General features: G+C 60.7%; 55 protein-coding genes and 2 pseudogenes (1 of these 57 cut by a window edge). 48 read left to right on the top strand and 9 right to left on the bottom strand.

The genetic code is table 11. The features are described 5' to 3' along the window. The 32 genes and pseudogenes from P3T20_RS35820 to dsbD all read left to right on the top strand — a co-directional run. A pseudogene (locus tag P3T20_RS35820) lies at positions 1 to 114 on the top strand (elongation factor Tu); the annotation flags it as partial. A gap of 136 nt (positions 115 to 250) precedes the next feature. Continuing rightward, entirely contained in the window at positions 251 to 562 is a 312-nt protein-coding gene (gene rpsJ / locus P3T20_RS35815; protein ID WP_006998489.1) for a 30S ribosomal protein S10, read from the top strand. A gap of 188 nt (positions 563 to 750) precedes the next feature. Next, a complete protein-coding gene (gene rplC, locus P3T20_RS35810; RefSeq protein ID WP_074262707.1) occupies positions 751 to 1410 on the top strand; it encodes a 50S ribosomal protein L3 in 660 nt (219 codons plus the stop codon). Then, entirely contained in the window at positions 1410 to 2030 is a 621-nt protein-coding gene (gene rplD / locus P3T20_RS35805; RefSeq protein ID WP_074262706.1) for a 50S ribosomal protein L4, read from the top strand. The genes rplC and rplD overlap by 1 nt, the downstream gene beginning before the upstream one ends. Continuing rightward, positions 2027 to 2341: a 50S ribosomal protein L23 gene (rplW, locus tag P3T20_RS35800; RefSeq protein ID WP_074262705.1), complete on the top strand. Its 315-nt coding sequence runs from the start codon at positions 2027 to 2029 to the stop codon at positions 2339 to 2341. The genes rplD and rplW overlap by 4 nt, the downstream gene beginning before the upstream one ends. Positions 2342 to 2343: 2 nt before the next feature. Then, positions 2344 to 3171 (top strand): 50S ribosomal protein L2, encoded by an 828-nt coding sequence (rplB, locus tag P3T20_RS35795; protein WP_074262704.1) that lies wholly within the window; start codon positions 2344 to 2346, stop codon positions 3169 to 3171. Positions 3172 to 3181: 10 nt separating this feature from the next. Next, positions 3182 to 3457, top strand: coding sequence for a 30S ribosomal protein S19 (gene rpsS, locus P3T20_RS35790; RefSeq protein WP_004199273.1), 276 nt, complete (start codon positions 3182 to 3184; stop codon positions 3455 to 3457). A gap of 7 nt (positions 3458 to 3464) precedes the next feature. Continuing rightward, on the top strand, positions 3465 to 3797 hold the full coding sequence (gene rplV, locus P3T20_RS35785) for a 50S ribosomal protein L22 (protein WP_007180133.1): 333 nt from the start codon (positions 3465 to 3467) through the stop codon (positions 3795 to 3797). 11 nt (positions 3798 to 3808) lie between these two features. After that, entirely contained in the window at positions 3809 to 4615 is an 807-nt protein-coding gene (rpsC, locus tag P3T20_RS35780) for a 30S ribosomal protein S3 (protein WP_074262703.1), read from the top strand. 2 nt (positions 4616 to 4617) lie between these two features. After that, entirely contained in the window at positions 4618 to 5034 is a 417-nt protein-coding gene (gene rplP / locus P3T20_RS35775) for a 50S ribosomal protein L16 (RefSeq protein WP_074262702.1), read from the top strand. 10 nt (positions 5035 to 5044) lie between these two features. Then, entirely contained in the window at positions 5045 to 5239 is a 195-nt protein-coding gene (gene rpmC, locus P3T20_RS35770; protein ID WP_007180130.1) for a 50S ribosomal protein L29, read from the top strand. Further along, positions 5236 to 5508, top strand: a complete 273-nt coding sequence (rpsQ, locus tag P3T20_RS35765; RefSeq protein WP_007180129.1) for a 30S ribosomal protein S17 — start codon at positions 5236 to 5238, stop codon at positions 5506 to 5508. Before rpmC ends, rpsQ begins: the two co-directional genes overlap by 4 nt. Before the next feature lie 288 nt (positions 5509 to 5796). Beyond that, positions 5797 to 6165 carry a 50S ribosomal protein L14 gene (gene rplN, locus P3T20_RS35760; protein WP_006052212.1) on the top strand — a complete coding sequence of 123 codons (369 nt, stop codon included), beginning with the start codon at positions 5797 to 5799 and terminating at the stop codon, positions 6163 to 6165. Positions 6166 to 6174: 9 nt separating this feature from the next. Further along, complete coding sequence (gene rplX / locus P3T20_RS35755; protein ID WP_074262701.1) at positions 6175 to 6483, top strand: 50S ribosomal protein L24; 309 nt, start codon at positions 6175 to 6177, stop codon at positions 6481 to 6483. A 17-nt stretch (positions 6484 to 6500) separates the two neighbouring features. After that, positions 6501 to 7040 carry a 50S ribosomal protein L5 gene (rplE, locus tag P3T20_RS35750; protein WP_006052214.1) on the top strand — a complete coding sequence of 180 codons (540 nt, stop codon included), beginning with the start codon at positions 6501 to 6503 and terminating at the stop codon, positions 7038 to 7040. A 7-nt stretch (positions 7041 to 7047) separates the two neighbouring features. Continuing rightward, positions 7048 to 7353: a 30S ribosomal protein S14 gene (gene rpsN, locus P3T20_RS35745; RefSeq protein ID WP_074262700.1), complete on the top strand. Its 306-nt coding sequence runs from the start codon at positions 7048 to 7050 to the stop codon at positions 7351 to 7353. Between the two features lie 14 nt (positions 7354 to 7367). Further along, positions 7368 to 7763 (top strand): 30S ribosomal protein S8, encoded by a 396-nt coding sequence (gene rpsH / locus P3T20_RS35740; protein WP_074262699.1) that lies wholly within the window; start codon positions 7368 to 7370, stop codon positions 7761 to 7763. A gap of 18 nt (positions 7764 to 7781) precedes the next feature. Then, on the top strand, positions 7782 to 8312 hold the full coding sequence (rplF, locus tag P3T20_RS35735; RefSeq protein ID WP_074262698.1) for a 50S ribosomal protein L6: 531 nt from the start codon (positions 7782 to 7784) through the stop codon (positions 8310 to 8312). Positions 8313 to 8324: 12 nt separating this feature from the next. After that, entirely contained in the window at positions 8325 to 8690 is a 366-nt protein-coding gene (gene rplR, locus P3T20_RS35730) for a 50S ribosomal protein L18 (protein WP_006052218.1), read from the top strand. A gap of 14 nt (positions 8691 to 8704) precedes the next feature. Then, positions 8705 to 9223: a 30S ribosomal protein S5 gene (rpsE, locus tag P3T20_RS35725; RefSeq protein ID WP_074262697.1), complete on the top strand. Its 519-nt coding sequence runs from the start codon at positions 8705 to 8707 to the stop codon at positions 9221 to 9223. Between the two features lie 11 nt (positions 9224 to 9234). Next, positions 9235 to 9417 (top strand): 50S ribosomal protein L30, encoded by a 183-nt coding sequence (rpmD, locus tag P3T20_RS35720; protein WP_007180126.1) that lies wholly within the window; start codon positions 9235 to 9237, stop codon positions 9415 to 9417. 29 nt (positions 9418 to 9446) lie between these two features. Continuing rightward, positions 9447 to 9881 carry a 50S ribosomal protein L15 gene (gene rplO, locus P3T20_RS35715; protein ID WP_074262696.1) on the top strand — a complete coding sequence of 145 codons (435 nt, stop codon included), beginning with the start codon at positions 9447 to 9449 and terminating at the stop codon, positions 9879 to 9881. 46 nt (positions 9882 to 9927) lie between these two features. Beyond that, on the top strand, positions 9928 to 11274 hold the full coding sequence (gene secY, locus P3T20_RS35710) for a preprotein translocase subunit SecY (protein ID WP_074262695.1): 1347 nt from the start codon (positions 9928 to 9930) through the stop codon (positions 11272 to 11274). A gap of 8 nt (positions 11275 to 11282) precedes the next feature. Continuing rightward, entirely contained in the window at positions 11283 to 11501 is a 219-nt protein-coding gene (gene infA / locus P3T20_RS35705; protein WP_004521905.1) for a translation initiation factor IF-1, read from the top strand. A gap of 20 nt (positions 11502 to 11521) precedes the next feature. Next, positions 11522 to 11638, top strand: coding sequence for a 50S ribosomal protein L36 (gene rpmJ, locus P3T20_RS35700; RefSeq protein ID WP_004199844.1), 117 nt, complete (start codon positions 11522 to 11524; stop codon positions 11636 to 11638). A 41-nt stretch (positions 11639 to 11679) separates the two neighbouring features. After that, positions 11680 to 12045: a 30S ribosomal protein S13 gene (gene rpsM / locus P3T20_RS35695; protein WP_006052223.1), complete on the top strand. Its 366-nt coding sequence runs from the start codon at positions 11680 to 11682 to the stop codon at positions 12043 to 12045. A 28-nt stretch (positions 12046 to 12073) separates the two neighbouring features. Continuing rightward, positions 12074 to 12478: a 30S ribosomal protein S11 gene (rpsK, locus tag P3T20_RS35690; RefSeq protein WP_006052224.1), complete on the top strand. Its 405-nt coding sequence runs from the start codon at positions 12074 to 12076 to the stop codon at positions 12476 to 12478. A gap of 154 nt (positions 12479 to 12632) precedes the next feature. Continuing rightward, complete coding sequence (rpsD, locus tag P3T20_RS35685) at positions 12633 to 13256, top strand: 30S ribosomal protein S4 (protein WP_074262694.1); 624 nt, start codon at positions 12633 to 12635, stop codon at positions 13254 to 13256. A gap of 124 nt (positions 13257 to 13380) precedes the next feature. Continuing rightward, positions 13381 to 14358 (top strand): DNA-directed RNA polymerase subunit alpha, encoded by a 978-nt coding sequence (locus P3T20_RS35680; RefSeq protein WP_027199071.1) that lies wholly within the window; start codon positions 13381 to 13383, stop codon positions 14356 to 14358. Between the two features lie 184 nt (positions 14359 to 14542). Then, positions 14543 to 14935, top strand: a complete 393-nt coding sequence (gene rplQ, locus P3T20_RS35675) for a 50S ribosomal protein L17 (RefSeq protein ID WP_074262693.1) — start codon at positions 14543 to 14545, stop codon at positions 14933 to 14935. Positions 14936 to 15106: 171 nt separating this feature from the next. Continuing rightward, a complete protein-coding gene (cutA, locus tag P3T20_RS35670) occupies positions 15107 to 15439 on the top strand; it encodes a divalent-cation tolerance protein CutA (RefSeq protein ID WP_429289386.1) in 333 nt (110 codons plus the stop codon). Beyond that, the gene (dsbD, locus tag P3T20_RS35665; RefSeq protein ID WP_429289385.1) at positions 15432 to 17333 is read left to right on the top strand and encodes a protein-disulfide reductase DsbD; all 1902 of its coding nucleotides are present in this window, start codon (positions 15432 to 15434) and stop codon (positions 17331 to 17333) included. The genes cutA and dsbD overlap by 8 nt, the downstream gene beginning before the upstream one ends. 179 nt (positions 17334 to 17512) lie before the next feature. Here the strand turns inward: dsbD and hemB are convergent, their stop codons facing one another. Beyond that, positions 17513 to 18511, bottom strand: a complete 999-nt coding sequence (gene hemB / locus P3T20_RS35660; RefSeq protein WP_074262690.1) for a porphobilinogen synthase — start codon at positions 18509 to 18511, stop codon at positions 17513 to 17515. A gap of 257 nt (positions 18512 to 18768) precedes the next feature. Beyond that, positions 18769 to 19431: a ribosome biogenesis GTP-binding protein YihA/YsxC gene (gene yihA, locus P3T20_RS35655; protein WP_429289384.1), complete on the bottom strand. Its 663-nt coding sequence runs from the start codon at positions 19429 to 19431 to the stop codon at positions 18769 to 18771. Positions 19432 to 19645: 214 nt separating this feature from the next. Between yihA and P3T20_RS35650 the strand changes: the two genes are divergently transcribed. The 5 genes from P3T20_RS35650 to msrQ all read left to right on the top strand — a co-directional run bounded on the left by P3T20_RS35650 (position 19646) and on the right by msrQ (position 25733). Continuing rightward, positions 19646 to 20299 carry a c-type cytochrome gene (locus P3T20_RS35650; RefSeq protein WP_429289383.1) on the top strand — a complete coding sequence of 218 codons (654 nt, stop codon included), beginning with the start codon at positions 19646 to 19648 and terminating at the stop codon, positions 20297 to 20299. A gap of 128 nt (positions 20300 to 20427) precedes the next feature. Then, positions 20428 to 22632, top strand: coding sequence for a cytochrome c biogenesis protein ResB (locus tag P3T20_RS35645; protein ID WP_429289382.1), 2205 nt, complete (start codon positions 20428 to 20430; stop codon positions 22630 to 22632). 4 nt (positions 22633 to 22636) lie between these two features. Beyond that, positions 22637 to 23851, top strand: coding sequence for a c-type cytochrome biogenesis protein CcsB (ccsB, locus tag P3T20_RS35640; RefSeq protein WP_074262686.1), 1215 nt, complete (start codon positions 22637 to 22639; stop codon positions 23849 to 23851). A gap of 166 nt (positions 23852 to 24017) precedes the next feature. Then, on the top strand, positions 24018 to 25025 hold the full coding sequence (msrP, locus tag P3T20_RS35635; protein WP_074262685.1) for a protein-methionine-sulfoxide reductase catalytic subunit MsrP: 1008 nt from the start codon (positions 24018 to 24020) through the stop codon (positions 25023 to 25025). 12 nt (positions 25026 to 25037) lie between these two features. Continuing rightward, on the top strand, positions 25038 to 25733 hold the full coding sequence (gene msrQ, locus P3T20_RS35630; RefSeq protein WP_429289381.1) for a protein-methionine-sulfoxide reductase heme-binding subunit MsrQ: 696 nt from the start codon (positions 25038 to 25040) through the stop codon (positions 25731 to 25733). Positions 25734 to 25844: 111 nt separating this feature from the next. Here msrQ and lysA read toward each other — a convergent pair whose 3' ends face one another. The 3 genes and pseudogenes from lysA to lptM all read right to left on the bottom strand — a co-directional run. After that, positions 25845 to 27107 (bottom strand): diaminopimelate decarboxylase, encoded by a 1263-nt coding sequence (gene lysA, locus P3T20_RS35625; RefSeq protein ID WP_429289380.1) that lies wholly within the window; start codon positions 27105 to 27107, stop codon positions 25845 to 25847. A 9-nt stretch (positions 27108 to 27116) separates the two neighbouring features. After that, positions 27117 to 27335 carry a hypothetical protein gene (locus tag P3T20_RS35620; RefSeq protein WP_429289390.1) on the bottom strand — a complete coding sequence of 73 codons (219 nt, stop codon included), beginning with the start codon at positions 27333 to 27335 and terminating at the stop codon, positions 27117 to 27119. After that, positions 27336 to 27494: pseudogene (gene lptM / locus P3T20_RS35615) on the bottom strand (LPS translocon maturation chaperone LptM); the annotation flags it as partial. A gap of 62 nt (positions 27495 to 27556) precedes the next feature. Between lptM and cyaY the strand changes: the two are divergent. Further along, positions 27557 to 27874, top strand: a complete 318-nt coding sequence (gene cyaY, locus P3T20_RS35610; RefSeq protein WP_074262682.1) for an iron donor protein CyaY — start codon at positions 27557 to 27559, stop codon at positions 27872 to 27874. Positions 27875 to 27970: 96 nt separating this feature from the next. Here the strand turns inward: cyaY and P3T20_RS35605 are convergent, their stop codons facing one another. Then, positions 27971 to 30394: a penicillin-binding protein 1A gene (locus P3T20_RS35605; protein WP_429289379.1), complete on the bottom strand. Its 2424-nt coding sequence runs from the start codon at positions 30392 to 30394 to the stop codon at positions 27971 to 27973. A 256-nt stretch (positions 30395 to 30650) separates the two neighbouring features. On the opposite strand from P3T20_RS35605, the gene pilM reads away from it, so the two are divergent. The 7 genes from pilM (at position 30651) to P3T20_RS35570 (ending at position 37889) form a co-directional block, all read left to right on the top strand. After that, complete coding sequence (gene pilM, locus P3T20_RS35600; protein ID WP_429289378.1) at positions 30651 to 31631, top strand: type IV pilus biogenesis protein PilM; 981 nt, start codon at positions 30651 to 30653, stop codon at positions 31629 to 31631. Positions 31632 to 31636: 5 nt separating this feature from the next. After that, on the top strand, positions 31637 to 32314 hold the full coding sequence (locus tag P3T20_RS35595; RefSeq protein ID WP_429289377.1) for a fimbrial assembly protein: 678 nt from the start codon (positions 31637 to 31639) through the stop codon (positions 32312 to 32314). Further along, positions 32311 to 33219, top strand: a complete 909-nt coding sequence (locus tag P3T20_RS35590; RefSeq protein WP_429289376.1) for a hypothetical protein — start codon at positions 32311 to 32313, stop codon at positions 33217 to 33219. Before P3T20_RS35595 ends, P3T20_RS35590 begins: the two co-directional genes overlap by 4 nt. Before the next feature lie 8 nt (positions 33220 to 33227). Then, positions 33228 to 34889 (top strand): type IV pilus secretin PilQ, encoded by a 1662-nt coding sequence (locus P3T20_RS35585; RefSeq protein WP_429289375.1) that lies wholly within the window; start codon positions 33228 to 33230, stop codon positions 34887 to 34889. A gap of 95 nt (positions 34890 to 34984) precedes the next feature. After that, entirely contained in the window at positions 34985 to 35536 is a 552-nt protein-coding gene (locus P3T20_RS35580) for a shikimate kinase (protein WP_074262676.1), read from the top strand. Positions 35537 to 35543: 7 nt separating this feature from the next. Next, positions 35544 to 36620 (top strand): 3-dehydroquinate synthase, encoded by a 1077-nt coding sequence (gene aroB / locus P3T20_RS35575; protein ID WP_074262675.1) that lies wholly within the window; start codon positions 35544 to 35546, stop codon positions 36618 to 36620. Between the two features lie 126 nt (positions 36621 to 36746). Then, positions 36747 to 37889: a deoxyguanosinetriphosphate triphosphohydrolase gene (locus tag P3T20_RS35570; RefSeq protein ID WP_254368883.1), complete on the top strand. Its 1143-nt coding sequence runs from the start codon at positions 36747 to 36749 to the stop codon at positions 37887 to 37889. A 79-nt stretch (positions 37890 to 37968) separates the two neighbouring features. Here the strand turns inward: P3T20_RS35570 and P3T20_RS35565 are convergent, their stop codons facing one another. Both P3T20_RS35565 and P3T20_RS35560 read right to left on the bottom strand, forming a co-directional pair. Then, positions 37969 to 38346: a DUF883 family protein gene (locus P3T20_RS35565; RefSeq protein WP_074262673.1), complete on the bottom strand. Its 378-nt coding sequence runs from the start codon at positions 38344 to 38346 to the stop codon at positions 37969 to 37971. A 288-nt stretch (positions 38347 to 38634) separates the two neighbouring features. Next, positions 38635 to 39357, bottom strand: a complete 723-nt coding sequence (locus P3T20_RS35560) for an OmpW/AlkL family protein (RefSeq protein ID WP_074262672.1) — start codon at positions 39355 to 39357, stop codon at positions 38635 to 38637. 190 nt (positions 39358 to 39547) lie between these two features. Between P3T20_RS35560 and P3T20_RS35555 the strand changes: the two genes are divergently transcribed. The 3 genes from P3T20_RS35555 to P3T20_RS35545 all read left to right on the top strand — a co-directional run bounded on the left by P3T20_RS35555 (position 39548) and on the right by P3T20_RS35545 (position 46813). Next, positions 39548 to 40255 (top strand): transposase, encoded by a 708-nt coding sequence (locus tag P3T20_RS35555; protein WP_074262671.1) that lies wholly within the window; start codon positions 39548 to 39550, stop codon positions 40253 to 40255. 287 nt (positions 40256 to 40542) lie between these two features. Then, complete coding sequence (locus P3T20_RS35550; RefSeq protein ID WP_429289374.1) at positions 40543 to 45246, top strand: glutamate synthase-related protein; 4704 nt, start codon at positions 40543 to 40545, stop codon at positions 45244 to 45246. Positions 45247 to 45346: 100 nt separating this feature from the next. Further along, complete coding sequence (locus P3T20_RS35545; RefSeq protein WP_074262669.1) at positions 45347 to 46813, top strand: glutamate synthase subunit beta; 1467 nt, start codon at positions 45347 to 45349, stop codon at positions 46811 to 46813. A gap of 129 nt (positions 46814 to 46942) precedes the next feature. Here the strand turns inward: P3T20_RS35545 and P3T20_RS35540 are convergent, their stop codons facing one another. Then, positions 46943 to 48105, bottom strand: the 3' portion of a protein-coding gene (locus P3T20_RS35540) for a D-amino acid dehydrogenase (RefSeq protein ID WP_429289389.1). Its footprint extends 103 nt past the window's final position; 1163 of the gene's 1266 nt are visible here — the last part of the coding sequence; the start codon falls outside the window, past its right edge; the stop codon is at positions 46943 to 46945.

Here is a 48105-nt window from a genome sequence, read left to right as displayed (position 1 = left end):
TCGATCACGGTGAAGCTGATCAACCCGATCGCGATGGAAGAAGGTCTGCGCTTCGCCATCCGTGAAGGTGGCCGTACCGTCGGCGCAGGTGTCGTGGCCAAGATTCTCGAGTAAAATCGAGGGTTCGCGGTTGCAGTAATTTGCAGTAAAGGTGCCCGGGGCCGGGCGCCCGCCCTCAGTGGGTGTCCGGTCCTACGTTCTTTTTATATTTGGCGATGCAACATCGCCTCGCTCTTTCCAAGGAATTGTCATGCAGAACCAGAAAATCCGCATTCGCCTGAAGGCTTTCGACTATCGCCTGATCGATCAATCGGCAGCTGAAATTGTCGACACGGCAAAGCGGACTGGCGCAATCGTTCGTGGTCCGGTGCCCCTGCCGACCCGTATTCAACGTTTCGACATCCTGCGTTCGCCGCACGTCAACAAGACGTCGCGCGACCAGCTCGAAATCCGCACTCACCAGCGCCTGATGGACATCGTTGACCCGACGGACAAGACCGTCGACGCACTGATGAAGCTCGATCTGCCGGCTGGCGTAGACGTGGAAATCAAGCTGCAATAAGGCTTTGCGGCGATGCCCAGTCCGCTGGGCGTCGCTAAGTCATTGATTGCTTGCGGAAAACGAAAGGCCTCGCTATAATAGTGGGCTTTTCGCGCATTTGCGCAAAAAAGTCGGTGTGCTTCAGCTTGAAAAACGCCGGCATTTTGTAAATTAGCCCCGACCAATCGCAGTCGGGAATGGAGAAAACGATGAGCCTTGGACTCGTAGGTCGCAAGGTTGGCATGACCCGTATCTTTACGGCTGAAGGGGATTCGATTCCCGTCACCGTTCTGGACGTGTCCGACAACCGCGTGACGCAGATCAAGACTGTGGAAACCGATGGCTATACGGCCGTTCAGGTTGCATTCGGTACGCGCCGTGCATCGCGCGTGACGAAGCCGCTGGCAGGTCATCTCGCCAAAGCCGGTGTTCAAGCCGGTGAAATCCTCAAAGAATTCCAGGTTGATGCCGCTAAGGCTGCCGAGTTGTCGAACGGCGCCGTGGTGGGTCCCGACCTCTTCGAAGTAGGCCAAAAGGTCGACGTGCAAGGCGTGTCGATCGGTAAGGGCTACGCCGGTACCATCAAGCGTTACAACTTCGCATCCGGCCGTGCCTCGCACGGTAACTCGCGCTCGCACAACGTGCCGGGTTCGATCGGTATGGCGCAGGATCCGGGTCGTGTTTTCCCGGGTAAGCGCATGACCGGTCACATGGGTGACGATACGGTAACCGTGCAAAACCTCGAAATCGCTCGTATCGACGCCGACCGCAAGCTGTTGCTGGTCAAGGGTGCCGTTCCGGGTGCTAAGGGCGGCAAGGTTTTCGTGACGCCGGCCGTGAAGACGCGCGCCGTGAAAGGAGCGAAATAATGGAACTTAAGCTCCTGAATGCCAATGGTCAGGAAGGCGCAGCTGTTAGCGCGTCGGACGTCGTGTTCGGCCGTGATTACAACGAAGCCCTGATTCACCAGGTTGTGGTGGCCTACCAGGCTAACGCCCGTAGCGGTAACCGCGCGCAGAAGGACCGTGAGCAAGTCAAGCACACGACCAAGAAGCCGTGGCGTCAAAAGGGCACGGGTCGCGCCCGTGCCGGTATGTCGTCGAGCCCGTTGTGGCGCGGCGGTGGCCGTATCTTCCCGAATTCGCCGGAAGAAAACTTTTCGCACAAGGTTAACAAGAAGATGCATCGCGCAGGTCTCTGCTCGATCTTCTCGCAGCTGGCTCGCGAAGGCCGCATCTCGGTGGTTGACGAGCTAACGCTCGAAGCGCCGAAGACGAAGCTGCTGGCCGAAAAATTCAAGGCGATGGGTCTCGAATCCGTGCTGGTGATTACCGACACGGTTGACGAAAACCTGTACCTCGCGTCGCGCAACCTCGCCCATGTGGCAGTTGTCGAGCCGCGTTACGCCGACCCGCTGTCGCTGATCTACTTCAAGAAGATCCTGATCACGAAGGCTGCGGTCGCCCAGATCGAGGAGTTGCTGTCATGAGCGAGATTCGCAAGAACGATCATCGTTTGATGCAGGTCCTGCTCGCGCCGGTGATCTCCGAAAAGGCGACGCTGGTGGCCGACAAGAACGAGCAAGTCGTGTTCGAAGTCGCGCCGGATGCCACGAAGCAGGAAGTGAAGGCCGCTGTTGAACTGATGTTCAAGGTGGAAGTCGATTCCGTCAACGTGCTGGTCTCGAAGGGCAAGGCAAAGCGCTTTGGCCGCTTCATGGGCAAGCGCAAGGACGTGAAGAAGGCCTACGTCTGCCTGAAGCCTGGTCAGGAAATCAACTTTGAAGCGGAGGCCAAGTAATCATGGCAATCGTTAAAGTTAAGCCGACTTCGCCGGGTCGCCGCGCGATGGTCAAGGTGGTCAACAAGGATCTGCATAAGGGCAAGCCGTTCGCACCGCTGCTCGACGCGCAATCCTCGATCGCCGGCCGTAACAACAACGGTCACATCACCACGCGTCATAAGGGCGGTGGTCATAAGCATCACTATCGTGTCGTCGATTTCCGTCGCACGAAGGATGGCATTCCGGCCAAGGTCGAACGTCTTGAGTACGATCCGAACCGTAGCGCGAACATCGCGCTGGTTCTGTACGCGGACGGCGAGCGCAAGTACATCATCGCTCCGAAGGGTGTGACGGTGGGTCAGCAACTGATGTCGGGTTCGGAAGCTCCGATCCGCGCAGGTAACACGCTGCCGATCCGCAACATTCCGGTCGGTACGACGATTCACTGCATCGAAATGCTGCCGGGCAAGGGCGCGCAAATGGCGCGTTCGGCTGGTACGTCGGCGATGCTGCTGGCTCGTGAAGGTACATACGCACAGGTCCGCCTGCGTTCGGGTGAAATTCGCCGTGTGCACGTTGAGTGCCGCGCGACGATCGGTGAAGTTGGCAACGAAGAGCACAGCCTCCGTCAAATCGGTAAGGCTGGCGCAAACCGCTGGCGCGGCATCCGCCCGACGGTGCGTGGCGTTGCAATGAACCCGGTCGATCACCCGCACGGTGGTGGTGAAGGCAAGACGGCTGCAGGTCGCGACCCGGTGAGCCCGTGGGGCACGCCGACGAAGGGTTATCGTACCCGCAGCAACAAGCGCACGACGAGCATGATCGTCCAGCGCCGTCACAAGCGTTAAGGAGTAGGCAATGGCACGTTCTGTAAAAAAAGGTCCGTTCTGCGACGCCCATTTGCTGAAGAAAGTTGAGGCGGCTGCAGCTTCGCGGGATAAGAAGCCGATCAAAACCTGGTCGCGTCGTTCGACGATTCTGCCGGATTTCATCGGTTTGACGATTGCCGTGCACAACGGCCGTCAACACGTTCCGGTGTATATCTCGGAAAACATGGTCGGCCACAAGCTTGGCGAGTTCGCATTGACCCGGACGTTCAAGGGTCACGCGGCCGACAAGAAGGCTAAGAAATAAGGGGCTCATGATGGAAGTGAAAGCAATTCATCGCGGTGCCCGCATCTCGGCGCAGAAGACGCGCCTTGTGGCTGACCAGATCCGCGGTTTGCCGGTCGACAAGGCGCTGAACGTTCTGACGTTCTCGCCGAAGAAGGCTGCGGGAATCGTGAAAAAGGTCGTGCTGTCGGCGATCGCGAATGCGGAGCACAACGAAGGCGCCGATATCGATGAGCTCAAGATCACGAGCATCTATATCGACAAGGCTGCCTCGCTCAAGCGTTTTACCGCGCGCGCTAAAGGCCGCGGTAACCGCATCGAGAAGCAATCCTGTCACATCACTGTGACGGTCGGTAACTAAGGGGTCATACGATGGGACAGAAAATTCATCCGACTGGCTTCCGTTTGGCCGTCAGCCGCAATTGGGCGTCGCGTTGGTACGCGAACAACAACAATTTCGCGGCGATGTTGCAGGAAGACATCGGTGTACGTGAGTACCTGAAGAAGAAGTTGAAAAACGCTTCGGTTGGTCGCGTCGTTATCGAGCGTCCGGCGAAGAACGCGCGCATCACGATTTATAGCTCGCGTCCGGGTGTGGTCATCGGCAAGAAGGGCGAGGATATCGAACTGTTGAAGTCGGAACTCCAGAAGCGTATGGGCGTTCCGGTTCACGTCAACATTGAAGAAATCCGCAAGCCGGAAACCGATGCGCAACTGATCGCCGATTCGATCACGCAACAGCTCGAGCGCCGGATTATGTTCCGTCGCGCGATGAAGCGTGCAATGCAAAACGCCATGCGTCTGGGTGCTCAAGGCATCAAGATCATGAGCGCTGGCCGCCTGAACGGTATCGAAATCGCCCGTACGGAATGGTATCGCGAAGGTCGCGTACCCCTTCATACGCTGCGCGCTGACATCGACTACGCAACTTCGGAAGCGAAGACGACGTACGGCATCATCGGCGTGAAGGTGTGGGTCTACAAGGGCGATACGCTCGGCCGCAACGACGCACCGGTGGTGGAAGAAGTCGCCGAAGAAAAGCGTCCGCGCCGCAATGCACGTCCGGGTGGCGATCGCCGTCCGCGTCGCGATGGTGAAGGTGGTGGTCCGGCAGGTGCACGCCGTGGCGCCCCCCGTCGTGCTGGCGGTGCCGGCGGTGACGGGAAGACTGGAGAATAACGATGCTGCAACCGAAACGCAGAAAGTATCGCAAAGAGCAGAAGGGTCGTAACACCGGTATCGCCACCCGCGGCAACGCGGTGTCGTTCGGTGAATACGGTCTGAAGGCTATCGGTCGTGGTCGTTTGACCGCGCGCCAGATTGAAGCGGCGCGTCGTGCAATGACCCGTCACATCAAGCGTGGTGGCCGTATCTGGATCCGCATTTTCCCGGACAAGCCGATCTCGCATAAGCCGGCTGAAGTACGTATGGGTAACGGTAAAGGTAACCCTGAGTACTACGTCGCAGAGATTCAACCGGGCAAGATGCTGTACGAAATGGACGGCGTAACCGAAGAGTTGGCACGCGAAGCGTTCCGTCTGGCTGCAGCGAAGCTGCCGCTCAAGACGACCGTTATCGTTCGTCAGCTCGGCGCCTAAGGAGCAAATGATGAAGGCTTCCGAACTTCACCAGAAAGATCAGGCCGCGCTCAACAAGGAGCTGTCGGACCTGCTGAAGGCGCAATTCGGCCTGCGCATGCAACTCGCGACCCAGCAGCTCACGAACACGAGCCAGCTGAAGAAGGTCCGTCGCGACATCGCACGTGTGCGGACCGTCCTGACTGAGAAGGCGAACCAGAAATGAACGATAGCGTAAAAACCTCGCTCAAGCGGACGCTGGTCGGCAAGGTCGTCAGCAACAAGATGGACAAGACGGTCACCGTGCTGGTCGAGCACCGCGTGAAGCACCCGATCTACGGCAAGTACGTTGTGCGTTCGAAGAAGTACCACGCGCACGACGATGCGAACACGTACAACGAGGGCGACCTCGTTGAAATCCAGGAAACGCGTCCGATTTCTAAGACGAAAGCTTGGGTTGTGGCTCGCCTGGTCGAGGCTGCTCGCGTCATCTGACGCCGCAAGTTGTAGAAGTAGTTGAAATCGCAGTAAGTTTCGCTTGCAAGACCGAGATTATTTGTTATAATCTCGGTCTTCCCTCTTTGTGGGAGCCCCGTCGCGGGCGAAGTTGGTGGGGGAAGCGGTTCAGGCGCCAGTCTGTTCCGAAGGATTCACCGGATTGCGATGGCGGGTTTCGTTTGCCGTCGCTGCTGTTCTAACCCAAGCAGCCGATTGGCTGACGGGACCAAGACTGACCGGGTGCGCCATGGTGGTGCGACCGGATTAAGTTGGGAATGATAAACCATGATCCAGACCGAAACTCGGCTTGAAGTGGCCGACAACACGGGTGCACGTGAAGTCATGTGCATCAAGGTGCTCGGCGGCTCGAAGCGTCGTTATGCCAGCATTGGCGACATCATCAAGGTGACCGTCAAAGAAGCAACGCCGCGCGGGCGCGTGAAGAAAGGCGAAATTTATAACGCCGTGGTGGTTCGCACCGCCAAGGGCGTTCGTCGTCAGGACGGCTCGCTGATCAAGTTCGATGGCAACGCCGCTGTGTTGTTGAATGCCAAGCTCGAACCTATTGGCACCCGTATTTTCGGGCCTGTCACGCGCGAGTTGCGTAGCGAACGATTCATGAAGATCGTTTCGCTGGCACCGGAAGTGCTGTAAGGAGTCGCGATGAACAAGATTCGCAAAGGTGACGAAGTTATCGTCATCACCGGCAAGGACAAGGGCAAGCGCGGCATCGTGCTGTCCGTTGGCGAGAATCATGTGACGGTCGAGGGTATCAACCTCGTCAAGAAGCATGTCAAGCCGAACCCGATGAAGGGTACGACGGGCGGCGTGGAAGCCAAGACGATGCCGCTGCAAATTTCGAACGTCGCATTGGTCGACGCGAATGGCAAGGCATCGCGTGTAGGCATCAAGGTCGAAGGAGACAAGAAAGTCCGTTTCCTTAAGACGACCGGTGCCGAGCTGAGCGCCTGACGCTGCGGAGTAAAAAAATGGCTCGTTTGCAAGAGTTTTACAAAGAGAAGGTTGTACCCGGCCTCATCGAGAAGTTCGGTTACAAGTCCGTGATGGAAGTGCCGCGCATCACCAAGATCACCCTGAACATGGGCCTTGGCGAAGCGGTTGCTGACAAGAAGATCATCGAAAACGCCGTTGGCGACCTGACGAAGATTGCTGGCCAGAAGCCGGTGATCACGAAGGCACGTAAGGCAATCGCTGGCTTCAAGATCCGTCAGGGCTATCCGATCGGTGCAATGGTCACGTTACGTGGTCAGGCAATGTACGAATTTCTGGACCGTTTCGTGACGGTTGCGCTCCCCCGTGTGCGCGACTTCCGTGGCGTGTCGGGTCGTGCGTTCGATGGTCGCGGCAACTACAACATCGGTGTGAAAGAGCAGATCATTTTCCCCGAAATCGACTACGACAAGATCGACGCACTGCGTGGGCTGAACATCAGCATCACGACGACTGCGAAGACCGACGACGAAGCAAAGGCCCTGCTCGCCAGCTTCAAGTTCCCGTTCAGAAACTGAGGTTACCGTGGCTAAACTGGCACTGATCGAACGTGAAAAGAAGCGTGCTCGCCTCGCTGCTAAGTACGCTCCCAAGCGTAACGAGTTGAAGGCGATCATTGGCGATATGAGCAAGTCGGACGAAGAGCACTACGCAGCCCGTCTCGAACTGCAACAACTGCCGCGCAACTCTAATCCGACCCGTAAGCGCAACCGTTGCGCAATTACCGGTCGCCCGCGCGGCACGTTCCGTAAATTCGGGCTGGCGCGTAACAAGATTCGCGAAATCGCGTTCCGCGGCGAGATCCCTGGCCTGACCAAGGCGAGCTGGTAATAGGAGAAACGTAAATGAGCATGAGTGATCCTATCGCCGATATGCTGACTCGCATCCGCAATGCGCAGATGGTTGAGAAGGTTTCGGTGCAAATGCCCTCGTCGAAAGTGAAGGTTGCGATCGCGCAGGTCCTGAAGGACGAAGGCTATATCGACGATTTCGCAGTGAAGTCCGAAGGTGCGAAGTCGGAATTGAACATCGTGTTGAAGTACTACGCTGGCCGTCCGGTCATCGAACGCATTGAACGCGTTTCGAAGCCTGGTCTGCGTGTGTACCGCGGCCGTAACGACATCCCCGTGGTCATGAATGGCCTCGGCGTGGCAATCGTGTCGACGCCGAAGGGCGTGATGACGGACCGCAAGGCGCGCGCTACGGGCGTTGGCGGCGAAGTCATCTGCTACGTCGCTTAAGGCCGAAAGGAGAGAAACATGTCTCGAGTAGGTAAAAGCCCGATCGTGCTGCAAGGCGCGGAAGTGGCCCTGAGCGACGATCGCATCACCGTCAAGGGTCCGTTGGGCACGATTACGCAAGCTGCAAACCGCCTCGTGAAAGTGGTGAACGACAACGGCACGCTGAAGTTCGAGCCGGTTGACGAAAGCCGCGAAGCGAACGCGATGTCGGGCACGATGCGCGCACTCGTTGCGAACATGGTGAACGGCGTGACGAAGGGTTTCGAGCGCAAGCTGACGCTGGTTGGCGTCGGTTACCGCGCACAGGCGCAAGGCGACAAGCTGAACCTGTCGCTGGGTTTCTCGCACCCCGTGGTGCACCAGATGCCGGAAGGCGTCAAGGCTGAAACCCCGACGCAAACCGAAATCGTGATCAAGGGGATCAATAAGCAACAAGTTGGCCAGGTCGCTGCAGAAGTGCGCGGCTATCGCCCGCCGGAGCCCTATAAGGGCAAGGGTGTGCGTTACGCCAACGAGGTTGTGATCCTCAAAGAAACGAAGAAGAAGTAAGGGTGCGCAATCATGGATAAGACTCAATCTCGCCTGCGCCGCGCTCGTCAGACGCGTATCAAGATCGCTGAGCTGCAGGTCGCGCGTCTCGCCGTGCATCGCACGAACACGCACATCTATGCGCAGGTGTTCTCGCCGTGCGGCACCAAGGTGCTCGCCAGCGCGTCGACGCTCGAAGCCGAAGTGCGTGCGCAACTGGCTGATCAGACCGGCAAGGGTGGCAACGTTGCTGCTGCTACGCTGATCGGCAAGCGCATTGCAGAAAAGGCTAAGGCTGCCGGCATCGAATCCGTCGCCTTCGACCGTTCGGGTTTCCGTTACCACGGCCGCGTGAAAGCGCTGGCTGATGCGGCGCGCGAAGCCGGACTCAAGTTCTAAGGGAAGAATTCGTCATGGCAAAGATGCAAGCGAAAGTTCAGGCTGACGAACGCGACGATGGCCTGCGCGAAAAGATGATTTCGGTCAACCGCGTGACCAAGGTTGTGAAGGGCGGCCGGATTCTCGGTTTTGCCGCACTGACCGTGGTTGGCGACGGCGATGGCCGCATCGGCATGGGCAAGGGCAAAGCGAAGGAAGTTCCGGTTGCTGTTCAGAAGGCAATGGAACAAGCTCGCCGCAACATGTTCAAGGTGCCGCTCAAGAACGGCACGTTGCAACACGAAGTGCACGGTAAGCACGGCGCATCCGCAGTCCTCCTCGCTCCGGCGAAGGATGGTACCGGCGTGATCGCTGGCGGCCCGATGCGCGCAGTGTTCGACGTGATGGGTGTGCAGAATGTGGTGGCCAAGAGCCACGGTTCGACGAACCCGTACAACCTCGTTCGTGCAACGCTCGACGGCCTGCGCAAGCAGTCCACGCCGGGCGACATCGCGGCGAAGCGTGGCAAGTCCGTCGAAGAAATTCTGGGCTAAAGGTGGACACCATGTCTGATAAAACTGTCAAGGTTCAGCTCGTCAAGAGCCTGATCGGGACCCGCGAAACGCACCGCGCTACGGTGCGTGGCCTGGGCCTGCGTCGACTCAACTCGGTTAGCGAGTTGCAAGACACGCCGGCTGTGCGCGGCATGATCAACAAGGTTTCGTACCTCGTTAAGGTCATCAGCTAAGCGGCTGACCCGGACTCAAGGAGTTGATAATGGAATTGAATAACCTGAAGCCGGCCGAAGGCTCGAAGCACGCAAAGCGTCGCGTGGGTCGTGGTATCGGTTCGGGCCTCGGCAAGACGGCTGGCCGTGGTCACAAGGGTCAGAAGTCGCGTTCGGGCGGCTTCCACAAGGTTGGCTTCGAAGGCGGTCAAATGCCGCTGCAACGTCGCCTGCCGAAGCGGGGCTTCACCTCGCTGACGAAGGAATTCGTCGGTGAAGTGCGTCTGTCGGATCTTGAAAAGCTGCCGGTCGACGAAATCGATCTGCTGGCTCTGAAGCAAGCCGGTCTGGTCGGCGAGCTGATCACGAGCGCCAAGATCATCAAGACGGGCGAGCTGAAGCGCAAGATCGTTGTGAAGGGTCTGGGTGCGACGAAGGGTGCGCGCGCTGCGATTGAAGCAGCTGGCGGCTCCTTTGCCGAGTAACGTGCAAGTCGTTTGCCGTCACTAGCATTTGCATCGGAGAAGCTACTTGGCTAACAGCCCGAGTCTCGCAAAACCCGGTCGAAGCGCGGCGAAGTTCGGCGATCTGCGTCGGCGTGCAGTGTTCCTGCTGCTGGCGCTTGTCGTCTACCGTATCGGCGCGCATATTCCGGTTCCGGGTATTGATCCGGACCAACTGGCAAAGCTGTTCCAGAGCCAGTCGGGTGGCATCCTTGGCATGTTCAACATGTTCTCGGGTGGCGCACTTTCGCGGTTCACGATTTTCGCGCTTGGGATCATGCCGTACATTTCGGCGTCGATCATCATGCAGTTGCTGGCGATTGTCTCGCCGCAAATGGAAGCGCTGAAGAAAGAAGGGCAGGCGGGTCAACGGAAGATCACGCAGTACACGCGTATCTTTACGGTCCTGCTGGCAACGTTCCAAGCCTTCGGCATCGCCGTGGCGCTTGAGAACCAGCCGGGCCTGGTGATTGATCCGGGTATGGTGTTCCGGCTGACAACGGTCGTAACGCTGGTGACCGGCACGATGTTCCTGATGTGGCTGGGCGAGCAGATCACGGAACGCGGGCTTGGCAACGGTATCTCGATCATTATTTTCGGCGGGATTGCGGCGGGTTTCCCGAATGCAATCGGCGGTCTGTTTGAACTGGTGCGAACCGGCTCGATGGGTCCGTTCTCGGCGATTATCGTGGTTGCACTGATCGCTGCTGTGACCTACCTGGTGGTGTTCATCGAACGCGGCCAGCGCAAGATCCTCGTGAACTATGCGAAGCGGCAGGTCGGTAACAAGATTTACGGTGGGCAGTCGTCACATCTGCCGCTGAAGCTGAACATGTCGGGCGTGATTCCGCCGATCTTTGCATCGTCGATCATTCTCTTCCCGGCAACTATCCTGAACTGGTTTAGTTCGGGGTCGCGTAACAGCTGGTTCGCAGACACGCTGCACAACGTGGCCGAAGCGCTTAAGCCCGGTCAACCCGTGTATGTGTTGTTGTACGCGTTGGCGATCGTCTTCTTCTGCTTTTTCTACACCGCATTGGTGTTCAACAGCAGGGAAACGGCCGACAACCTGAAGAAGAGCGGCGCTTTCGTCCCGGGTATTCGCCCGGGCGATCAGACGGCTCGATATATCGACCGCATCCTCACGCGTTTGACGCTGGCTGGTGCGATCTACATCGTGTTCGTGTGTCTGCTGCCCGAATTTCTGGTGCTGCGCTGGAACGTGCCGTTTTATTTTGGTGGAACGTCGCTGCTGATCATTGTCGTCGTCACAATGGATTTCATGGCGCAGGTGCAGTCGTACGTTATGTCGCAACAGTATGAATCGCTGCTGAAGAAAGCCAATTTCAAAGGCGGCGGCGTCCCGATGCGTTGAAAGGACTTATGGCCAAAGACGATGTGATCCAGATGCAGGGTGAAGTCATCGAAAACCTGCCTAATGCTACCTTCAGGGTGAAGCTGGAAAACGGCCATGTCGTATTGGGACACATATCCGGCAAGATGCGGATGCACTACATCCGAATCCTACCGGGCGACAAGGTGACGGTTGAATTGACGCCTTACGATCTGTCGCGTGCGCGGATCGTGTTCCGGGCGAAGTGATTTGAAAAAAGGGTAATATCATGAAAGTGATGGCATCGGTTAAGCGCATTTGCCGCAATTGCAAGATCATCAAGCGCAAAGGCGTTGTGCGCGTGATTTGCAGCTCTGATCCGCGCCACAAACAGCGTCAAGGCTGAACGCCGCGCTTTTGCTTGCGCTTTTTGTTTGAGGAAAAACAATGGCTCGTATCGCAGGGGTTAACATCCCGAATCACCAGCATACCGAAATTGGCCTGACGGCGATTTACGGTATTGGCCGCACGCGCTCGCGCGACATTTGCGTCGCTGCTGGTGTGGCATTTTCGAAGAAGGTCAAGGACCTGAACGACGCAGACCTCGAAAAGCTGCGTGAAGAAGTCGGCAAGTTCATCGTCGAAGGCGATCTTCGCCGTGAAACGACGATGAACATCAAGCGGCTGATGGATCTGGGCTGCTATCGTGGCGTGCGTCACCGCAAGGGCTTGCCCCTGCGTGGCCAACGCACGCGTACGAATGCCCGTACGCGCAAGGGTCCGCGTCGTGCAGCGCAATCGCTGAAGAAGTAAGCGGAACTGACAGTTACAGGAAAACGTAATGGCTAAGGCTTCGAACAACTCCGCGGCGCAACGCGTTCGCAAGAAGGTCAAGAAGAACGTCGCCGAGGGCGTGGTTCACGTTCACGCGTCGTTCAACAACACCATCATCACGATCACCGATCGTCAGGGCAACGCACTCGCCTGGGCAACGTCGGGTGGTCAGGGCTTCAAGGGTTCGCGTAAATCGACCCCGTTTGCAGCCCAGGTGGCAGCTGAATCGGCTGGCCGCGTGGCGATGGAATACGGCGTGAAGAACCTCGAAGTGCGGATCAAGGGCCCTGGCCCTGGCCGTGAGTCCGCGGTGCGCGCGTTGCATGGTCTTGGCATCAAGATCACCGCGATCTCCGACGTGACGCCGGTACCGCACAACGGCTGCCGTCCGCCGAAGCGTCGTCGTATCTAAGACGCTTGTTTCGCTAGCGCCTGTTGCCGCCGGGTAGTGTGCCGGCGACGACGGGCTGCTTGCGTTATTGAATTGACTAAGCCCACCGTTCGACCCAAAGGGCTCGGACTAGCGTGAACGCGAGTTCACGTGATCAATCATTGAAGGAATCAACGTGGCACGTTATATCGGCCCTAAGGCCAAGCTGTCCCGCCGTGAAGGCACTGACCTCTTCCTGAAGAGCGCCCGTCGTTCGCTGGCTGACAAGTGCAAGCTTGACAGCAAGCCTGGCCAACATGGCCGCACTTCGGGTGCCCGTACGTCCGACTACGGCACGCAGCTGCGCGAAAAGCAAAAAGTGAAGCGCATCTACGGCGTTCTCGAGCGCCAGTTCCGCCGTTACTTCGCTGAAGCCGACCGCCTCAAGGGCAACACGGGTGAAAACCTGCTGCAATTGCTCGAGTCGCGTCTCGACAACGTCGTGTATCGCATGGGCTTCGGCTCGACGCGCGCTGAAGCGCGTCAGCTCGTCGGCCACAAGGCGATCACGGTGAACGGCGTCGTCACCAACATCCCGTCGCTGCAAGTTAAGGCAGGTGACGTGGTTGCGGTGCGTGAACAGGCCAAGAAGCAAGCGCGTATTCTCGAAGCGCTGTCGCTGGCTGAGCAAGGTGGTCTGCCGAGCTGGGTCGCTGTCGATTCGAAGAAGTTCGAAGGCACGTTCAAGAGCAAGCCGGAACGCAGCGATATCGCTGGCGATATCAACGAAAGCCTGATCGTCGAATTGTATTCGCGGTAATCGGATTGGCGGCCGGGGCACCCTGATTGCGATGCGCAAGGGGGCGCCTCGGCTGTTTATTTTCAGGTTGTTACCGGTCAGCCTTATCGGTGTAACGAGCCGAGGGTATTGAAAAGGAAAACCTATGCAAACCAGTTTGTTGAAGCCCAAGATCATCGCAGTTGAATCGCTTGGTGAGAGCCATGCGAAAGTGGTCATGGAACCGTTTGAACGCGGTTACGGCCACACCTTGGGTAACGCGCTCCGGCGCGTACTGCTGTCGTCGATGATCGGCTACGCGCCGACCGAAGTGACGATTGCAGGCGTGGTTCACGAGTATTCGACGCTCGACGGTGTGCAAGAGGACGTAGTCAACCTGCTGCTGAACCTGAAGGGTGTCGTGTTCAAGTTGCATAATCGTGACGAAGTGACGGTTACGCTGCGCAAGGAAGGCGAAGGCGTTGTCACCGCCGGTGACATCGAACTCGCGCACGATTGTGAAGTGATCAATCCGGATCACGTGATTGCGCATCTGTCGAAGGGCGGCAAGCTCGACGTTCAGATCAAGGTCGAAAAGGGCCGCGGTTATGTGCCGGGCAACGTGCGTCGCTACGGCGAAGAGTCGGCCAAGATCATCGGCCGTATCGTGCTGGACGCTTCGTTCTCGCCGGTTCGCCGTGTGAGCTATGCCGTGGAAAGCGCGCGTGTCGAACAGCGTACCGACCTCGACAAGCTCGTCATGAACATCGAAACCAACGGTGTGATTTCGCCGGAAGAAGCGATTCGTCAATCGGCGCGTATTCTGGTCGATCAGCTGTCGGTGTTCGCTGCGCTGGAAGGCACGGAAGCTGCCGCTGAAGCGCCTTCGCGTGCGCCGCAGATCGATCCGATCCTGCTGCGTCCGGTGGATGATCTCGAACTCACGGTTCGTTCCGCGAACTGCCTGAAGGCCGAGAACATTTACTACATCGGCGACCTGATCCAGCGCACGGAAAACGAACTGCTGAAGACGCCGAATCTGGGCCGCAAGTCGTTGAACGAAATCAAGGAAGTACTGGCGTCGCGTGGTCTGACGCTCGGCATGAAGCTCGAAAACTGGCCGCCGGCTGGGCTGGACAAGTAAGCGCGAGCTTATTGAGTATTCGTCCGGGACGAAAGTCACCGCGGCACGACTGGCACGGACGCGGATTTTCCTTTAAAATCCGCGTCTTGCCTTTTTTAACTACCGGCCCGTGCACTCGCAAACCTCCGGGTTCGCCGAGCGCGATAGAAGAGCTGGACCAAAACTTTGAATCGAAGGAATTGAAATGCGTCACCGTCATGGTCTGCGGAAACTGAACCGCACGAGCAGCCACCGTCTGGCAATGCTCCGTAACATGTCCAACTCGCTGATCGAGCACGAAGTCATCAAGACGACGCTGCCGAAGGCGAAGGAACTCCGTAAAGTCGTCGAGCCGCTGATCACGCTCGGCAAGAAGCCGTCGCTGGCAAATCGTCGTCTGGCGTTCAACCGCCTGCGCGATCGTGACTCCGTCTCGAAGCTGTTCGACGTGCTCGGCCCGCGCTTCGCAAACCGTCCGGGTGGCTACCTGCGCATCCTGAAGTTCGGTTTCCGCGTTGGCGACAATGCACCGATGGCACTGGTCGAATTGATGGACCGTCCGGAAGTCGAAGAAGTTGAAGTGCAAGAAGCTGAATAAGCTTCCCGCATCGCTGAAAAGGCCAGACGAAAGTCTGGCCTTTTTGTTTGTGGACGCATACAGAATCAGACCGTAGCTAATCAAGCGGCAGCATGCCGGGCGCCTGCCTGCGGCCGACCGAGTCCGGTGATACGATAGCAACACGCGTTTTCCACCCTGCCGGAGTTATCCGTGACCTCGAATGTGACGCTGATCCTGACGACCGTGCCCGATGCGGACACGGCGCAGAAGCTCGCCACACAGGCGCTGGATGCACGCCTTGCCGCTTGCGTCAGCCAGCAGGGAGTGATCCATTCGACCTACCACTGGCAGGGCAAGCTCGAGTCCGCCGATGAGATCCAGTTACTCTTCAAAACGAGCGCGGCACGGGCTCTGGAGCTCGAGTTATTCATCGAGAAACATCATCCGTACGACACCCCCGAAATCCTCTGCTGGCAAGCCACGGCCTCTGTAGCTTACGGCCAGTGGGTCATTGCTGAGACTCAACGCCCTGTTCATGTTTAATGCTCTTCACCGACGGGGGCGCGATTCCCTGCGCGCGGCCGTGCTGTTCGTCTCCTGCCTGCTGGTAGTCCTGATGTCCGCTGCTGGCGCGGCGTACGCCGACGACGATTTCCTGGATCCGGCTGTTGCCTTCAAATTCAGTGCAAGCGAACAGCCTGGCGAAGTGCTTGTTCACTACAAGATCGCGGACGGGTACTACATGTATCGGGAGCGGTTCTCCTTTGCGACCCGCAACGGAACCGTGACGATCGGCGATCCACAATTGCCCGCGGGCCACGTCAAGTTCGATCAAACGTTCGGGAAGAATGTCGAAACCTACCGGAACGAGTTGACCATTCGCGTCCCGGTAAAGCAGGCCGCGGGGCCCTTCGATCTCGCGGTGACTTCGCAAGGTTGCGCCGACGCGGGTATTTGCTATCCGCCGATGGAGCGCGTGTATCACGTCGAAGGCGCCGCGCTACACGCCGCTAGCGTCTCGCCCACCCCCGCAGTCACCACTCAAACGGCAAACAACGCCGACATAGCAAACACCTCCTCGTGGTACGAACGCACAACCAGCGCTGACTACGCGCAGTCGCTTCTGCAGGGCGGCAGCTTCTTCACGATCGTCGGCCTGTTCTTCGTCGCCGGCGCCGTGCTTAGCCTGTTGCCGTGCTCGTATCCGATGATCCCGATCCTGTCTGCCATTATCATCGGCGAAGGGGCACGTGTGACGCGTGGTCGTGGCTTCGCGCTGTCGCTTGCTTATGTGATCGGTATGGCGCTCGTCTATACCGTGCTCGGTATCGCCGCGGCGCTTGTGGGTCAGAGCCTCGGCGCATGGTTGCAGAATCCGTGGGTATTGGGTGCATTCGGTGTGCTGCTGACGGCGTTCGCAGTGACGCTGATCGCCGGCTACGACATTGCCTTGCCGCAACGCTGGCAGGACGGTGCGTCGCGCGCGTCGCAAGGGCGCTCCGGTGGCAAGTTCGCGGCGGTGGCGGCGATGGGCGCGCTGTCCGCGCTGGTCGTCGGCGCTTGCATGACGGCGCCGCTGTTCGCGATCCTGGCGTTTATCGCCCACACAGGCAACGCCGTGCTCGGTGCGGCCGCGCTGTTCTCGATGGGTATCGGCCTGGGCGTTCCGTTGTTGATCATCGGCTTGGGCGCAGGTACCTTGCTGCCGCGTGCGGGTGTGTGGATGGACGGCGTGAAGATCTTCTTCGGGATAGTGCTGCTCGCCGCCGCGTTGTGGATCGTTTGGCCAGTGCTGGGTGCGACTGCGCAAATGTTGCTGAGCGCGTTATGGCTCCTGGTCGCCGCGGTCTCTCTCGGACTGTTCTCGCCACCAGCTGGCGCCAGTTCCGTGTGGCGTCGACTTGGTCGGGGTCTGGGCGTCGCGCTGACCGTCTGGGCCGTGGTGCTGCTAGTTGGTCTCGCGGCCGGATCGTCGGATCCGCTCAAGCCGCTCGCAGTAATGGCCGCGCGCGGCGGCCCTGGTGATGTGGCCGGCGTCCCTTCGGGGGCAGCGAATGCCGCTACTGCTGCAGACAGCCTCACGTTTGCCCCGGTACGCTCGTCGACCCAGCTCGACCAGGCCGTAAAGGCCGCTGCCCAGCCGGCGATGCTCGACTTCTACGCGGACTGGTGCGTGAGCTGCAAGGAAATGGAGAAATTCACCTTCAGCGACCCGCGCGTACATGCCCGGCTGCAGCAACTCAACCTGCTGCGCGCGGACGTGACTGCCAACAACCCCGATGACCAGACTTTGCTGAAGCGCTTCAAGCTGTTTGGGCCTCCGGGCATCATCTTCTTCGACCCGAGCGGAGCGGAGGTGCTGCGCGTCGTCGGCTACGAGTCGGCCGACACGTTCCTGCACAGCCTCGACCGCCTGGCCACGCCGCCGCAATCGTAGTCGCCGCGGCCCTGACAAAGCACGCCGTCGCAAACAGCACGCGAGACTTTCAGCCATTAAAAAAGCGGAGACCCGCTCCCGGTGCCTCCGCTTTCATCAAACTTCAAACCTGCTGCACAGCGTCTGCGTCTGACATCATCGCTCGTCACGAGGCGCCCAACCCAGCGCCTCAGCCCGCCTCACTTTTGCGCGCGCAAAATCCGCGCAGCGTCCAGCGCAAAATACGTCAGCACGCCATCTGCGCCCGCCCGCTTGAACGCCAGCAGCGATTCCATCATCGCCTTGTCGTGATCGAGCCAGCCGTTTTGCGCGGCCGCCTTGAGCATCGCGTACTCGCCGCTCACCTGATACACATAAGTCGGAAAGCGGAACTCGTCCTTCACGCGACGGACGATATCGAGGTACGGCATGCCGGGCTTCACCATCACCATGTCCGCGCCTTCTTCGATGTCCGCACGCACTTCGCGCAGCGCTTCATCCGAATTCGACGGGTCCATCTGATAGGTCATCTTGTTGCTCTTGCCGAGGTTCGTCGCGGAACCAACGGCGTCGCGGAACGGCCCGTAGAACGCCGACGCGAACTTGGCCGAGTAGGCCATGATCCGCGTATGAATGTGATCCTCGCTCTCGAGCATTTCGCGGATCGCGCCGATGCGCCCGTCCATCATGTCCGACGGAGCCACGATATCCACGCCCGCTTCCGCTTGTGCGCGGGCCTGCTCGACGAGAATCTCGACGGTCACGTCGTTGATCACATAGCCCGCTTCATCGATCACACCGTCCTGGCCGTGGCTCGTGTAGGGATCGAGTGCAACGTCGGTAAGAACGCCTAGCTCCGGGAAATGCTTTTTCAGTTCGCGGACGGCGCGCGGAATCAGACCGGCTTCGTTGGTCGCCTCGCGGCCGTCCGGTGTTTTCAGCGACGGTTCGATCGCCGGAAACAGCGACAGTACCGGCACGCCAAGCGCGACGCACTGTTCGGCCACGCCCATCAGCAGATCGACCGACACGCGTTCCACGCCGGGCATCGACGCCACGGCTTGCCGCACGTTGGTGCCTTCTACGACGAACACGGGGTAGATCAGGTCGTTGGTGGTGAGGATGTTTTCGCGCATGAGACGGCGCGAGAAGTCGTCACGGCGCATGCGGCGCGGACGGTGATGCGGATAGAAGCTCATATCGAATGTCTTGGATTGCGTGGAGATGGTGAGGCAACAGCGCGTGCCTGAGCCTGCTGAAAACTCTTTTCGAGACAATGGTATATCATACCGATCGAGCAAGGCGCCATGCGCTGACCTCCCCGCTTCTCCTCCCTGAGCGGGTGCCTGTCGTTTTTCGATTAGGCTGTTTGGCCCGCCGTCAGTTGCGGCGGGTTTTTTTATGGGCGAACGAAAAAGGGCCCAGACCAGGTTAATCCCCAGCCTGGCAGCGGAAGTTATTCGGACGCGACCACGCCGTCCGCGCTACCCGCATCCTCAGGAACGAGCCAGCTTTCAATCAGCTCGTGAGCCTCGTCCAGACCGACCCGCTTGAGGGCCGAGAACAACTGGGCGGTCAACTCTCCCCGATAACCGCCAGCCGTATATTCCGCCAGCCCTTTGTGGGTGGCCCGCAGCGCGTTGATGCTCTCCTGCCGCGTCAATTTGTCGCACTTTGTCAGCAGGGTGTGGATCGGCTTGCCGGTCGGCGCAAACCACTCGATCATCACCCGGTCCAGATCGGTGAGCGGGCGGCGCGAGTCCATCATCAGGATCATGCCGCGCAGTTGCGATCGCTGTTGCAGATAGCTCGACAGCAACGCCTCCCAGTGTGCCTTGGCGGCGCCGGGCACTTCCGCGTACCCATAACCGGGCAAATCCACCAGGTGGGCCACTGGCTCGGCTGCAGGCCCTACCGAGAAGTAATTGATATGCTGGGTACGGCCCGGTGTCTTACTAGCGAAGGCGAGACGCTTCTGATTGCACAGCAGATTAATCGCCGTCGATTTGCCCGCATTCGAGCGTCCCGCAAACGCGATTTCGGGTTGCGGGGTGGCCGGCAGATCACGCAAGTGATTGACGGTCGTAAAGAAGCGGGACTGGTGGAGCAGGAAGGACATGGGGGAACCAGAATATGAGACGCCGGGGAACCCGGGGTGGGGACGGGTCAAGCCCGACTGGCGTCTAAGCGATTAGCGAGTTATTGTACAATATGATGGTTTACTGAATTTACTGAAGACCTGAGGAGGGGCCAGCGCGCGTGCCTCTGCGGTAAATCGGTCGCCGTCGTTTTGCAGAACCTCTAATTCCCACAAGACGAAACAGGGTGTGCGAATGAATCGACTGTGCAAAGCACTGATGGTATTTCAAGTAGCGGCAGGTCTTTCAGGTTTAGCAGTTCAGGCGCGAGCAGCAGATCCGGCAAAACCGGACGTCAATCGGGGACAGGCAATTGCGACGCAGGTTTGCGCGTCGTGTCACGGCGCCGACGGTAATAGCGCCGGCGGGGCGTATCCCAAGCTGGCCGGCCAGCACCCCGAATATCTCGTCAAGCAGTTGATGGATTTCAAAACCCAGCCCGGTGCCAAGCAGCCTGCGCGTAATAATGCGATTATGGCCGGCATGGCCGCAGCGCTGTCCAGCCAGGATATGGTTAACGTTGCCGCGTATTTTGCGGCGCAGACGCCGAAGCCCGGTTACGCACACGACAAGAACACCGTCCCGCTAGGCGAGAAGATTTATCGCGCGGGCATCGCCGAGCGAGCTGTCCCGGCGTGTGCAAGTTGCCATGGTCCTACAGGCCAGGGCATTCCGGTGCAGTATCCGCGTCTGTCGGGGCAGTGGGCGGAATATACGGTGACGCAGTTGAACGCGTTCACGCAGGGCCCGGGCGCGCGCAACAACAGCGACCCGATGCATACCATTGCGTCACGGCTGTCGGATAGCGACATCAAGGCTGTGGCCGATTACATCGCGGGCTTGCATTAGTAAGTCCGCACGCAAGTGCAACCGGCCCAGCGAGGCCGGTGAAAAAACAAGAAAAGGGTGATGGCGTCGCTCGCTTCGTGCGTCAGCGGCGGCCGTTCACCCTTTTTTGCTGTTCTGTCGGAGTGTGAATGAGCGTCACCACGTCGGGTATTGAAATAACGTCGGGCCAGCGGCCCATGCGTCGCGTTATCGAGTTGATGAGTTCGATGCGATTCGCCATCGCGCTGCTGGTGATTCTGGCGATCGCGAGCATCATCGGCACCGTCCTCACTCAGGACGATCCGTATCCCAACTACGTTAACCAGTTCGGCCCCTTCTGGGCGGATATCTTCCGCTCGCTGAGCCTGTACACCGTGTACAGCTCCTGGTGGTTCATGCTGATCCTATGCTTCCTGATGGTCTCGGTGTCGCTCTGCGTGATCCGCAATGCGCCGAAGATGGTCGCGGATATGAAGAGCTGGAAGGACAAGGTCCGCGAATCGAGCCTGCGCGCGTTCCACCACAAGGGCGAATTCGCCGTCGGCAGCTCGCGTGAGCAGGCCACGGCCACGCTGGCGAAACTGTCGGGCCGGCTCGGCTACAAGTTCGTGACGCGGGAGTCGGACGGCGCGACGCTGATCGCGGCCAAGCGCGGTGCGCTCACCAAGCTCGGCTATATCTCGGCTCACATTGCGATTGTCGTCATCTGTCTGGGCGGCCTGCTCGACAGCAATCTGCCGATCAAGCTGCAGATGTGGATGTTCAACAAGACGCCCATCAACAGTAACACGGTGATCAGCGACATTCCGCCCGAACACCGTCTGTCCCAATCCAATCCGACGTTCCGCGGCTACGCATGGGTGCCGGAGGGCGAGCATGTCTCGACGGCGATCCTGAACCAGCCGAATGGCTCGTTGATCCAGGACTTGCCGTTTTCGATCCAGTTGAACAAGTTCATCGTCGATTACTACTCGACCGGCATGCCGAAGCTGTTTGCGAGCGATATCGTCGTGATCGATCACAAGACCGGCCAGAAGATTCCGGCACGGGTCGAAGTGAACAAGCCGTTCGACTACGACGGTGTATCGATCTACCAGTCGAGCTTCCAGGATGGCGGCTCGCAGATGCAGATGACCGCCTTCCCGATGTCGGGCACCAGCGCCAAAACGGCTCCGTTCAGCGGCACGATCGGCAATTCGGTGCCGTTGGGTAATGCGGTGCCTGGGGCGGACGGCCAGACGATCGAATTCGCCGATTTCCGCGCCATCAACGTGGAGAACATCTCGAACGGCAGCGGCGCCAATGACGCGCGCGGCGTCGCACACCAGACGCTGAAGGAAGCCTTCGACGAGCGGCTCGGTTCAGGCGCCAAGACCTCGAAGCCGCTGGATCTGCATAACGTCGGCCCATCGGTGCAGTACAAGGTGCGCGGCAAGGACGGCCAGGCGCGCGAGTACAACAACTACATGCTGCCGGTCGACGTGGGTGGCGAGAAGATGTTTCTCGCCGGCATGCGCATCAACCCGGACGATCCGTTCCGCTATCTGCGGATCCCCGCCGACCAGGGCGGCACGGTCAACGAGTGGATGAACCTGCGCGCCGCGCTCGAGAATCCGGCCACGCGCGCCGCGGCGGCGCGCCGTTTCGCGCTGCGCTCGGTGCCGGCATCGAACGCGGACCTGCAGCAGCACCTCGAAGAAAGCGCGTTGCGCGTCCTGACCCTCTTTGCGGGTGGCGACAGCAGCGTCGGCATGATGCAGGGCGGCCAGAACATCGGTGGTTTCCAGGCGATTGCTGCCTTTATCGACCATTCAGTGCCGAAGGGCGAGCAGGAAAAAGCGGCCTCGCTGCTGCTGCGCATGCTCGAAGGCTCGACCTGGGACGTATGGCAACTGGCCCGCGAACAGGCCGGCGAGCCCGACGCGACGCCCTCGGCGGACACGAGCCTCTTTATCCAGAGCTCGATCAATGCGATATCTGACAGCTTTTTGTATGGATCGCCGGTCTATTTACAGCTCGACTCATTCAAGCAGGTGCAAGCTTCGGTATTTCAGTTGACGCGCGCGCCGGGCAAAAAAGTCGTGTATCTTGGCAGCCTGCTCCTCGTATTGGGCATCTTCTCGATGTTCTACGTCCGCGAACGGCGCCTCTGGTTCTGGATCAAAGATACCGATCACGGTACGAACGTCGTGATGGCGATGTCGAGCGCGCGCAAAACGCTTGATTTCGACAAGGAGTTCGCCCAGACGCGCGACGCTGTCGGCGCTGTGCTGGGTGCCAAACCCAGTGACGCTGCCGAGAATGGCGGCACCTCCGGCGCACCGTCCGCAGGTTCACAAGATACGACCCGGTAAGATCATGGACTTGACTCAGGTTTCCTCATCTCCTTCGCGTGGTAACGCGTCGGCCAAGAACGCGGCAGCCAGTCCGGCGCAGCACCCGGCGCTGCTCGACGAACGCTCGTTTCTGAAGCGCCTTGGCGCTTTCGACTGGCTGTTCGCCCTGGCGATGGTCGCGGGTGCGGGTTTCGCGCTGTGGCGCTATCACCCGTACATGAATTACTACGACAAGCTGATCCTGGTTTGCGCGGTGCCGGTGTTCGTGACGCTCGGCTGGCGCTGGAAGCCGGCGCGTCTCCTGATCGCCGGTATCGCGGTGCTGTCGCTGTTCGCGATCCAGACGTATCAGGGCGACCTGGCGCGCGCCGATAGCGCGTTCTTCCTCAAATATTTCCTGTCGAGCCAATCCGCGATCCTGTGGATGAGTGCGTTGTTCGTGCTGGCCACGCTGTTTTACTGGATCGGCCTGGTGTCGCGTTCGCCCACGGGCGCCGCGATTGGCTCGAAAATGACGTGGGCTGCGGTGCTGATGGGCTTCGTCGGCCTGATGGTGCGCTGGTACGAGTCATACCTGATCGGCTCCGACGTCGGGCATATCCCCATCTCGAACCTATATGAAGTGTTCGTGCTGTTCAGCCTGATTACCGCGCTTTTCTACCTGTATTACGAGCAGCACTACAACACCCGCGCGCTCGGCGCGTTCGTGTTGCTGGTGATCAGCGCCGCGGTTGGCTTCCTGATGTGGTACTCGATTTCCCGCGATGCGCAGCAGATCCAGCCGCTCGTGCCGGCGTTGCAAAGCTGGTGGATGAAAATCCACGTGCCGGCGAACTTCATCGGCTACGGCAGTTTCGCCTTGTCGGCGATGGTCGGCGTCGCGTATCTGGTCAAGGAAAACGGTATGCTGGCGGACCGCCTGCCGCCGCTCGACGTGCTCGACGACCTGATGTACAAGTCGATCGCGGTCGGTTTTGCGTTCTTCACCATTGCCACGATCCTCGGTGCGCTTTGGGCTGCGCAGGCTTGGGGCGGTTACTGGAGCTGGGACCCGAAGGAGACCTGGGCGCTGATCGTCTGGCTGAACTACGCAGCGTGGCTGCACATGCGGCTCATGAAGGGCCTGCGTGGCGCCGTCGCGGCGTGGTGGGCGCTCACGGGCCTGCTGGTCACGACGTTCGCGTTCCTCGGCGTCAACATGTTCCTCTCCGGGCTGCATAGCTACGGCAAGCTGTAAGATCTGCGTTTCTGAACCGACAAAGAACCGCCGAGTGCTTCGCACCGGCGGTTTTTTCTTTGTGCATGGAATTTTGGTGCATCCAGAGTGTTCGCCAGAACAGTACCTATGGATGAGTAGTCGAACCATCATCAACACAGCCCGCCGGGCCAGCAGGAGCAGCACCATGTGGATAAAGCGAAGCGACAGGATTGCACTGCAGGGCGACGATATTGCTCCGAGTGAAATCACGCCGAAACGCGTGTACGAGAGCCAGCGCGAGAACCGTCGACGCGTCCTGCGGGCGGCCGGTGCGGCGGCGATGGGCAGTTTGCTCGGCGTGAGCGGCGAGGCGCTCGCCGTGTACTCGTCGCCGGATGCGAAAGGACCTAAGCTGGCGGCGAAGACCAATCCGAAATTTGTCGCGACGGATAAGGTCACGCCTTACAAGGACATTACCACCTACAACAACTTCTACGAGTTCGGAACCGACAAGAGCGACCCCGCGCAGAATGCCGGCACATTGCGCCCGCATCCGTGGCGGGTGAGCGTTGAAGGCGAAGTGAAGAATGCCAAGGTGTTTGACATTGACGATCTCCTGAAGATGGCGCCGCTCGAGGAGCGGGTATACCGGCATCGTTGCGTGGAGGGCTGGTCGATGGTGATGCCGTGGATCGGATTTCCGCTTGCGGAACTCATCAAGCGAGCCCAGCCGAACGGCAATGCCAAATACGTGCAGTTCATCACGCTTGCTGATCCGTCGCAAATGCCCGGCCTGTCCACGCCAATTCTGGACTGGCCGTACTCGGAAGGCTTGCGGATGGACGAAGCGATGAACCCGCTGACCTTGCTGACGGTGGGTCTGTACGGCGAAGTGCTGCCCAATCAGAACGGTGCGCCGCTGCGGATCATCGTGCCGTGGAAATACGGCTTCAAGAGCGGCAAGTCGCTCGTGAAGATCCGCTTCGTCGACAAGCAGCCGGCCACGAGCTGGAATACCTACGCGCCGAACGAATACGGCTTCTACTCGAACGTGAATCCGAATGTCGATCATCCGCGCTGGAGCCAGGCCACCGAGCGGCGGATTGGCGAAGATGGGTTCTTCACGCCGAAGAGAAAGACGCTGATGTTCAACGGCTACGGCGATCAGGTCGCATCGCTGTATCAGGGCATGGACCTGAAGAAGAACTTCTAGGCGGGAATTGCGATGGCCTCCTCTGAAACACCAACCGTGTCTGAACCCGCTTCGCGTCGGCAGCCACCCGCTGCAAAGCGCTCCGCCGCAGCGGGCGGCCGCTGGGTGGTGCCGGCGAAGATCGCTGTATTCGTCGCGGCGTGGTATCCGCTCGCGCGAATCGTGTTCTTCGGCTTGACCGACCGGCTCGGGGCCAACCCGATCGAGTTCATCACCCGGTCAACCGGTCTGTGGACGCTGGTGTTCCTGTGCATCACGCTCGCCGTGACGCCGCTGCGCCGCTTGACGGGAGTGGCTGCAGTGCTGCGTTTCCGGCGCATGCTGGGTCTGTACACGTTCTTCTACGCCACGCTGCATTTCACGACCTATGTGTGGTTCGACAAATGGTTCGACGTGGCGGCGATCCTGAAGGATATCGGCAAGCGGCCCTTCATCATGGTCGGCTTCGCGGCGTTTCTTCTGCTCCTCGCGCTGGCTGTGACCTCGCCGCGCGCGATGGTGAGAAAGCTTGGCCGCCGCTGGCAGACGCTGCACCGCGCGATCTATGCGATCGGAGTACTCGCGATCCTGCATTTCTGGTGGATGAAATCCGGCAAGCACGATTTGCTGTTGCCGAAGATTTACGGCGCGGTAATGGTTGCGTTACTGGGCTGGCGGCTGCTTGTGTGGTTGCGCGCGCGTGGGGCGACGTCGGCTGGGAAGGGGTGACGATGTTTCGCTGAAGGTGCTCGTAGTCTCAGGCAGCGTTCAATAAAAAAAGGCGATGCCGCAGTGGCATCGCCTTCTTGCTTTCAGCTTGTGGAGCGTCTGCCTTCGCGTTTAATCCGGCAGGACGGTTTCGCCGGAAAACAGCTGCTTGACCTCTTCGCGCACGCGGACCACATACGCTTTCTCGCCGTCGACCATGACTTCGGCCGCCCGCGGACGCGTGTTGTAGTTCGAGCTCATCACGAAGCCGTACGCACCGGCCGAACGCAAGGCGAGCAGATCGCCCGGCTCGATTGCGAGCAGGCGCTCGCGGCCCAGCCAGTCGCCGCTTTCGCAAACTGGGCCGACCACGTCATACACATGCGCCGGGGAGTCGCGCTTCACCACCGGTTCGATGCCGTGGTACGCCTCGTACATTGCCGGGCGCGCGAGATCGTTCATCGCGGCGTCGACGATGGCAAAGTTCTTTTCCGCACCGGGCTTCAGAAACTCGACGCGCGTGAGCAACACACCGGCATTGCCGACCAGCGAGCGCCCCGGCTCGAAATACACTTCACGATGCCCATGACCGCGTGCTTCGATGTGATCGAGTACCGTACGCACGAACTCGCCGATATCCGGCGGCGTTTCGTCGTCGTAGGTGATGCCAAGACCGCCGCCCACGTCGATGTGACGGATCGATAAACCGTCCGCTTCGATCTGTCCGACCAGCTCCAGCAATTTGTCCACTGCGTCCAGATACGGCGCGATTTCGGTAATCTGCGAGCCGATATGGCAGTCGATCCCCACCACCTCGAGGTGCGTCATCGCTGCAGCCGCGCGATAGGTGGCGCGCGCCTCGTCGAACGCCACACCGAACTTGTTCGACTTCAGTCCGGTGGAAATATACGGATGCGTTTTTGCATCGACGTCGGGATTCACGCGCAGCGAGACGGGGGCTGTCTTTCCCACCGAAGCGGCAACTGCATTCAGGCGGTCGAGCTCCGGAATCGACTCGACGTTGAAGCATTTGACACCCGCCTCGAGCGCTTCGCGCATTTCGTCAGCGCTCTTGCCGACGCCCGAAAACACCACGTTTTCCGCTTTGCCACCGGCGGCAAGCACGCGTGCGAGTTCGCCGCCCGAGACGATATCGAAGCTCGCGCCAAGTCTTGCAAACACGTTCAACACGGCGAGATTGCTATTTGCCTTGACGGCGACGTGCACGGTGGCGCGGCGGCCCGCACATGCGCCGGCGTAGGCCCGCCATGCGTCGGTCAACGCCGCGCGCGAATAGACGTACAGCGGCGTGCCGAACTGCTCGGCAAGGGAAACGGCGGAAACGCCTTCGGTGTGCAATACACCGTCGACGTAGGCAAATGCGGATCGAGTCATGCGAAAGTCTTATTGAACGGGAGTGCTATCGGAGGCCGGCAGTTGCGGTGCCGACGCAGCCGAATCGGGTACGGTGCGCAGTTCGGTTTCCGGCGACAGCGTGAGCGGTGTGCCCGTTGTGTCGGGTACGGTACCGGAGGCTGCCTGCGAATCGGGTTTCACTGCGTCAGTGGACGGCACCTGGGTTTCGTCAACGGGTTTGGCGGGTAGCGGTGGCACGGTCGGCAAGTAAAGCGGTCCGCGTTGTCCGCAGCCGCCAAGAGCGCAACCTGCGACAATGACCAAAACGGCTACAATCGCGCCGGGCGTCGTCGCGCCGCGCGCCGTTGTGCCTGGCTGACTTACGCCGGGCGCCGCAGCGCGGGGCTGCCTTACACCGGGCACCATTGAGCGCATCCGGGAAACGACTCGCATGACTGTCCCTGAAAAAATGATCGTTGGAGTTTAGCATGTCCGATAGCGAATACCTGACCCGTGCCGAGGCCGCGCTTGCAGCCATTGAACGCACACTCGACGATACCGAAGCCGATATCGAATTCGAGCGCAGCGGCAACGTTTTGACGCTCGAATTCGAGAATGGCACGAAGATCATCGTGAACCTGCAGCCGCCGATGCAAGAAATCTGGATCGCCGCGAAGTCGGGCGGTTTTCATTTCCGTTATGCCGACGGCGCATGGCGCGACACCCGCAACGGCACTGAGTTTTTCGCCGCGCTGTCTGACTACGCGACACAACAGGCCGGCGAGCCGGTTCGGTTCGAAGCGTAAGCGAGGTGCTTTGGCGGGCGTCTTGCTTTAAGCGTCGACGCCGCGCGGAGTACTGAGCATCAAGCGTACGCCGGCGAACCCGGCTGCAACTCCGGGTTAGTGTCCGCGGAACAGGTTCATGATGTTCTGCTTTTCCTCATCACCCACCTGTTGCGGGGTCGCTGCCTCCGCCGCGCCGGACACCGCATCGCTCGAATTCGCGTCCAGATCGGCCTGGCTCACGCCGACGGTCGCCACGAAACCATTGCCTGGCGTGAAGTTGTCGAAATACGGCTCGTCGCCTAGCATGACGATGCCGCCAGGCATCGGCATCCTGTATTCCGGCACGCCCTTCAGTGCCTTGGCCATGTACTCGATCCAGACCGGTAACGCGAGGCCGCCGCCCGTCTCCTTGTCGCCGAGGCTGCGCGGATTGTCGTAGCCGATCCATGCGATCGCGGTAAGCGTGTGCTGATACCCGGCGAACCACGCATCGCGCGAGTCGTTGGTCGTCCCGGTTTTGCCGGCGAGATCGGTGCGTTTGAGGACATTGCTCTTTGCCCCGGTGCCGCGTTGAGCGACGCTTTGCAGCAGGCCGTTCATCACATAAGCATTGCGCACGTCGATTGCGTGCGGCGCGCTCTGCCCTGCGACGAGCGGCCTGGCTTGCGCAACGATGGAGCCACGCTGGTCAGTCACTTCCGCGATCAGATACGGGTTGATCCGATAGCCGCCATTGGCGAACACCGAAAAACCTCCGGCCATCTGCAGCGGCGTGACGAGCCCGGCACCGAGCGCCATAGGCAGATAGGCAGGATGACGGTCCGCATCGAAGCCGAAACGCGTGATGTACTGCTGCGCGTATTTGGGGCCGATCTGGTTGAGGATGCGGATCGACACGAGGTTCTTCGATTTCTGCAGCGCCGTGCGCATCGTCATTGGACCGTCGAAGCCACCGCCATAGTTCTTGGGTTCCCACGCTTGGCCGCCGGTTTCCGCGGCAGTGAAGAACAGCGGCGCGTCGTTGATGACCGTGGCCGGCCCCAAGCCTTTTTCGAGCGAAGCCGAATAGATAAACGGCTTGAAACTCGAGCCCGGTTGCCGCCACGCCTGTGTGACGTGGTTGAACTTGTTCTTGTTGAAGTCGAAGCCGCCCACCAGCGCGCGGATCGCGCCGTCCTGCGGCACCACGGACACGAAAGCCCCTTCCACCTGCGGCAACTGCGTGATCGACCAGCTACCGTCATCACCCTTGACTATCCGGATGATGGCGCCGGGACGGATACGCTGATTCGCTTGCGCGCGCGGCCCGAGTGCGAGCGACGCGAAGCGCAGGCCATCGCCCTGCAGCGTCGCGACATTGCCGTCGGCGAGCGTCGCCTCGACCTGCTTCGGACTTGCGGAGGTGACCACCGCCGCGACGAACTCGCCGTCGTCCAGATGTTCGAGCAGCGCGTCGTCGATGGCCTGTTGGCGCTCGTCCTCGTCAGTCGGCAGATCGATGAACGCTTCGGGACCGCGATAGCCATGACGTCGTTCGTAGTCCATCAGACCTTTGCGCAACGCGTGGTAGGCCACATCCTGGTCGGCGGAGTCGATCGTGGTCACGACATTCAGCCCGCGGGTGTAGGCCTCTTCATGGTATTGGGCGTACATCATCTGACGCACCATCTCCGCCACATATTCCGCGTGCACGCTGAATTCCTTGACCGCGCTCTTGACGGCGAGCGGTTGCCTGCTCGCCTCGTCGTACTGCTCCTGCGTGATGTAGCGCAACTCCAGCATGCGCTGCAGGATGTACTCCTGACGAATTCTGGCGCGCTTCGGATTGACGACCGGGTTATAGGCCGAAGGGGCCTTGGGCAGACCCGCGAGCATCGCCGCTTCGGCGAGCGTGAGGTCCTTCATGTCCTTGCCGAAATACACCCTTGCTGCGCTGGCGAAGCCATACGCGTGCTGACCGAGATAGATCTGATTCATATACACCTCGAGAATCTGATCTTTCGTCAGCTTCGACTCGATCTTGTACGCGAGCAACATCTCGTAGATCTTGCGCGTGTAGGTCTTTTCGCTTGAGAGAAAGAAGTTGCGGGCCACCTGCATGGTGATCGTGCTGGCGCCTTGCGTAGCGTGGCCGTTGGTGAGCGCGACGTAGCCGGCCCGCGCAATCCCCGTCAGGTCGACGCCGCCGTGATCGTAGAAGCGTGCGTCTTCAATGGCGAGCACCGCCTTCTTGAGATTCTCGGGGACATCCTGAATGTGCACGATATCGCGCCGCTCTTCGCCGAATTCGCCGATCAGCACATGGTCTGCCGTGTAGATGCGCAGCGGAACCTTCGGATGATAGTCGGTAAGCGCGTCGATTGAAGGCAGGTTCGGCGTAGCAACCACCAGCGCATAACCGGTCACGAGTCCGGCGCATGCGATGCCGGCGAATATCAGACCTACCAGCCCCAGGACGAGCTTCAGCCACAGCGGACGTTTGCGCTTCTGTCGAGCGGGTGGCGAGGGCGGCGGGGATGTAGGTGAAGACGATTGCATATGAATACCAAAAAACAGTCCCGCGATTATAGCCGCCTGGCTCGTCAGCTTTCGACATGCTTACATCGGACATGCCGCGCAGGGGATGACCTTACTGTAGACGCTTTGAGGTCGCCCAGGGAGCCATGAACCTCACGTTAGCCATTCGGCTGAATATCGCGCATCGCCGCCGCTGCGCACAATTGCCTCCGGTACTCGCGTTCGAATGTTTCGACGCGTGTGCCACGTATCTGGCATGTGTCTAAAGGGAGGCGGGATGACATTTAAAAGTTCGTTTCAGGTGAAGGTGCGGCGTTTTGCTGCTGGGATCGATGTGAGTCCGCAGGCGGTGAGGCTGGTGGTGTTGAGTCAGCGTTTGCCTGCGGACGGTCCGCTGCGTGTCGAATATCTCGCGGCCGTGCCGCTTCCTACGGGTGCGATGGCCGGTGTCGAGATCGTGGACCGGGGCGCCGTGACGCGTGCGCTGCGCGATGTATTCGCGGAGTTGCCGCGTGCCTGTGCGTCGCGCACGCTGCGCTGTGCGATGGCATTGCCTGCCTCGGCAACGCTGATGTCGAGTTTGCCGCTCGCGCGACTGAGCGTTGCTGGCGACGTCGAGGCAGCGGACGGACCTTCGCTCGCGGCGCTGGAGTTAGCCGTGTGGAGCGAAGCGGAGCGTATTGCGGGAATCGAGCGTCATGCGCTCGCGGTCGACTGGTTCATTGAACGCTCGCCGCATGGCGCCAGTGCGGTGACGATTGCGACCGCCGCCCGCCAGCATCTGGAGACGCGCATCGAGTGTGCCGCAGCGGCGGGTGTCACGCTGACGGCGATCGACGGCGAACCGCACGCGGCTTTGCGCGCACTGGTGCACGCGGCCGCTATGGAACTGGAGCAACACGAACCTTACGCGGCGATCTGGATCGGCGCAGAGGGTGTGTACGGGTGGCGCATTGTCGACGACGCGGTCGTCGGCGAGATGCACTATCCGTCGCCCGAGCACTCCGATCTGGCCGACGCGTTGCGCGATCTTGCGGGCGGCGTTGCCCTCGGCTACGTGTTCCTGGGCGGCGACGTGGAACTACTCGATGGCGTGGGTTTTTCCGAAGCAGATCTCGCCGACGTACTGGGCTGCACGGTGGTGCCGTTCGAATGCATTGCGTTGGGCGACTGCACGGGCCCGTTGCCTGCGAAGTTATTGCACGAGTCGAACTATGCGGTGGCATTCGGCCTCGCATTGCGCGGAGTGATGGAATGATGTGGATGAACTCGCGCATAGGGCCAGCCGGACATCCGGTGTGGATCGGCGGCTTCAATCTGCTGCCTTACCGGCAACGCGAGGCGCGCTGCGCGCGGCGACGCTGTCTGCTCGAATGGTTGGGCGCGGCGCTCGTCGGCTGTGCGGCCGTGCTGGCGGCGGGTGGCTGGCAGACGTTCGAACGCGCACGGCTGGAGGCACAACGTGCTTCCAGCGAGAACGAGCTGATCGGCCTTGCCGTGCCGCTTGCGGAGCACGCACGGCTCCAGCGCGACGCCGATGAGCGGAGCAAACGGGCTGCGCGTGCGGTAGCGCTATCCGGGCCATTAGTACGTCTACTTGATCTGCTCGATACGTTAAGCCATGTGTCTACAGATGACGTCGTACTGCAGCAGCTTCGACAACGTATGCACGAGACGGAGTTGCTTGCGATATCGAAGGCCCCTTTGGCGTCCACTGTCTGGCTCGAAGAGTTGGGCAGCGTGCGTGGCGTGAAGAGTTCCGAGGTCACCGACCTGCATCCTTTGCCCCGCACCGGACACGATACTGCGGCAGGTAACAGCAGCGCGGTCGAGTTTGCCGCGCGGTTGCGATGGGATGAGCCCGCCAAAAGCGCGGGGCATCCGGCAGCACCCGCGAACGGGGGATCGCATGAGGTCGATCAGAAGCGAGGTGCGCGATGAGTACGTTGTTTGCAGATCGCACCGGTGTTTTGAAGCAGACTACGCAAGCCACGAACTGGATCAATCAGATCCGTTTGCCGCTTGAAGCGTGGAGCGCGCGTCGACGCCATGTGGCGGGGGCTCTCATCGCGGCGACGGTGTTTGGTGCCGGCGCAAATGCGTGGATGGCGGCCGATCTGGCTGGTGTTCAGGCAAGCCGTACGGCCCTGTCCGAAGCACAACAGCGTGTCGCCCAGGCAAAACGGTCGGTTGCCCAGTTGCCTGAGCAACACCGAAGCGCCGCGCTTGCTTCGCTCGGAAAATCGCCGGAGCCGTCCACGCCTGCTGACGACGTGCGCCTGATCTCGCTGCTCGCAGCCCGCTGTGGCGTCACGTTGCTTACGTTGGCGCCGGTCGCAGGCAACGGCGCGGGCCTCGACGCGGTGCGACCCATGCAACTCACCGCCCAGACGGATTTCCTGCATTTGATGATGTTCCTGCGCGGCCTGTCGGACCTGCCGGTGCTAGTGGTACCCGAGGATCTCACCGTGAAACGCAGTGCTGGGGCATTGCTCGTCAGCGCCACGCTGCATGTGTTCAATGCGTTGAGCCCCGCGTCCGCTAGTCCCGCGATTCTGGTCGATGACGACCTGGAGGCGGACGACGAGGACGTGGTCTTCGACGATCCGTTCTCGTCCCCGCCGCAACTGGATGGGGACCTGGCGCAAGCGGGCCTGCTGCGCCTTGCCGGTCTGCTGCGCGACCGGACGCGCGGTCTCGCGCTGCTCGAAACAACGGACGGCGCTGCGACCGTCGGGCAGGGTCAGTTCGTCGGTGGCGACCGGGTCACAGGCATGGACGCGCTCAGCATCACGCTGACGAATCGCCTCGGCACGCGCACGCTGGCACTGGCGGAGGCTTCATGAGGACGGGGATGAAGAGAGTCAGGCTGGCGCTCGGCAGCGCCTTCCTGTGTGTCGGTGCGGCGCACGCATCGTTGCCACCGTTGCCGCCAATGATGCCGTCGGACGACACGGTTGAACCGTACGACACACCGCCGTTGCCGCGCAATCTGGCGGTTGACGTGCCGAATCCGTTCCTGCGCCAGGATGCGGCGGACGAGGAGCCAATGGCTGACCGACCGGTTGGTGTACTTGATCGGGAAAGCGCTGCCGGGGACGAGGTCGACGGTCCACCGCGCGACGGTGCACCGCTCGACGACGCGCAACTCGAGGGCAAACCACTCCCAGCCTCACGCAGTGCGGCGCCGCGCGCGGAAACATCGGCTCACGCGCTCGAAGGTCCACCCGTGCCGCTTGCCCCGACGCAGCGCCTCGGCGACTCGTCGACCGCGGCGGCGTACGACGGTTTGTCGCCCGATAAGCCGATCTCGCTGAACTTCCAGCGTGCCGAACTGGGCGCGGTACTGAATGCATTCGCGCAGTTCACCGGCCTGAACATCGTCGCCAGCGACCGGGTTCGAGGCACGGTGTCGTTGCGGCTCGACAAGGTGCCGTGGCGCACTGCGTTCGACACCTTGCTCGATGTCAATGGTCTGGCAATGGAGCGTCACGGCAACGTGATCTGGGTCGCGCCACTTGCCGATCTCGCGGCGCGCGAGCGGCAACGCTTCGAGGCGCACGCGCGGCTGGCCGATCTGGAGCCGCTCGCCAGCCGTACGTTCGAACTGCATTACGCCCATGCCGAAGACGTGCGGCGCCTGTTGACCGGCTCGGGCACCCAGAGGGTGTTGTCAAAGCGTGGCGCGGCGATGGCGGATGCGCGCACCAACCTGCTGTTCGTGACCGATCTGGAGGCACGTCTCGCGCAGATTGCCGAACTGCTGGCGTCGATCGACCGGCCGTCACGTCAGGTGCTGATCGAAGCGCGGATTGTCGAAGGGGATCAGGGCTTTTCGCGCAACCTGGGCGTCAAACTTTCACTTGCGGCGGCAGCGGCTGCTGACGGTGGCGCGGCGCGTGGGCTCAGCGGGGGCACGGACGGCGGCGGTACGGTCTACGATCTGTCGGCAGGTCCGCTGTCCGGTTTTGACGCCGCCACCGTGGGCCTCACGTTATTTGCTGCACAGGCCACGCGGCTCCTCAACGTCCAGTTGAGCGCGCTGGAAGCCGAAGGACAGGGGGAAACGGTGTCCAGCCCGCGGGTCGTGACCGCCGACCGCATGAAGGCGATCGTCGAGCAGGGCACCGAACTGCCTTATCAGGCCAAGGTTGGTCAAGGTGTCTCCGGCGTGCAGTTTCGCCGCGCGAGCCTGAAACTGGAGGTCGAGCCGCAGATCACGCCGGACGGACGAGTCGTGCTGGACCTCGATATCGCCAAGGACGGCGTCGGCGAGCAGACCGCCGCGGGGCCTGCCATCAACACCAAACACGTGCGCACGCGGGTCGAGGTGGAAGACGGCGGCACGGTGTCGATTGGCGGCATCTATGCCACGGATGACCGGGATGATGTGACGCGCGTGCCACTCCTGGGCAAAATACCCCTTTTGGGCGCTTTATTTCGTCATCGGGCACACCGTGACCAGCGCAGCGAGCTGGTCGTTTTCATCACGCCGCGCGTTGTGCAGACGAATTGAGTGCCTGCCGCAACCGCGGCCCGCAGGCTCGACAAGGCAGTCGCTTTGCCAGTAAGCTGCGGCACGAACCATACCGGATTAGCCAGAGGACACCGTTGCAAGCGCGGGACGCACACGCCAATGTATTTTTTGTAGGGCTCATGGGGGCAGGCAAGACCACCGTGGGCCGCGCTGTGGCGCGCCGGCTGGATCGTCCGTTCTTCGATTCCGACCACGAGATCGTGGCGCGCACCGGCGCGCGCATTCCCGTCATCTTCGAACTCGAAGGCGAAGCGGGTTTTCGCGACCGCGAAGCGCAGGTCATCAGCGACTTCACCAGTCAGCGGGATATCGTGCTGGCCACCGGCGGCGGAGCCATCTTGCGGCCGGAAAACCGTCAGGCGCTGCAAAATAACGGCCTTGTCGTCTATTTGCGCGCCAATCCGCACGATCTTTGGCTGCGCACGCGGCGCGACAAGAATCGGCCGCTGCTGCAGACCGAAGACCCCAAAGCGCGTCTGGAAGAACTGTTCGCGGTGCGCGACCCGCTTTATCGCGAGTGCGCACATTTCGTCATCGAAACCGGCCGGCCGTCGGTCAACGGCCTCGTTAACATGGTCCTGATGCAGCTCGAGATGGCCGGCATCGCCAAACCTCCTGCGTCATAATGCAAGCATGATTACCGTCAATGTCGAACTGGGCGACCGCGCCTATCCCATTCATATCGGCGCCGACCTGATCGGCCAGACCGCGCTGTTTGCGCCGCATATCGCCGGTTCGTCCGTCACCATCGTCACCAACACCACCGTCGATCCGCTTTACGGCGACGCGCTGCGGCAGGCACTGGCGCCGCTCGGCAAGCAGGTGTCCACGGTCGTGCTGCCGGACGGCGAGGTCTACAAGAACTGGGAAACGCTCAATCTGATCTTCGACGCGCTGCTCGGCGCGCGGGCCGACCGCAAGACCACGCTGATTGCGCTGGGCGGCGGGGTGATCGGTGACATGACGGGTTTTGCAGCCGCCTGCTATATGCGCGGCGTGCCCTTCATCCAGGTGCCGACCACCTTGCTGTCGCAGGTCGATTCCTCGGTGGGTGGCAAGACCGGGATCAACCATCCGCTCGGCAAGAACATGATCGGCGCGTTCTATCAGCCGCAAGCGGTGATCGCCGATATCGGTGCGTTGCGTACGCTGCCGGCGCGCGAACTGGCTGCAGGCATCGCCGAAGTCATCAAGACGGGCGCCATCGCGGACGCGGCGTTCTTCGAATGGATCGAAGCGAATATCGACGCCTTGAACCGCTGTGAGCCGCAGGCGCTGGCTGAAGCGGTCAAGCGTTCGTGCGAGATCAAGGCATCGGTGGTGGCGAAAGATGAGCGCGAAGGCGGTTTGCGCGCAATCCTCAACTTCGGCCACACGTTCGGCCATGCAATCGAAGCCGGACTCGGCTACGGCGAATGGCTACATGGCGAGGCCGTAGGCTGTGGAATGGTCATGGCAGCGGATCTGTCGGTGCGCCTTGGACATCTCGACGAAGCCGCGCGCAAGCGCCTGGTCGACGTGATCACCGCCGCGCATCTGCCCATCCGCGCGCCGGCACTCGGTGAATCGCGCTATGTCGACCTGATGCGGGTCGACAAGAAAGCCGAGGCAGGCGAGATCAAGTTCATCCTGCTGAAGCGTTTCGGTGAGACGCTGATCGGCCCCGCGCCCGATTCCGCCGTGCATGCCACGCTAGCGGCCGCCGTCTGAACGTGGCGATGCGGCCCGGGTATCGTCCACGATTCGGAGAAGCCGGTGAGTGACACGCATCGCGAAACCTTGACGGAATCAACCGGGGCTGCGCCTGCAGGCGCAGCCCCGGCACACGCCGCTGTTATGCCGCCCCTCGCTGCGCTGGAAGCGCATCTGGCGCCGTACGCGGCGCATGCGTCGCAATCGCGCGGCCGCCGCTACACCGAAGCGCCGCCTAGCGCGCGAACCGAATTCCAGCGCGACCGCGATCGTATCGTGCACTCAACCGCGTTCCGCCGCCTCGAATACAAGACGCAGGTGTTTGTGAACCACGAGGGCGATCTGTTTCGCACCCGTCTCACGCATAGTCTGGAAGTGGCGCAGATCGCGCGTTCGGTGGCTCGCAACCTGCGCGTAAATGAAGATCTGGTGGAAGCCATTTCCCTCGCTCACGATCTCGGCCACACGCCGTTCGGCCACGCCGGCCAGGACGCGCTCAACGAGTGCATGCGCGAGCATGGCGGCTTCGAGCACAATCTGCAGAGCCTCGCCGTGGTCGACGATCTCGAAGAGCACTACGGAGCCTTTAACGGCCTCAATCTATGCTTTGAAACGCGCGAGGGCATCCTCAAGCACTGCTCACGAGAAAATGCGCGGCGTCTTGGCGCTTTAGGCGAGCGCTTCCTCGAAGGCCGGCAGCCTTCCATCGAGGCGCAGATTGCGAACGTCGCAGATGAGATCGCGTACAACAACCACGATGTCGACGATGGCTTGCGTTCAGGGCTGATCACCGTCGGGCAACTGGCCGAGGTCGAGTTGTGGCAGACGCACTATGAGGCGGCGCTGCGGGACTATCCGCAGATCGAGGGACGCAGGCTGATCCACGAAACCGTGCGGCGGATCATCAATACGCTGATCGTCGACCTCATCGAAACCACTACCGGCAACCTGAACCGGCATGCTCCGGCTTCGCTTGACGCCGTGCGTGCCGCTCCGCCGCTCGTCGCGCATAGTGAAACGGTGGCCGCGCAGGCGACTGTACTCAAGCGCTTTCTGTTCAAGAACCTGTATCGGCACTATCGCGTCATGCGCATGGCAAATAAGGCGCGCCGCGTAGTGATCGGTCTGTTCGACGCGTTCACCGACGATCCGCGGCTGCTGCCGCCGTCCTATCAATCGCCGGATCCGGCGATCCAGCCTCGCCTGGTTGCCCACTACATCGCGGGCATGACCGACCGGTACGCGCTCAAGGAATATCAGCGGCTGTTCGTCATCGCGGATAATTAGGGCGCTCGAGCGTCGCACTCGCCGGCGCCTCTATCAGGAGAGGCGCGGCGGGCGATCAACCGTGCGTTGAGCGAGTCCCTTAGCGCGACCGCGCAACCAGCGCGCCGGCAATCAGGGCAATGCCGCCCACGATCGCAATGGTTTGCCACGGGTTCTCGTGGACGTAGTCGTCGGCATCCGAAATTGCAGTTTCGGCGCGTTGGCGCACGGCATCGCGGGTTTCGTTCAGGCGCTCGCGCGCAACGTCCAGACGCTTGCGCAACTGGGCGCGCAGCGCCACCGCATCGGCTTGAGTGCCGTCAGCCAGCGTATCTTCGAGTTCCGACATCAGTGAGCGCAGTTCAGTAGCGATGTCTTCAGCCGCATGGCGGCTGTGGCGCGCGATCCGGCGCGCGCGGCGGCTCGTCGTCGTCCAGGATTCGCCAAGGGCGTCTCGCGTATTCGGTAGTGCAGTCATGGTCGCTCCGTCGTTGGTTGGTCAAAGAGGTCCCGCATAAACCGCGCGGGAAACTCCATGCCACGCAACTTCGGTGCCATACGCCTGACGCTGTCCAACCCACCTGATCCGCGCTTTGCGACTGCACAATTTGCAGCGCAGACGTACCCACGCTGGTCAAACTTACAAAATAACGTGTACCGACGTCATGCGAAGGGGCCGTTGTGCGCCATACAAATGAAAATGCCGCCATGAATGCATGGCGGCATTGTTCAAGCCCCGAAAACTCGTCTAACCTTAGGCTTGGTGTCAGAAGCGATAACCTATGCTGATGTAACTGACGATCGGGTTCAGCTTGATTTTTGTCTGCGACTGGACATTGAGCGTGCCGACCGGCGTGGCGGCCGCAGTGTTCAGCTTCGCAGTGGTGCTGAGCGGCAGATATGAGAGCGAGAAACCGGCAAACCAATGCTGGTCGATTGCGAAGGTGAAGCCCCCATTAAACACCGGCTCCCACGAACTATCCGTGGATACGGTGGTCGGACCATGCAACACCTGCTGTTCGAAGACGCTGTTGGTGATTTCCGCGTCGGTGAACGAAACGTGGGTGACGCCCACGCCAAGATACGGACGGAAGCGCGCTTGTGCGTCTCTGAAGTAGTACTTGAACAGCAGAGTCGGGCTCCACTGTTTGGCATCACCGAGCTTGCCGTATGACGAGAAGGCACCCGAGCCATCCAGATTGAATTTCGGCGGGACGCCAATCACGAATTCGGTCGCGATGTGGTCGGTGACGAAGTAGCCAGCGGTAAAGCCAAGGGTGTCGGCGCTATCGAGGCTGGCTCCTGTATTAGGTAGTGTGACATTGACGGGTGAGCCGCCAACGCTTGTCTCCTTCAACGGTTGGCTAGAGGACTGAGGTGCAAGATGCAACCAGCCTGTCGTGACGTAAAAGGTTCCGGCCGATTGAGCGTGGGCTGCCGTCATGCAGGCAAGCGCCGCGATCCCCGTCATGGCCTGTTTTAATTTCATATGTGTGCTCCTCCAGAAAAGGCCCGCTCATTATGACCAGAACGTTTGAAACAAACCATACGCGGCGGTTAGAGCTTTCTCCCTAAGCCCCGCGTGGTTTTCGGCTTAGCCGCGCCGCACCGAATCGTACGGGCGTTCGGCTACTTTGGACCTTCGGGTATATACCAACGCGACTATTGGATACTCCAGCATGGCACGGCTCGCACGTCTCTATGTCCCCGACCAGCCGCAACACGTCATCCTGCGCGGGCTTGATCAGCAGCCCGCATTTGTCGACGAACAGGATTACGAGCTCTTCATCGATTGTCTGAAGGCGGCTTCCCGCGACCATCATCTGTCTATCCACGCGTACGCGTTGATGCCAGGTGCGGTGCAACTGCTTGTCACTCCTACAGAGGAGTCGAGCTTGCCCAAGGCAATGCAAGCGGTTGGTCGCCGCTACGTCGCTCACTTCAACCGGCGCTATTCGCGGCGCGGCACCTTGTGGGAGGGACGCTACCGGGCAACCGTCATCGAAGGCGAGCGTTACTTCCTGCTGGCAAGCCGGGTGGTGGAAATGTGTCCGGTGCGAGGGCAACTCGTTAGTGCACCAGAAGATTACCGGTGGTCGAGCTACCGGCACCATATTGGGCTGACACTCGACAGCCTGATTACGGATCACCCGTTGTACTGGTCGCTCGGCAATACGCCGTTCGAGCGCCAGCGCGCCTACCGCGAACTTTGCGAGCAGCCGCTGGATGAGCGCGAAGCCAGCCAGTTGCAACAGGCCACGCTAAAAGGCTGGGTCCTGGGAAGCGACACGTATCGCGAATGGGCGGCGCGAGCAGCCAACCGCCGGGTGTCGCCGCTGCCGCGCGGGCGACCGCGCAAGGTTCGGGAAACGCCGCAGACCCAATAAGCGTTTCGTTTCAAGGGGCAACACCCGAGACGGCATCTTCGGATGCCGTTTCATTTGCACCGAATTGATGTGGAACCAATAAAAATGCTGTGCGATGCACCAATCTGATAATAGGTGCCACATCATCACATTTTATTTGCTATTCCCTTGATTCGTCGCGTATATTCCGAATTCCGGCTGTTTCGATGCGCGCCGCGTCGAAGCTGCCTGCGCAGTTGCAGCGCGACTGTGGGCAATAAAAAAACGGTTCAACGGCCTTCCTCGGCCCTCTTTCAGACGGTGTCCCCATGAACGATCACCAGCAACCGGTCTCTTCGGTTCCCGCCGCGCAAGGTCTCTATGACCCGCAAAACGAGCACGACGCCTGTGGTGTCGGCTTCGTCGCGCACATCAAAGGCAAGAAAAGCCACGAGATCATCGAGCAGGGTCTGAAGATTCTCGAGAACCTCGATCACCGGGGCGCCGTCGGCGCAGATCCGCTGATGGGCGACGGCGCCGGTATCCTCATCCAGATCCCGGACGGCTTCTATCGCGAGGAAATGGCCAAGCAGGGCGTGACGTTGCCGCCGAACGGCGAATACGGCGTCGGCATGATCTTCCTGCCGAAGGAACACGCCTCGCGTCTCGCCTGCGAACAGGAGCTCGAGCGCACGGTAAAGGCCGAGGGCCAGGTGGTGCTGGGCTGGCGTGATGTGCCGGTCGACCATTCCATGCCGATTTCGCCCACCGTCAAGGCGAGCGAGCCGCTGATCCGTCAGATCTTTATCGGCCGCGGCAAGGACATCATGGTGACCGACGCGCTCGAACGGAAGCTGTACGTCATCCGCAAGACCGCGAGCCACCGCATCCAGGCGCTCAAGCTCAAGCACGGCAAGGAGTACTTCGTGCCGTCCATGTCGGCGCGCACGGTGGTCTACAAGGGCCTGCTGCTGGCCGGCCAGGTGGGCGTGTACTACCGCGACCTGCAGGACGACCGCACCGTGTCGGCGCTGGCGCTGGTGCACCAACGCTTCTCCACGAACACATTCCCGGCATGGGAACTGGCTCACCCGTACCGGATGATTGCCCACAACGGCGAAATCAACACGGTGAAGGGCAACGTCAACTGGCTGAATGCGCGTACGGGCGCAATCGCCTCGCACGTGCTTGGTGACGACCTGCCGAAGCTGTGGCCGCTGATCTACCCGGGCCAATCGGACACCGCCTCGTTCGACAACTGCCTCGAACTGCTGGTGATGGCCGGCTATCCGCTCGTCCACGCGATGATGATGATGATCCCGGAAGCCTGGGAACAGCACACGCTGATGGACGACAATCGCCGCGCGTTCTACGAATACCACGCCGCCATGATGGAGCCGTGGGACGGCCCCGCCGCGATCGCGTTCACCGACGGCCGTCAGATTGGCGCCACGCTCGACCGTAACGGCCTGCGTCCGGCGCGCTACATCGTGACGGACGACGACCTCGTCATCATGGCGTCGGAAGCGGGCACGCTGCCGATTCCCGAATCGAAGATCGTCAAGAAGTGGCGTCTGCAGCCGGGCAAGATGTTCCTGATCGACATGGAACACGGCCGCATCATCGACGACAAGGAACTCAAGGACAACCTCGCCAACGCGAAGCCGTACAAGAGCTGGATCGACGCGGTGCGCATCAAGCTCGACGAAATCGAGCCGAGCGCGGAAGACGTCGTGACGGAGCGTCGCGAGCCCGCAGCCTTGCTGGATCGTCAGCAGGCCTTCGGCTACACCCAGGAAGACCTCAAGTTCCTGATGGCGCCGATGGCGCAAGCCGGCGAAGAGGCCGTCGGTTCGATGGGCAACGACTCGCCGCTGGCGGTCATGTCCAACAAGAACAAGACGCTCTATCACTACTTCAAGCAGCTGTTCGCGCAAGTCACGAACCCGCCGATCGACCCGATCCGTGAAAACATGGTGATGTCGCTGGTGTCGTTCGTCGGTCCGAAGCCGAACCTGTTGGATACGAACAACATCAACCCGCCGATGCGTCTCGAAGTGTCGCAGCCGGTGCTCGACTTCCGTGACATCGCCAAGATCCGCGCGATCGATCAATACACGGGCGGCAAGTTCAGTTCGTATGAGCTGAACATCTGTTATCCGGTGTCCTGGGGCAAGGAAGGCATCGAAGCGCGCCTGGCGTCGCTGTGTGCGGAAGCCGTCGATGCGGTGAAGTCCGGCTACAACATGCTGATCGTGTCGGACCGCAAGACCGATCGCGACAACGTCGCGATCCCGGCGTTGCTCGCCACCGCCGCGATCCACACGCATCTCGTGCAGCACGGTCTGCGCACGAGCGCGGGGCTGGTTGTCGAAACCGGCTCGGCGCGTGAGACGCATCACTTCGCGTTGCTCGCGGGCTACGGCGCGGAAGCCGTACACCCGTACCTCGCGATGGAAACGCTCGCGCAGATGGCGGCCGGCCTGAAGGGCGACCTGTCGGCTGACAAGGCGGTCTACAACTTCACCAAGGCAGTCGGCAAGGGCCTGCAGAAGGTCATGTCGAAGATGGGCATTTCGACGTACATGTCGTACACCGGTGCGCAGATCTTCGAAGCGGTCGGCCTTGCCGAAGACCTGGTGTCGAAGTACTTCAAGGGCACCTCGTCAAAGGTGGGCGGCATTGGCCTGTTTGACGTAGCGGAAGAAGCCATTCGTCTGCATCGCGAAGCATTCGGCGACAACCCCGTGCTGGCCACGATGCTCGACGCAGGCGGCGAGTACGCCTACCGCGTGCGCGGCGAAGAACATATGTGGACGCCGGATGCGATCGCCAAGCTGCAGCACTCGGCGCGCAGCAACTCGTATCAGACGTACAAGGAATACGCGCACCTGATCAACGACCAGACCCGCCGTCACATGACGTTCCGCGGCCTGTTCGAGTTCAAGTTTGATCCGAGCAAGGCGATTCCGCTCGACGAAGTTGAACCGGCGAAGGAAATCGTCAAGCGCTTTGCTACGGGCGCGATGTCGCTCGGCTCGATCTCGACCGAAGCCCACGCTACGTTGGCGGTGGCGATGAACCGCATCGGCGGCAAGTCGAACACCGGTGAGGGCGGCGAGGATGCGAACCGCTATCGCAACGAACTGCGCGGCATTCCGATCAAGAACGGCGACACGATGAAGTCGGTGATCGGCGAAGAAGTCATCGTCGACATTCCGTTGAAGGACGGCGATTCGCTGCGCTCGAAGATCAAACAGGTGGCGTCGGGCCGTTTCGGCGTGACGGCGGAGTATCTGTCGTCGGCCGACCAGATCCAGATCAAGATGGCGCAGGGCGCGAAGCCGGGCGAAGGCGGCCAGTTGCCGGGTCACAAGGTGTCCGATTACATCGGCAAGCTGCGTTACTCGGTGCCGGGCGTTGGCCTGATCTCGCCGCCGCCGCACCATGACATTTACTCGATCGAAGATCTGGCGCAGCTGATCCACGATCTGAAGAACGCGAACTCGGCAGCCAGCATTTCGGTGAAGCTCGTGTCCGAATCGGGCGTCGGTACGGTTGCTGCAGGTGTGGCAAAGGCGAAGGCTGATCACGTCGTGATCGCGGGTCATGATGGCGGCACGGGCGCCTCGCCCCTGTCGTCGCTCAAGCATGCCGGCACGCCGTGGGAGCTCGGTCTCGCTGAAACGCAGCAGACCCTGGTGCTGAATCAGTTGCGTGGCCGTATCCGTGTGCAGGCCGACGGTCAGATGAAGACCGGCCGCGACGTCGTGATCGGCGCGCTGCTCGGCGCGGATGAATTCGGTTTTGCGACGGCGCCGCTCGTGGTCCAGGGCTGCATCATGATGCGCAAGTGCCACCTGAACACCTGCCCGGTTGGTGTTGCGACGCAGGATCCGGTGCTGCGCGCGAAGTTCAAGGGCCAGCCGGAACACGTCGTCAACTTCTTCTTCTTCGTTGCGGAAGAAGCGCGCGAAATCATGGCGCAACTGGGCATCCGCAAGTTCGACGACCTGATCGGCCATGCCGAACTGCTCGATACGAAGAAGGGCATCGAGCACTGGAAGGCGAAGGGTCTGGACTTCTCGCGCGTGTTTTACCAGCCGTCAGTCCCGACGGAAGTGGCACGCAAGCACGTCGATGTGCAGGACCACGGTCTCGACAAGGCGCTCGATCACACGCTGATCGAGAAGGCGAAGGCAGCGATCGAGAAGGGCGAGCATGTCTCGTTCATCCAGCCGGTGCGCAACGTGAATCGCACCGTCGGTGCGATGTTGTCAGGCATGGTCGCCAGGAAGTATGGCCATGACGGTTTGCCCGACGACTCGATTCACATTCAGCTCAAGGGCACGGCTGGCCAGAGCTTCGGCGCGTTCCTCGCCAGGGGCATCACGCTCGATCTGGTCGGCGACGGTAACGACTACGTCGGCAAGGGCCTGTCGGGCGGACGCATCATCATTCGTCCGACTAACGATTTCCGCGGCAAGTCGGAAGAAAACATCATCTGCGGTAACACGGTGATGTACGGCGCGATCGAAGGCGAAGCGTTCTTCCGCGGTGTGGCAGGCGAGCGTTTCTGCGTGCGTAACTCGGGTGCGACGGCGGTTGTCGAAGGCACGGGCGACCATGGTTGCGAATACATGACCGGTGGCACGGTGGTCGTGCTCGGCGAAACCGGCCGTAACTTCGCGGCCGGCATGTCGGGCGGCCTCGCTTATGTGTATGACCCGGACAGCACGTTTGCCGGCAAGTGCAACAAGTCGATGGTCGCGCTCGATCCGGTGCTGCAACAGGCCGAACAGGAACGCACGGTCGACAAGGGCCTGTGGCACGCGAACGAAACCGACGAAGTGCTGCTCAAGGGGCTTATCGAGCGTCACTTCCAGTTCACCGGCTCGCCGCGTGCGAAGGCATTGCTCGAAAACTGGGACGCGTCGCGCCGTCAGTTCGTGAAGGTGTTTCCGACGGAATACAAGCGCGCACTGGGCGAGATGGCTGCGAAGAAGGCAAACAAGGAAGTCCTCGCCGCGTAATTTGCAGCCCAAGACGGTAGATACCCAATAGTTGTGCCCGCCGCCCTCGTGTGCGGCGGGTGCCGATTCCCCCACCTGTACAGATAGATAAGAGAACCACATGGGCAAGGCAACCGGTTTTCTCGAGTTCGAACGTCGCCATGAGACGTACGAAGCTCCGCTCACGCGTGTGAAGCACTACAAGGAATTCGTCGCGGCGCTGTCCGACGACGAAGCGAAAATTCAAGGCGCACGTTGCATGGACTGCGGCATTCCGTTCTGCAACAACGGCTGCCCAGTGAACAACATCATCCCGGACTTCAACGACCTGGTGTTTCATCAGGACTGGAAGAACGCGATCGACGTGCTGCACTCTACCAACAACTTCCCGGAGTTCACGGGCCGCATCTGCCCGGCGCCGTGCGAAGCGGCGTGCACGCTCGGCATCAATGACGATCCGGTCGGCATCAAGTCGATCGAACACGCGATCATCGACAAGGCGTGGGCCGAAGGCTGGGTCGCGCCGTTGCCGTCAAAGCACAAGACAGGCAAGAAGGTCGCCGTGGTCGGATCAGGCCCCGCCGGTCTCGCCGTCGCGCAGCAACTCGCGCGCGCGGGGCACGATGTGACGGTGTTCGAAAAGAACGACCGCATCGGTGGCCTCCTGCGTTACGGCATTCCTGATTTCAAGCTGGAAAAATGGCTGATCGACCGCCGCATGCGTCAGATGGAGGCCGAAGGGGTGACGTTCCGCGCCAACGTGTTCATCGGCAAGGATCCTCTGGCTTCGCATATCAACAATACGGCGAAGGAAACGATCACGCCGGCCGAGCTGAAAGAGCAGTTCGACGCGGTAGTGCTGTCGGGTGGTTCGGAAACGCCGCGCGATCTGCCGGTGCCGGGCCGCGAACTGGAAGGCATCCATTACGCCATGGAGTTCCTGCCGCAGCAGAACAAGGTCAATGCGGGCGACAAGCTCACGAGCCAACTGGTCGCCAAGGGCAAGCACGTGGTGGTGATCGGTGGCGGCGATACAGGGTCCGACTGCGTCGGCACCTCGAACCGTCACGGCGCGAAGGATGTCACGCAGTTCGAACTGCTGCCGCAGCCGCCGGAAGAAGAGAACAAGCCGCTCGTGTGGCCGTACTGGCCGATCAAGCTGCGCACCTCGTCCTCGCACGAGGAAGGTTGCGAGCGCGATTGGGCAGTGGCGACCAAGCGTTTCGAAGGCAAGAACGGCAAGGTTGAAAAGCTGATTGCCGTGCGAGTCGAATGGAAGGACGGCAAGATGCAGGAAGTGCCGGGTTCCGAATTCGAAATGAAGGCCGACCTGGTGCTGCTGGCGATGGGCTTTACGCAGCCAGTCTCGCCGGTGCTGGAAGCATTCGGCGTCGACAAGGATGCGCGCGGCAACGTGCGTTCGTCGACGGAAGGTGACAAGGCGTATTACACGTCGGTGGACAAGGTGTTCACGGCCGGCGATATGCGGCGTGGTCAATCGCTGGTGGTGTGGGCGATCCGCGAAGGCCGTCAATGCGCGCGTTCGGTGGACGCATTCCTGATGGGGCATTCGGAGCTGCCGCGCTAAATCTTCGCCGGTTCCGCGCGACCAGACGTGGAGCCGGCAACGATTTGCAGGAAGAGGTGGAGACGACAAGCTGTGCCCAAAGCCGGGCGCCCGCAAGGACGACCCGGCTTTTCAATTGGGGGATGGAAGCTACCTCCGATACCTGCCCAAAGTGAGCCCTTCAACGTCAATCTCCGGCACACGCAGCGTAACCAGATCCGCAACAACCTTCCCGGATCCCATCGCCATAGCCCAGCCGGTGGACCCGTGGCCGAGATTGATCCAGAGCCCATCAATCCCGGAGGGGCCAAGAAGAGGCGCCCCATCCGGCATCATGGGTCTCCTCCCAACCCAGAAATGCGCGGAGCTGGGTTTGCTTGCGTGAGGAAACCAGTCGTCGAGAACCTTGAGCAAGGTCTGCAACGCCTGCTCCCTAAGAGTCGACCGCCGATCCCCAAGCTCTGCCGTCCCCGCTACCCGCAAATTCCTGCCAAACCGCGTGATAGCAGTTTTAAAAGCTTCGTCCATCAAAGCGCCCCGCGGCGCCTTCTCATCGTCGATAACGGGCAACGTAGCCGAATACCCTTTCACAGGATAAAGCGGCACCTTGACGCCCAGTGGCGCAAGCAACTGCACACTATCCGCGCCTAACGCCACCACAACGGCGTCCGCCCGAAGCACTTCTTCACCAATTTCACTATTGACCCGCACCCCCCGCACCGCACCACCCTGAACATCAAGTCCAGTCACCCGAGTATCGAGCCGGAACCGTACGCCATGGTTCTCGCAGATCGACCGCAACTCCCGCGTAAACCGGGCACAATCGCCAGCCTCGTCATCCGGCAGATAAAGCCCGGACAACGGCGTCTCGCGCGCCCACCGCAATCCTGGCTCGATCTCGACGCATTGCGCCGCACTAATCTCCCGATACGCGATCCCAGCATCACGTAGCACCGCCAGCGCGGGCTGCGCCAACTCGACGTCGTACTCGCTGCGAAATAGCTGCAGATACCCCTGACTGCGCCCGTAATCAAACGGATAGCGTCCACGAAACTCCTGCAGACAGGAGCGGCTGTAATAAGCAATCCTCTGCATGCGCTGCTTGTTCACGCGAAACCGCTCGAGGTCGCACTCACGCAACCAGCGCGCAATCCAACGCCATTGCGCAGGATCGAACGTCGGCCTGAAGATCAGCGGCGAGGTCGGCTTGAACAGGTATTTGAGCATCTTCGCCGGCATCCCCGGCGCCGCCCACGGCGTCACATAACCCGGCGCAATCACGCCGGCATTGCCGAAACTTGTCTCGAGCGCCA

Source organism: Paraburkholderia sp. GAS206C, from assembly GCF_050435645.1.
Taxonomy (GTDB): Bacteria; Pseudomonadota; Gammaproteobacteria; order Burkholderiales; family Burkholderiaceae; genus Paraburkholderia; species Paraburkholderia phenazinium_B.
Note: the sequence above shows the minus strand (reverse complement) of the source record. Positions and strands in the feature narration are given on the sequence as shown.

What these genes read in the sequence shown, in the direction of transcription:
- rpsJ (WP_006998489.1), top strand. Translation starts at nt 251, where the DNA reads ATGCAGAACCAGAAAATCCGCATTCGCCTGAAGGCTTTCGACTATCGC.
- rplC (WP_074262707.1), top strand. Translation starts at nt 751, where the DNA reads ATGAGCCTTGGACTCGTAGGTCGCAAGGTTGGCATGACCCGTATCTTT.
- rplD (WP_074262706.1), top strand. Translation starts at nt 1,410, where the DNA reads ATGGAACTTAAGCTCCTGAATGCCAATGGTCAGGAAGGCGCAGCTGTT.
- rplW (WP_074262705.1), top strand. Translation starts at nt 2,027, where the DNA reads ATGAGCGAGATTCGCAAGAACGATCATCGTTTGATGCAGGTCCTGCTC.
- rplB (WP_074262704.1), top strand. Translation starts at nt 2,344, where the DNA reads ATGGCAATCGTTAAAGTTAAGCCGACTTCGCCGGGTCGCCGCGCGATG.
- rpsS (WP_004199273.1), top strand. Translation starts at nt 3,182, where the DNA reads ATGGCACGTTCTGTAAAAAAAGGTCCGTTCTGCGACGCCCATTTGCTG.
- rplV (WP_007180133.1), top strand. Translation starts at nt 3,465, where the DNA reads ATGATGGAAGTGAAAGCAATTCATCGCGGTGCCCGCATCTCGGCGCAG.
- rpsC (WP_074262703.1), top strand. Translation starts at nt 3,809, where the DNA reads ATGGGACAGAAAATTCATCCGACTGGCTTCCGTTTGGCCGTCAGCCGC.
- rplP (WP_074262702.1), top strand. Translation starts at nt 4,618, where the DNA reads ATGCTGCAACCGAAACGCAGAAAGTATCGCAAAGAGCAGAAGGGTCGT.
- rpmC (WP_007180130.1), top strand. Translation starts at nt 5,045, where the DNA reads ATGAAGGCTTCCGAACTTCACCAGAAAGATCAGGCCGCGCTCAACAAG.
- rpsQ (WP_007180129.1), top strand. Translation starts at nt 5,236, where the DNA reads ATGAACGATAGCGTAAAAACCTCGCTCAAGCGGACGCTGGTCGGCAAG.
- rplN (WP_006052212.1), top strand. Translation starts at nt 5,797, where the DNA reads ATGATCCAGACCGAAACTCGGCTTGAAGTGGCCGACAACACGGGTGCA.
- rplX (WP_074262701.1), top strand. Translation starts at nt 6,175, where the DNA reads ATGAACAAGATTCGCAAAGGTGACGAAGTTATCGTCATCACCGGCAAG.
- rplE (WP_006052214.1), top strand. Translation starts at nt 6,501, where the DNA reads ATGGCTCGTTTGCAAGAGTTTTACAAAGAGAAGGTTGTACCCGGCCTC.
- rpsH (WP_074262699.1), top strand. Translation starts at nt 7,368, where the DNA reads ATGAGCATGAGTGATCCTATCGCCGATATGCTGACTCGCATCCGCAAT.
- rplF (WP_074262698.1), top strand. Translation starts at nt 7,782, where the DNA reads ATGTCTCGAGTAGGTAAAAGCCCGATCGTGCTGCAAGGCGCGGAAGTG.
- rplR (WP_006052218.1), top strand. Translation starts at nt 8,325, where the DNA reads ATGGATAAGACTCAATCTCGCCTGCGCCGCGCTCGTCAGACGCGTATC.
- rpsE (WP_074262697.1), top strand. Translation starts at nt 8,705, where the DNA reads ATGGCAAAGATGCAAGCGAAAGTTCAGGCTGACGAACGCGACGATGGC.
- rpmD (WP_007180126.1), top strand. Translation starts at nt 9,235, where the DNA reads ATGTCTGATAAAACTGTCAAGGTTCAGCTCGTCAAGAGCCTGATCGGG.
- rplO (WP_074262696.1), top strand. Translation starts at nt 9,447, where the DNA reads ATGGAATTGAATAACCTGAAGCCGGCCGAAGGCTCGAAGCACGCAAAG.
- infA (WP_004521905.1), top strand. Translation starts at nt 11,283, where the DNA reads ATGGCCAAAGACGATGTGATCCAGATGCAGGGTGAAGTCATCGAAAAC.
- rpmJ (WP_004199844.1), top strand. Translation starts at nt 11,522, where the DNA reads ATGAAAGTGATGGCATCGGTTAAGCGCATTTGCCGCAATTGCAAGATC.
- rpsM (WP_006052223.1), top strand. Translation starts at nt 11,680, where the DNA reads ATGGCTCGTATCGCAGGGGTTAACATCCCGAATCACCAGCATACCGAA.
- rpsK (WP_006052224.1), top strand. Translation starts at nt 12,074, where the DNA reads ATGGCTAAGGCTTCGAACAACTCCGCGGCGCAACGCGTTCGCAAGAAG.
- P3T20_RS35680 (WP_027199071.1), top strand. Translation starts at nt 13,381, where the DNA reads ATGCAAACCAGTTTGTTGAAGCCCAAGATCATCGCAGTTGAATCGCTT.
- rplQ (WP_074262693.1), top strand. Translation starts at nt 14,543, where the DNA reads ATGCGTCACCGTCATGGTCTGCGGAAACTGAACCGCACGAGCAGCCAC.
- dsbD (WP_429289385.1), top strand. Translation starts at nt 15,432, where the DNA reads ATGTTTAATGCTCTTCACCGACGGGGGCGCGATTCCCTGCGCGCGGCC.
- hemB (WP_074262690.1), bottom strand. Translation starts at nt 18,511, where the DNA reads ATGAGCTTCTATCCGCATCACCGTCCGCGCCGCATGCGCCGTGACGAC.
- yihA (WP_429289384.1), bottom strand. Translation starts at nt 19,431, where the DNA reads ATGTCCTTCCTGCTCCACCAGTCCCGCTTCTTTACGACCGTCAATCAC.
- P3T20_RS35650 (WP_429289383.1), top strand. Translation starts at nt 19,646, where the DNA reads ATGAATCGACTGTGCAAAGCACTGATGGTATTTCAAGTAGCGGCAGGT.
- P3T20_RS35645 (WP_429289382.1), top strand. Translation starts at nt 20,428, where the DNA reads ATGAGCGTCACCACGTCGGGTATTGAAATAACGTCGGGCCAGCGGCCC.
- ccsB (WP_074262686.1), top strand. Translation starts at nt 22,637, where the DNA reads ATGGACTTGACTCAGGTTTCCTCATCTCCTTCGCGTGGTAACGCGTCG.
- msrP (WP_074262685.1), top strand. Translation starts at nt 24,018, where the DNA reads ATGTGGATAAAGCGAAGCGACAGGATTGCACTGCAGGGCGACGATATT.
- msrQ (WP_429289381.1), top strand. Translation starts at nt 25,038, where the DNA reads ATGGCCTCCTCTGAAACACCAACCGTGTCTGAACCCGCTTCGCGTCGG.
- lysA (WP_429289380.1), bottom strand. Translation starts at nt 27,107, where the DNA reads ATGACTCGATCCGCATTTGCCTACGTCGACGGTGTATTGCACACCGAA.
- cyaY (WP_074262682.1), top strand. Translation starts at nt 27,557, where the DNA reads ATGTCCGATAGCGAATACCTGACCCGTGCCGAGGCCGCGCTTGCAGCC.
- P3T20_RS35605 (WP_429289379.1), bottom strand. Translation starts at nt 30,394, where the DNA reads ATGCAATCGTCTTCACCTACATCCCCGCCGCCCTCGCCACCCGCTCGA.
- pilM (WP_429289378.1), top strand. Translation starts at nt 30,651, where the DNA reads ATGACATTTAAAAGTTCGTTTCAGGTGAAGGTGCGGCGTTTTGCTGCT.
- P3T20_RS35595 (WP_429289377.1), top strand. Translation starts at nt 31,637, where the DNA reads ATGAACTCGCGCATAGGGCCAGCCGGACATCCGGTGTGGATCGGCGGC.
- P3T20_RS35590 (WP_429289376.1), top strand. Translation starts at nt 32,311, where the DNA reads ATGAGTACGTTGTTTGCAGATCGCACCGGTGTTTTGAAGCAGACTACG.
- P3T20_RS35585 (WP_429289375.1), top strand. Translation starts at nt 33,228, where the DNA reads ATGAAGAGAGTCAGGCTGGCGCTCGGCAGCGCCTTCCTGTGTGTCGGT.
- aroB (WP_074262675.1), top strand. Translation starts at nt 35,544, where the DNA reads ATGATTACCGTCAATGTCGAACTGGGCGACCGCGCCTATCCCATTCAT.
- P3T20_RS35570 (WP_254368883.1), top strand. Translation starts at nt 36,747, where the DNA reads ATGCCGCCCCTCGCTGCGCTGGAAGCGCATCTGGCGCCGTACGCGGCG.
- P3T20_RS35565 (WP_074262673.1), bottom strand. Translation starts at nt 38,346, where the DNA reads ATGACTGCACTACCGAATACGCGAGACGCCCTTGGCGAATCCTGGACG.
- P3T20_RS35560 (WP_074262672.1), bottom strand. Translation starts at nt 39,357, where the DNA reads ATGAAATTAAAACAGGCCATGACGGGGATCGCGGCGCTTGCCTGCATG.
- P3T20_RS35555 (WP_074262671.1), top strand. Translation starts at nt 39,548, where the DNA reads ATGGCACGGCTCGCACGTCTCTATGTCCCCGACCAGCCGCAACACGTC.
- P3T20_RS35550 (WP_429289374.1), top strand. Translation starts at nt 40,543, where the DNA reads ATGAACGATCACCAGCAACCGGTCTCTTCGGTTCCCGCCGCGCAAGGT.
- P3T20_RS35545 (WP_074262669.1), top strand. Translation starts at nt 45,347, where the DNA reads ATGGGCAAGGCAACCGGTTTTCTCGAGTTCGAACGTCGCCATGAGACG.